We start from the raw sequence: 57,671 nt of genomic DNA on the forward strand, positions 1-57,671 counted from the left end.
TACCCCGGACCTTCCATCATCATCTGCTACGCCCCCTGCATCAACCAGGGCATCAAAAAGGGCATGGGCAAAACCCAGGAAGAGCAGAAGCTGGCCGTTCAGTCCGGTTACTGGCCCCTCTACCGCTTCAATCCCCTGCTGGAAGAAGAGGGCAAAAATCCCTTTGTTCTGGAATGCAAGGCTCCGGACGGAAGCCTTCAGGAATTCCTCTCCGGCGAAAACCGCTTTGCCATGCTGGAAAAGAGCTTCCCCGAAGAATCCAGAAAGCTCCGGGCGGCCATTGAAGCGGATTACATCAAGCGGTATGCGGCCCTGAAATACATGGCAGACGCCAAGGGCAGCGCAGAATAAAAAAATCCGGGAGGCCCTAAGGCTTCCCGGATGCAGGATAGAATGAAAAGGGGATGCGGCCTGATGCCGTGTCCCCTTTTTTGTTCCCTCCTCTGAACCGGATGTACAAAACCATCTGAAAATCTCGCCTTGCTTCCATCAACCTCTCACTGTAGTTTAAATTTTTGGCTCATATTGGATTTCAAGGCACGGGTATGCGGATGGCCCCCAGAACCAAACCCAGGATGAAGAAAAAAAGTGGCGGCAATGGAAATGTTGACTCTTTTTGACTCTGTGGCAAAGGGAAAGATCTGATGCCGGAACCCATAGGAAAACTCATTGCAAAGGGAGAGGCTTTGGATCTGGAGTTCAAGACCTGCCGAACCCAGCTGAACCGGGATGTTTATGAAACGGTCTGTGCCTTTCTCAACCGGAATGGGGGCACCCTGATTCTGGGCATACAGGATGATGGTACGGTTCAGGGCATTGCGGCGGATGCCATCGCGCAGATCCGAAAAGACTTTGTAACGGCCATCAACAACCCCCAGAAACTGTATCCGCCAGCCTGGCTTTCCATCCATGAAGAGGAGGTGGAAAACAAGAGAGTTTTACGCATTTATGTACCGGAAAGCTCACAGGTTCACCGATGCAGGGGCAGGATTTATGATCGCAATGAAGACGGCGATCTGGATATTACAGACCACACCGTTCAGGTGGCCCAGCTTTATCTTAGAAAGCAGGCAAACTACAGTGAAAACAAAATCTATCCCTGGATACAGCCTGAAAATCTGCGCCTTGACCTGCTGGATCGCTGCCGTAAATACCTGCGCATCAATTATCCCGGCCATCCATGGGCGGAGATGGGAGATCCGGAGCTTCTGAAAAGCGCCCAGCTCCTCCAGACAGACCCGGAAACCAGAAAATCCGGCATAACAAGGGCCGGTGTCATGCTCTTTGGGACAGACAATCTGATTCTGCAGGTCTGTCCTGCCCACCGTACCGACCTGATTTTAAGAAAAGTGAACCTTGACCGTTATGATGACCGGGATCTGGTACGCACCAATCTCATCGAAAGCTACGAACGCATTCTGGCCTTTGTCAGAAAACACCTGCCCGACCCTTTTTATCTGGAAGGCATTGAACGCCGCAGCCTGCGGGATGTGATTTTCCGGGAAGTGGCCTCCAACATGCTCATCCACAGGGAATATGCCAGCGGAGCCTCCTCACGGCTGATCATTGAATATGGCCGGGTTGTGGCAGAAAATCCCTGCAAGCCCCATGGTTTTGGCCTGCTGGATCCGGAAAAGACGGTTCCTTTTCAGAAAAATCCGATTTTAAGTGCTTTTTTCCGGGAAATCGATCGGGCCGATGAGCTGGGTTCGGGTATGCGCAAGATGATGCTCTACGGAAAAAAATATGGGGGTACAGATCCAAAGCTCATTGAAGGCGATATGTTCAGGGTTATCATCTCTGTCCCGGAATATGGCGCAAACCCTGCAAAACTGACAAAAATTCTATGTACTGCTGACAAAGACGCCAAGGAATCCGCCGTAGTCACAGGGCAAGTCACAGGGCAAGTCACAGGGCAAGTCACAGGGCAAGTCACAGGGCAAGTCACAGGGCAAGTTGAAAAACTACTCAAGACAGTTTCTCATGATATGAGTCGAAAAGAACTAATGGCTGGACTGGATCTTGTAGGCAGGGACAGTTTTGAAAAACTTTATCTCCGTCCTGCACTGGAAGCCGGATGCATTGAAATGACACTTCCGGATAAACCGAAAAGCAGCAAGCAAAAATACCGCCTTACGGAAAAAGGCCGCTTAGTGATTGAGACCATGGACAAAAATAAAGAGACATAGGCGAGGCCCTGTCTTTCATATTCTCCAGATAGTGGATCAATGACGATGCTTTGAATGGTTTTAACCCACCACAAAACGGCCCACCCGACCTCCCAGCTCCTCTGAAAGGCCTTCCAGAAGACGGACGGAGGCTCTCACTTCCGCACTGTTTTTTCTCAGCGATTCCGCAGCATGGCGGACCTTTTCCACCTCTGCGGAAGCTCCAGCAGCCGTTTCCCTGGCGCGGTGTACGCTGTCCCTCACCCTGTCCACCCCTGCGCCAATACCCGTCACAGCCAGGGCCATACCGGAAATTTCTTCCTGCCGGGCTTCCATGTCCAAAGCCATACCCCGCATAAGCCGCTCAAGACGTCCGGCCACCTCCACAATACATGAGATCCCTGCCTTTGCCTGCACGGCTGCGCCGTGAATCTCCTCCAGACGTTCCCGGATCTCTCCTGTGGCCTCTGCGGTCTGACGTGAAAGAATCTTGATCTCTCCTGCCACCACGGCAAAGCCCTTTCCTGCCCCTCCCGCCCTGGCGGATTCAATGGTGGCATTCAAAGCCAGCAGGTGGGTCTGGTCGGCAATTTCCGTAATGAGATTCACCACGTTTCGGATACCAGCAGCCGCAGCATCCAGCCGTTCCATGCCCGCCTGCGCCGCTTCAGAACGCGAAAGGGTGTCTTCTGTGGTTCTCAAGGCCTCTGCGCTGCGCCCCACAACAAGGCTGAGGGCTTCTTTCAGGCTTTCGGAAACCCGCTGCACCTGTCGCGTCTCCCCTTCCACGACTCGCATGGCCTCCATTACCGTGCCCATCTCCCCTTCCAATAGCCCCATCTGATGCTGCACCCCCTGGGTCCCCGCTTCCACTGCAACCGCAGTATTGCCAAGGGTTTCGCCCAAAGTGCCAAAGGTTTCCGCCTCCCTTCGGATGCTCTCCGCGCCCTGTGCAATCTCTTCCACAACCTTACGCAGCAGACCTAAAAAAGCATTAAAGGCCTGGGCCATACGCCCCACCTCATCCCTGCCCCGAACCGCAAGACTCCGGGTCAGATCTCCACCCCCTTCGGCAATTTCCCGGAAACGAAAGGCCGTTTCCCGCAAAGGCCCGGAGATGCGGGCTGCCATCCAGCGCACCAGCACAAAAAGACCAAGGGCAAGCACCGAGGTAACCCCCCCCATCCCCTTCCACACATCCCTTACGGCGCCCGCATGCTCCACACGCTGGGCATGCAGACGTTTTTCCACATCATCCATCCACAGATCCGCACACACAATCCAGTTCCATGCAGGCACATGGCGGTAGGCAAGGAGCTTTTCCTCCGCGCGTCCTTCCTTTTCAAAAGAAAAATGCAAAAACCCCACCTCTGCCTGCTCCACTGCGTTCAGAATCTCCACAACCACCTGTTTTCCCGATGCATCCTGAAAATCCCTCTGAACCTTGCCCACAAGCTCCGGACGCGCTGCGGAGACATACACCATGCCATCCTCATCCATCACCCAGAAACCATCCTCGCCTCCAGGGCCAAAACGCATGGCGGACAGGGCATTCACCGCATCTTCATAAAAATGGGCTGTGGATACCACATGGGCGGCGCTGGCCGTGAGATCCTCCAACTGCCGCCGTCTTTCTTCCAGAAGCTGGGATTCCAGGGCATTGAGCGTCATACGCTCCAGAGCACGGAATCCCCAGAAAGCAATTCCCGCAAACCCCACAAGGCAAAGCACCAGCACGGCAGCCACAAGCATCTGGATCTTTCCTGCTATACGCATATCCTTCTCCTTCACAGTCGTGATCTTCCCGGGCTTTTTCCCGGACTCCCTTCTAGGGCATGGAAGAAAAGATACGATTGGCATCCTGTGAGATTCTCGTTAGCAGGTCATTGGAAGATCCATCCATACCCCGTGCGGGTACAAAAAACAGAGCAAAAAAACAAAACCTTGTGCTAAGCTTTCTTCATTCCCATGCAAAAGGAGCTCCCATGGAAGCGCAGGACAGAAACTACAGTGCGGATTTCAAAGCCACAGTAGCCCTTGCCGCCCTTCGCAATACCAGCAATACGGCAGATCTGGCCCGACGCTTTGGCCTTTCTCCAGAACTTGTGGAACGCTGGAAACAGATTCTCATTTCCGGAGCTCTCCAGTGTTTTCAAGGGGAGGGCTCCCCAGAAAAGCCAGAAAAAACGCCCGAGAAAAACCCGCATCCTCAGATCGCCAAGCTCACAAGAACCATGGAGCGCTATCGCATGCTCTTTGAAACCATGGGCCAGGGCCTGATCTATCAGGACACAAAGGGACGGATTCTGGATTGCAATCCTGCGGCCCTGCAGATTTCCGGCCTCCGTCTTGATGAGCTTCAGGGCCTGAAACCTCCACCGCCATCGTGGCGGGCCGTACGCGATGACGGATCTGCCTTTCCCCTTTACGGGGATCCCCTTTTCACTGCCCTGAAGACAGGGCAGCTTCTCAGTGGCGCCCTCATGGGAATCTGGCATCCCGACAAAGGGGAAAAACGCTGGCTCCTCATGGATGCCACCTCAAGGGGCAACGAAGCTTCCGAAGAAGTCTCCGGACTTTTCATCACCCTCACGGACATTACGGAACGCAAACGCGCAGAAGAAACCATTCAGGATTACGCCAGACAACTGGCCGCCAGCAATGCGGAACTGGATCAGGCCCTGCTGGCCGCAGAACAGGCCACCCAGGCCAAAAGCGCCTTTCTCGCCAACATGAGCCACGAAATCCGAACCCCCATGAACGGGGTCATTGGCATGACCGAGCTTCTTCTGGATACCGCCCTCACGCCGGAACAACAGCGCTACGCCGAAACCATCCAGAGCAGCGGGGAAGCCCTTCTGACCCTGGTGAACGATATTCTGGATTTTTCCAAGATCGAGGCAGGCAAACTGGAGATGGATATTCAGGATTTTGACTTAGAAGCCCTTTTGGATGATTTTGCCATGACCCTGGCCATCCAGGCCCAGAAAAAAGGACTGGAATTCCTCTGCCATACGGAATCCAATGTACCCCGCTGGCTACGGGGCGATCCCGGTCGTTTACGGCAGATTCTCAACAATCTTGCGGGGAATGCCGTCAAATTCACGGATCTCGGTGAAGTTGAGGTGCGGGTCCGCCTCGCCAGCCCAGACAGAGAAGGTTTTTCAGAACGCCCCCTCCCCTTGCCAGGTCAGTCCTCAACCCCTGTTTTACTTCACTTTTCCATCCGGGATACGGGTATGGGCATCCCCCATCATCAGAGGGACAAGCTTTTTCTCAAATTCTCCCAGGTAGATACGGCCACCAACCGAAAATTCGGAGGCACCGGACTGGGTCTTGCCATCTCAAAGCAGCTGGCGGAAATGATGGGGGGCGAAATCGGTCTTCACAGTGAAGAAGGTCATGGTTCGGAGTTCTGGTTCACCGCCACTTTTCCCCTTCAGGAAAAACCGGCAGAAAGCGTCCCCCTTTCTCCGCAGCCCCTCAGAGGCCTTCAGGTACTCATGGTGGATGACAATGCCACCAACCTTGAGATCATGGAAAAATATCTCCAGAAATGGGGAGCAGAACCCCAGGGGTGTAACGCAGGAGCTGCGGCTCTCGGGATCCTCGATGCAGCCTGGCAAAAAGGCCAGGTCTTTGACCTTGTCATCACAGATATGCAGATGCCGGGCATGGACGGTGCCGCCCTGGGCAGGGCCATCCGGTCTGATCCCCGCTTTAAAAATCTTACTCTGGTCATGCTCACATCCATGGAGCCCCTGGAGGATGTCCAGACTTTTGAAAAAACAGGCTTTGCAGCCTATATCAGCAAACCCGTTCGCAGATGTGAACTACTTGAAATTCTTATCAACCTGCGATCTGCATCGCATCATGGCTCCACAGGCCCTTCCCTCATCACCTGCCAGTCCATCGTGAAAAAGCGTTTCCCCTTACGCCACCTGCCCCGTTTTTCCGGATACATCCTTCTTGCAGAAGATAATCCCACCAACCAGGAAGTGGCCCTGGGCATTCTCAAAAAAATGGGGCTCAAAATCCATGTGGCAGATAACGGTCTTGAAGCGCTAAGGATTCTGGAACAGAACCTGCCCTTCGATCTCATTCTCATGGACGTGCAGATGCCAGGAATGGACGGCATTGAGGCCACAAAAGAAATCCGGAAGCAGGAAAAACAGAACCCAAAAACGCCCATTCCCATCATCGCCATGACCGCAGGAGCCATGCGTGAGGACCAGGATCGCTGCCTTGGGGCCGGAATGGACGACTATATCACCAAGCCCGTAAATCCCGAGGTCCTCGCACGGGTGCTCAAAAAATGGCTTCCCTCACGGCATACCACCCTTTCTGGAAAAACCTATCCCCAGAAAACAGAGGATGGGGTTCCCGATCCCCATCCTTCGATTTTCAACAAAGATGAATTCATGGCAAGGGTCATGTATGACAAAGACCTTGCAGAAACCATTCTACTCACCGTCCTCAGTGCTCTTCCCGCCAGAATGACCTCCCTGCGGGAGGCCCTGGACCTGGGCCACACCCTGCATATCCGCGAACAGGCCCATGCACTCTACGGAATGGCCCTTAACGCCGCCTGCCCGGCCCTCGCCCAGGCAGCCCGCGCCATAGAAAAGGCCGCCGAAGAAGAACAATCCCTGCAAACCCTGCAAGATCTGGTACTGACCGGAGAAAAGGAAGCCCTTCGCCTCATGAAAACCCTGCAAACCCTCATGCCCTCTTCATGATCCAGGCCGGACTTTCTTTCAAAAAAAGCCCCACGCAGGTATAAACAGAAAATCACAACGCCAAAACCCCATCCCCTTTTTTCATAAGGAGAGCTTCATGCAAGAAGACAGTTTTCTCCAACAACTGACAGCGTTCATGGAAAAGGAACTGGTACACTCCAGATTTGCCTGGTGGGAATGGGACATTCCCAGAAACCGGGTTATCTGTAACGATCTCAAGGTCACGATGCTGGGCTATGACCCAGGGGATTTTCGGGATGTGGGCTATCAGGCCTTCACCGACCTCCTGCACCCCATGGATTACGAGAGAACCATGCAGGCCATGCGGGATCACCTGGAAAACCGCGCAACCATCTACCAGATCGATTACCGGATTCTCAGAAAAGACGGCCATTACACCTGGTACATGGACAGGGGATGCGCCATCATGCGCAATGCATCGGGAAAGCCCCTCAGGCTGCGGGGGCTTGTGGTGGATCTTGGAGAAGAACTGGAGCAAAAATCCCGAGACAAGGGCTTCTTATCCCAGGTACGGGAACGCCTCCCCTCCCCCGCAAGCGGAGCAGAGCACATCGTGACCCTTTGTTCCGTATGTCAGCGTTTCCGCATTGAAGAACTCACCTGGGTTCAGGTACCGGAAAAATTCAGGGAGGCCTTTCCCCAGAGAATCTCCCATGGCATATGCCCGGACTGCATGGGTACCCTGTATCCGGAATTTGCCCTGTGAGTTTTTGCCCCTTGGCAGACCGGGTGCTTCCTGAAAAATGGGAAGGTAGAGATGCCTCGTTCTTTCCAGGGGCTTCGCTTTTTCCGGCCATGTCCAAGGCACCCGCCCAAGCCCCATACAGAAAGCGACGTTCTTCTTTTTTCTTTTCCTTTTGTTTCCGGCCAGAAAAACAAAGCTGGCCAAAAAGCTCAGCGTCCTTATTTTCTTTTCTGATGAACCACCCAAGACACAGGGAGAATCCATGGACTCTGACAAAAAAGAACCCCAGAAGCATCGTTTCAGCCCCTTTCTACCCGAATCTTCCCGGAAAAAACCCGGCTGAACATCGCCCCTTACCTTCGAGACGGGGCTCGATCTCGCCGACGTGCTGGACCTTTTTACTGAAAATACAGATACGGAAGAAATTTGAGGCTCTGGCCCCTGCAGGGGGGCCAGATTTTCACCAGAACCCAATGCAACAACCCCGCATACCCTCTCCCTTTCAAGCGACGTCCTCTTTTTCCAATACACGTTGGATTTCTGCCTTCTAATCTCTCCTTGCCCTCCTTTCGGGGCATCTTTCCTCCTGCTTCGGGTAGCCAACCTATTATGAGAAGCATAAGATCAGATTGTTTTTGCATGACTAATATTTTTTAATATAACAACTATTTCAAGCCTAGCCAAATAACACTGTAACGTAAACACGGCGTGTCCTGTTCCATCGTTTCTCGGCTAGGTGCGGACAGACTTCTTGACCCTTTCCGGGAGGCATTATGTACTTAACTTCACAGGAGAATGGATTCAAGACTCTTTCCATCCATTTTCCTCAAGCCTTTTCCCCTATCCTTTCCGATTCTGCCACAGGTCCGCAATTTCTCTCGGCGCTCTGGCTCGTCTGTCTTTATCGTCACGGCATGACGGGTTCGTTCCGCCTTGCCTGGACCGATCACGGATACAAAGAACATATCCGAGAAATATTGCTTTCTCCCGACCTTTCTTGGTCCGAGGTCCTTGAAGTCCTTCTCCATGCCCCAACGCATCCGTTTTCCGGCATGGATAAACCGTGCGAGCTCCTCGTTTCCCATGAAGACGGAAAAACCGCCGCCGCCCGTCTCTTGACGCCAGACCCGGCCTCGCCGGATCCAACGCACTGGCGGATAATCTGCAAATCCGATGCAGCGCCCCTTCCGCCTCTTTTCTGCGACCGTCTTATCCAACTTGGAAAAAGCGCCCTGTCCGCACCTGAAACTCCGGTTTATCGTCTGGCCTTTCTAACCCCACGAGACCAGGAACAGCTCCGTGCCTGGGGAGGCGCTGCCCGTCCTCGCGAGGTTCATACGGTCATCGACCGGATCCGGGAGCAGGCCCGTTACCGTTCCAACGCCACGGCTATCGCTTTCGGGACATGCAGTCTTTCCTATGGTGAACTTGAAGAAAAAAGCGAGGCTTTGGCACGCCATTTTGTTGCAGGAGGATACCAAAACGGTGAAACCATTGCTGTGTGCATGGAGCGGACACCCTCCTGGGTCGTGGCCCTCACTGCCATTCTTAAAGGGCGTATGGCCTATCTTCCCTTGGATCCCACCCAACCGGATGTACGGCTTGCCTCCCTTCTCAAAACAAGTGGGGTCAAACGTATTATAACGGACACCCTCCATGCCCCGCGCTTTTCTCCCGAAAGCGGCGTTATCCCGGAGGTCATTGATCCCAGCCGAATCTTCACATCCCAAGCACCGCTCAAGGATCCCGATCCCGAAGATCCGGCTTATGTAATCTTCACTTCCGGATCCACCGGCACCCCCAAAGGCGTACAGATTCCCCATTACGGCCTCTCCCACCTCTGTCTTTGGCACGAGGCCGCCTTTCACATTCACTCCGCCACACGAACCGCTCACATGGCTGGAATGGGCTTTGACGCCGCTGTTTGGGAACTCTGGCCCTACCTTGCCTGCGGGGCCTCGGTACGGCTCGCGGATACGGATCTTCCAAAACTTCCCGAACCACTGCGGGACTGGCTTAACGCCCATGCCATTGACATTGCCTTTCTTCCCACGCCTATGGCAGAAGCTTTTCTTGACCTTGATTTTCAGAACAATTTTTCCCTGCGCACCCTGCTCACCGGAGGTGACCGTCTCCGGAAACGCCCAGCCTCTTCGCTGCCATTCCGCCTTATCAACAACTATGGCCCCACCGAAACCAGTGTGGTCGCCACCTCAGGCCCCGTATTGCCAGCCATGGACGCTGGTTCCCTTCCCGACATCGGCCGTCCCATACCCGGCACCCTCATCCGCATTCTGGATCGACGCCATCAGCCCGTTCCGCCTGGCATGAGCGGCGAAATCTGCATCGGCGGCAATGGCCTGATGGCTGGTTATCTCAACCAGGCGCATCTCACAGCCGAACGCCTGGTTCACGACCCGGAAACAGGGATGCCCTTCTATCGAACGGGAGACCGCGCCTGTTTTCTCCAAGACGGCCGCATCGCCTACCTCGGTCGAGAAGAGGACCAGGTGCAGATCCAGGGAGTCCGCGTGGAACCCGGCGAAGTGGAGGCCCACCTTCTCTCCGCGCCAGGAGTGACGGGCGGCATCGTGGTGGTTCGAGAAGATGCTTCCGGCAAACCGAGCCTCCTTGCCTATATCACGGGCTCAGCCCGGCCCGGAGTCGTCCGGGAACATCTCCTTACCCGTCTTCCCTCAGCTATGGTGCCAGGGCGAATTCTTTCCATCAGCGCGATCCCCTTAACCCCCAATGGTAAACCGGACAGAAAACAGCTGCCGGACCCTGGCCCTGATACCGGATCACCGCCCAATCCAGGAACGGAATCCATTGTCGCGGAACTGTTTTCAGAGGCTTTCAATGGAATTCCCATCTTTCGGGAGTCTGACTTTTTCTCCATTGGGGGGCATTCCCTTCTTGCCGCCCGTCTTGTCGAACAAATCGCAAAACGCCTCAACATCCGCATCACCCTCGCGGATCTCCTGCGCTCCCCTACTGTCGCAGAACTTGCCACCTTGATAAAAGGCCGTCCCCAGCTCTCCAATGTGTCTCTGCCCACTCTCATCACAACAGAAACGGATCGCTATCAGCCCTTTCCCCTCACCGATGTCCAGCAGGCTTACTGGATAGGACGACGGACGGATCTCCCTCTCGGCGGAACCGCCACCCATCTTTATCTTGAACTGGATCCCATGGAACAGGATCCCCAACAGCTGGCGCGGGCCTTTGATCGGGTGGTGGCCTGCCACGACATGCTCCGCGCCATTGTCACCCCCGAGGGACAGCAACGGATTCTGGAACAGGTCCCTCCTGTAGACATCCCCATCACAGACCTCTCAGAAATGACCGCAGATCCCGAAACGCTTCTCGCCCACATACGCGCGACCCTTGCACATCAGGTACTCCCCGCCGGCAGCTGGCCACTTTTTGATTTCCGGCTGACCCTCCTTCCTGGAGGTCTCCGCAGGCTGCATCTCTATTTTGACGCTCTCATTCTTGACTACCACAGCATGCTGCGCGTGGTGGACCAGTGGACCCAGATTCTCGCCAATCCCACACATCCACTTCCACCACCCGCCACAAGCTTCAGGGACTACGCCCTGGCAATGACGCAACTTCCTAAAACAGATCGTTTCCGGCAAGACACAAGCTACTGGGACGCAAGGGTCGCTTCGCTGGCGGGCCCTCCGGACCTGCCCCTGGCCCTGGATCCCGACACCCTCTCCGCCCCAGGTTTTGTCCGCAACGGATACCGGCTCCCCCGTCATCTCTGGCAAAGTTTCCAGAACCGATGCCGCAGCACGGGCTGCACACCCTCCGCCGCTCTACTCACCGCCTATGCCGAAACCTTACGGCTCTGGAGCCGAACCGACCGCTTCACCTTAAACCTTACCCTCTTCAATCGTCCTCCTCTTGCGACGGATCTCAGCGACACCGTCGGCGACTTCACTTCCCTCATTTTACTCGCCTGTGATCCTTTGGGGGAGACTCTCAGCCAACGCTGCCGCGCCCTGCAGGAACAACTTTTCAATGATCTCGAACACAGAACCGTCTCCGGTCTCCGCGTCATGCGGAAACTTCCCGAACCGCTCCGGCACAGGGGCATGCCCGTTGTCTTCACCAGCGGGCTCGGCACCGGAGGCACCGAAGATCATCCTCTGAACGGCAGCGTCTTCGCCCGTCTCGGCAGGATTACCTGGGCTCTCACCGAAACGCCTCAGGTCTGGATCGACTGCCAGGCCACCGAGGCCCAGGAAGATCTCCTGCTTTCCTGGGATACGCCTCAGGCTCTCTTCCCCCAGGGAATGGTTTCCGCCATGTTCGCCATCTTTACCGATCTTGTCCGCCGAATGGCCGATACGCCGGGCCTGTGGCACCACCCCCCCGCCCTGTGCCTGCCCGAATCTCAACGGGTCGTACGGATGCGCGTCAATGACACCGGATCGCCTGCCCTCCCTCGCTGCCTCCACCACCCTTTTCTTGAGCAGGCCGCCCGTAACCCCCAAAATCCTGCCATTGCCGATCCCCACCGCCATCTCAGCTATGGAGATCTGTCCAACCGGATGGATGCCCTCGCCAAAAAAATCCGGGAATGGAATGTAAATCCTGGAGATTATGTTGCCATTTCCATTCATCCGGGCTGGCGTCAGGCCGTAGCGGTTCTGGCCGTTCACCGTGCAGGCGGCGCCTACCTTCCCCTGGATCCCCAGCTTCCCGAACAGCGACGTTTCGATCTCCTGCGAACCTGCAATGTGCGCGGGCTCCTCACCGATCCCCACACCGACCATCTGCCATGGCCTCCGGAACTTCTCCGCTGCGTCGTTCCGGAAGAGCAAGAGCGGTTCCCCCCTTCCTTTGAACCACATCCGCGCCAGCACCCCGGAGACCCCGCCTATGTAATCTTCACTTCCGGATCCACAGGAACGCCCAAAGGGGTTGTGATGAGCCATGAGGCGGTATGGAATACGGTGGACGATGTTGCGGAACGCATCCGCATGACAGAAAAGGACAGGCTCTTCACCGTTTCCGCTCTGCACTTCGATCTTTCCGTCTTCGACCTTTTCGCCACCCTTTCCAGAGGCGCCACCCTTGTCTATCCCGCAGCAGATCTCTACCGCGATCCCGGCCACTGGTGCGAGAGAATGAGAGAAACCGACGTAACCCTTTGGAATTCGGTACCTGCCCTGATGGGCATGCTCCTTGATTATAACGGGCCCGAAACCACCGCAGCCCTGGGAGGCCTCCGGTATGCCCTTTTCAGTGGAGACTGGATTCCCACCACCCTTCCGGATCGTATCCGCCGTCACGCTCCTGAAATCCGCATCGCCGGCCTTGGCGGAGCCACAGAAGCGGCCATCTGGTCCAACTGGTTTTCCATCGGCGAAGTCAACCCTCTCTGGACGACCATTCCTTACGGCCTTCCCCTCCGTGCTCAGCGTTACCATGTGCTGGACCGCCATTTCCGGGACTGCCCCGCTCATGTGACCGGCCGCCTTTTCATCTCCGGCGCCGGTCTCGCTCTGGGATATCTCAACGATCCGGGACGTACTGCGGAACGCTTCTTCCCCCATCCTCTCACCGGAGAGAGGCTCTACCGCACCGGCGACCTCGCCTGCTACAGGGAAGACGGGATTCTCATTTTTCAGGGCAGAGAAGACGATCAGATCAAAATCCGAGGTTACAGAATCGAACCTGGCGAAACCGAGGCTATCCTATGCCGTCACCCCGACGTGGAACAGGCCGTGGTGGCCCCACGGTCCGGGCCTTCCGGAGACCCAGTCCTCGTGGGCTGGTATCGCGCCGCCAGGACAGATCCTGGCCCGGAAACCCTGCGTGAGTTCTGCACCGCCGTCCTTCCCACCGCCCTTGTTCCCCAAGTTTTTGTCCCCGTACAGAATATCCCGCTGAACGCCAACGGCAAAGTGGACCGATCCAGGCTGCCGGATCCACCCTGGATCGTCCACCGAAACGGAAAAAATCGAACAAGGGACAAACTTTCCGAACCCTCAACCCTGGAAAAGACCCTCCTGGAACTTTTTTCTAAAGCCCTTTCCATTCCAGATCCCGATCCCACAGCAAGCTTTTTCGAGCTTGGTGCGGATTCCCTCAGGCTTGTCCGGTTTCAGGGGATGCTGGAGCGTCATCTTGGCCGACGTATTCCCATCGTCATCTTCTTTTCTCACCCCTCCATCACCAGGCTGGCCCGTTTCATCGCATCGGAAAACGAAACCGGAAACCCAGCAGCACATGCGGTCCCTAACCGGACCGAGCGCCGTAAGGCGCGCAGAATCCGCAACATTCAGGCCTCATCCCCCATAACAAATCCGGAGGTATCTGCATGATTTCCGAAACATCTTCCGACACCATCGCCATCATCGGCATGGCATGCCGCTTTCCCGACGCGGATAATCTCTCTCAATTCTGGCTCAATCTCACAGAAAGCCACTGCGCTCTGCGTTCCTTCACGGATAAGGAACTCACCGAGGCTGGTGTGCCAGAAGCCTCAAAAAAGGATCCCGCCTACGTCCGGGCAGGCTACATTCTGGACCGGCCCCTGGATTTCGATGCTGGTTTTTTCGGATTCAACACAGCAGAGGCTGAACGAATGGATCCCCAACACCGTCTTTTTCTGGAAACCGTATGGACAGCCTTTGAACACGCTGGCCAGGACCCGGAACGCTTTGAAGGAGAAATCGGGATTTTCGCAAGCGCCAAAATGAGCACCTATCATCTGGGCCGCCACATCACCCGCTCCTTGGTCTGCGATGCCACGGGCATGCAGTCCCTCATTGCGAGCGACAAAGATTACGTGGCTCTCCGCGCCGCCTACGCCTTTAACCTCAAGGGACCTGCGGTTACCGTACAGTCCGCCTGCTCTTCTTCCCTTGTGGCCGTGCACATGGCCTGCGAATCCCTCCTTTCCGGCGGATGTGATATGGCCGTCGCCGGAGCCGCCGCCATTCTCCATCCCCAGACCCTGGGCTATCGACACCAAGCGGGCATGATTCTTTCTCCGGATGGTCTCTGCCGCGCCTTTGACGCCGAAGCGAAAGGCATGGCCGCAGGAAACGGCGTGGGCGCTGTGATTCTCAGACGGCATGAAGACGCCGCCCGGGACGGAGATCCCATCCTTGCCCTGATCCGGGGCAGCGCTATGAATAATGATGGCCGCAACAAGGCTGGCTTCAACGCTCCAGCCGCAGAGGGTCAGCGCCGAGTCATCCGGGACGCTCTGGATATGGCTGGCATCCCTCCGGATACCATCGGTTATGTGGAAACCCACGGAACAGGAACGGAAATTGGTGATCCCATCGAAGTATCCGCCCTCACCGCCGCCTTTGGCCCCAGTGCCGGCAAGCCGGGCTCCTGCGCCATCGGATCGGTGAAAACCAATATCGGCCATCTGGATACAGCCGCCGGGATCGCTGGACTCATCAAGACCGTACTCTGCCTCCGGAACAGCACCCTCGTACCCAGCCTCCACTTTAAAAAACCCAATCCGGAAATCGATTTCGCCGCAACCCCTTTCCACGTAAATACCCAAACCCGTCCCTGGGAAAGCAAGGATCACCCCCGGCGCGCCGGCGTCAGCAGTTTCGGCATCGGCGGCACCAATGTCCATCTGGTGCTGGAAGAAGCCCCGGTCATGACACGAAAACCGGCAATCGGCGTCTTTCCCCTCATCCTTTCCGCCCGGACGAAAACCGCCCTTTTGGCCCGCGCCAGAGATCTTGCCGATTTTCTGGACTCTGATCCTGCGCCCGACCTTGCCGCCGTCAGCCGCACCCTGGCAGAAGGACGCCGTCACTTTTCCCACCGTCTCGCTCTGGCCTCCGGAAATGCGCAGGAAACCGCCCGCACCCTGCGCGCTTTCGCAAATGAGCCACAGTCCAGCCCCCTTTCCTACACCGAAGCACCCGCCCGGCGCCGCGTGCTCGCTTTCACCGGCCAGGGAAGCCTTGTTCCCGGTGCTGCTGCAAGGCTTGTCCAGGAAAACAGGCAGTTTAAAAAAATATTACAGCATGCCGATTTTCTTTTGAAAAACAGGATTCACCATCCCGTTTCCGCCCTGCTCACAGATCCAGCTCTGGCTGAAGCCCTCCAAAATCCCAGCCTTCAGCAGCCTGCCCATTTCGCCCTGTCATGGGCACTATGGGAAATGTGGCAGGATCGGGGTTTTGTTCCAGACCTTGTGACAGGACACAGCATCGGCATGTTTCCAGCAGCCGCAGCAGCAGGAGCACTCGGCTTTGAAGAAGCGCTCCTTCTTGTCGCCGAACGCGGAAGACTCACGGCACAGTTCGCGCCTGCCGGTAAAATGCTGTCCATCGCCGCCTCCGAAGACAGCATCCGCCCCCTGCTTGCGCAAACGGAAAAAGTCTTCCTCAGCGCCCACAACGGCCCCGCCGGAATTGTAGTCGCGGGACGGGAGCCCGCGATGGATCGCCTCACGCACATCCTCAACGCCCGGAAAATTACCTGGAAGCATCTCCCCATGGATCGCCCCTTCCACACTCCGGAAATGGAAGAGGTGGGAAAACGATTCGCCCGGACCGCCGCCGCCCTTTCCTGGCGATGCCCCACCATTCCCCTTATCCAGGATCTTTACGGCACCATTTTCAGCGGAGCGCCGGAAAACGATTACTGGTGCCGCCACTTCACCGATCCTGTTCGCTTCGACAAGGTTATGGATACACTTGAGGCTGGAGATCTGATCCTTGAAATCGGCGGACGGCCCATTCTCTCCGGTCTGATCCGGTCCGCGAAATCCGACGTGACCACCGTTTGCAGTCTCCGTCCCGCCGTGCCTGGGAATTTTCAGATTGCGGAAAGCACAGCTATCCTTGCTATCCATGAAGCTCTCCCTGCCTCCGCCCTCCTCCCGCAGGACCTTCCTCCCCGCACCCACCTTCCCTGCTACCCCTTTGAACGGAAAACCTACACCCTCCCCGCGACACCGCCATCTCCGGCAGCAAAGGATCCCGTTGCAGACTACGCAGAAAACTTCCTGACAGCAGCACAGCAACGTCTTGCCCCACTGGATCCAGAAGGGCTCGCCATCCTCAGGCCGGAAATGGAAAAACGGCTCGCTGCCTACGTCAGTTCGGCTTTCCGCACCCTGGTCGATGGCGCAGACGTTTTTCTTCCCGACAATCTCCGATCCCGTGTCCCCCCCATCTTTCACCCCCTCCTCCAACGCCTGATCACCGCCCTTATCCGAAACGACGTTGCCGTGGCAGAAAACGCCCACATCCGGCTTCTTCCGATCAAGACACCGGAAGACGCCGCAATGCTCGCCGCAGGACTGAACCGCCATCCGGCCTTTGGCAAGGGAACTGCGCTATTTGAATTCCTCCACCATTGCGGCATTTCCCTGCCCCTGATTCTTTCCGGCCAGATGGAGCCCAGAGAACTCCTCTTTCCAGGCGGCGGCTTCGGCCTCCTGGATCAGATTTACCGCAACCATCCCCAGGCCGATGCCCTCAACGGCCTCATAGCCGACGTCGTAGCGGAACTCACCGCCATCGCGCCCTCCAATGTTCCCCTCACCCTCACCGAAATCGGTGCGGGAACAGGTGCAACCACGGCGGCTCTTCTGCAGGTACTTCCCGCCCACCGCATCCGTTACCGGTTCACCGACATCTCTCCCCTCTTTCTCGACCGCGCCTGTGAACGCTTCGGCGACAGAATCCTGTGTGGCGTCTTCGACCTCACACGCCCACCGGAATCCCAAGACATACCACTAGAATCTCAAGATATTATAGTTGCTGCGAACAGTCTGCACACCACACCGGACATCCGCCAGGCCCTCATGCACACGGCGGCCCTTCTCAGGCCCGGAGGTCTCCTCATCCTGAGGGAAATGACCCGGCCCGGCCTCGCCTTTGATCTCACCTTTGGATCTGTCATGCCACCCTTTGCCAAAGAAGACCCCAGAACAGTCCTTCCCTACCTCAGCCCGGATCAATGGCGGCAGCTGTCCCTCGACTGTGGTCTCAGTTCGATTGCCCAGGCCCCGGAAACCGATGTCTCTGGCCTGGACGAGCATGTCATGCTCTTCAGAAAACCGGGGAACCAGGCTTTTGGCGGTCTCCTCTCCCCTGACTTCCACCTTTCAGAGGCCCATCCCCTCCTCGGCTCAGCCACAGAATCTCCTCTGGGACACAGGGAATTTTCCACACATCTGGATCCCATCCGCCTTCCCTTTCTTCGGGATCACCGGATCCACGGGGTTTCCGTTCTTCCCGGCACGGCTTTCATGGAACTGCTTCTGTCCCTTTCTCGCGAGACAGGGACAGAAACCATGGGGTTCCGTGACCTTGTCATCCACCGCCCCATACTTCCCCGAATGGATGGCAGCACCCGGCTGACCACCGTGCTGGAACCTCTGACCTCCGGTCATCGGGTGCGGATCTTCGGCAGACAGACACAGGGCTGGGAGCTACATGGAGAAGCCGTGCTGCCTTCCGGCACCCCGTCTCATCCAAACGAATCCAGCCATGATCTTTCGCCCTCCCTCTCCCAACTGGCCGCCACCATCAGAACCCCCATGGACCCCGAAAATTTTTATTGCCGGTTCCGGGATGACACCGGTCTTGTATTGGGTGCTGGATTTCAGGGCATCCGGGAGCTTTTTCTTGGCAAAAACGAAGGGCTGGCGCGACTGATCCTTCCCTCCTCCACGGCCGCTCCGTCCTTTGTCATCCACCCGGCCCTGCTGGACGCCGGGCTCCAGGTGATCTGGGCCGCCCGCATCGGCGCATCCGTCACCCCGGAGACCGTTTTCCTGCCCATGGCTCTGGACCAGTGCGACGTTTTAGACGCAAAAAAACTTTCCTCTGCCACCACCCTCTGGTGCCATGGCCAGTATGAGGAAGCAGGATCGGGTTTTATCGCCCATCTCCGACTTTTCCATACAGACGGAAGCCCGCTCCTCCTCCTTTCCGGGTTGCATTCCGTTCCCGCATCAAAGGAAGCTATGCAGCGCATTGCCAGGCCCGCATCCTTTCCTGCTCCCACCTTCTGGGATCTCTCCTGGAATCCTTTACCCCCCACCTCCCGAAAACTTTCCGGTCTCTGGTTCCTCGTTCCCGATGCTGCCGGCAGGTTCATGGCCGTGGAAACCGCCCTTCACCAAGCTGGCGCCACAGTCTTCCGCCTCCCCCAGAACGGAACCCCCACCGATTGGATCCGGGAAATGAGCGGCATGCCGGAGATCGCGGGTTTTCTCCTTCCTGAGACCCCGAATCCCACCGCCGGGCCTCAGATCGTTGAAAAGACCGCATGGGACACAGTGAATCTGATCCGCACCCTCGCGACAATGGAACGCCCACCCGGACGGATCGTGGCCCTTACCCGGGACGCCATTTCCACTGCCGAAGGAGAAGGGACCCGCGTCCCCGAGGCCGTCCGCGCCGCTCTTTTCCTCACGGCGGCAGCGGAATTCCCCAGCCTATGCTTCCAGGTGCTGGATCTGCCCCCTCTTTCCAGGGTGGATGAAGCGAACCATCTCGTCACCGCCTTATCCCCCATGGAAAACGGGATCTTCCCCCCCCGGATGGCGCTGCGAGAGAAAAAACTTCTCGTTCCGACCCTCATCTCCGCATCCCCGCCCGCAAATTCCGTCCACAGACTGGACCCGGAAGGTCTTTATGTGGTCACAGGCGGTCTCGGTGGCGCAGGCGCAACGCTGATCCGTCGCCTCCACCACCAGGGAGCCCGCCGGATCGCCATCTTTACCCGACATCCGGAAACCCGCTCCGGCCTCATCAAAACCCTACGCGCGCTTCCTGCGCTGAATCTCTCTGTCCACTCCGTGGACTGCGGCGAAAAAACCGCCGTAGATGCTGCGTTCGATGCCCTTGAGACAGACGGGATCCCGGTCAGAGGAATCTTTCATCTGGCAGGCCTTCTCCGAGAGACCGCCCTTATCACGGAAACCGAGGCAGGTATCCATGAAGCCCTCCGTCCCAAACTCAGCGGGGCCTGGCATCTGCACACCCGGACCCTGGGGCTGCCCCTTGATCACTTCGTTCTTTTTTCCTCCATCGCCGCCCTCTGGGGCAGCCCCGGCATCGGCGCCTATGCGGCAGCCAATGCCGGGCTCGACGCCCTCGCCGCCTTCCGCAGACACCTGGGGCTTCCCGGCCTCTCCGTGCGCTGGGGAGAATTTTCCGACGCGGGCATGCTGGCGAAGGATGAAAAAGGCAGAAAACAAAGGGAATCCATGGGTGTTTTTTCCATGACCACCGAAACATCCATGGAAAACCTCATGGCCATCCTTGAAAAACCGCCTGTCACCGTGACCTTCGCCTCACTCGACAAAAATCGCCTTGCCCAAACCATGGCCTTACGTCAGGACCTTTTTCATCCTCCCGGCATTCCGCTCCATGACACCAGCCTCCCCTCTTCCACGACGGTCAGAGTCCATGAATCCGAAGCCCCTGCGCCCACACTGGAGTCAATCACCAGCGATCTCATGGAAAAACTCACATCCCGGCTCAAGATAACCAGAAACGCTCTCAGGCTGGATGACGATCTCCTTACCCTCGGCATGGATTCCCTCATGTTCATAGATCTCGCAGACGCCCTGTCCCGATCCTATGGAATCCGGCTCCGCCCCCACCGCCTCCTCACTGCAGCAACACCGAAAGCCATCACGTCCCTGCTGGCCGGTCTTCTTGAAATCCCATCACCCGGATCCACAGGACCCGTGTCAGGATCCAATCCTGGCATCCCCCCACGCAATCTCCATCAGGCAAACGCGCCCTTCCCACTCACGGACATCCAGCAAGCCTACTGGGTTGGCAGAAACGGAGCCTTCCGGCTGGGGAACATCGCCTGCCACTCTTATTTTGAAATGGAATGCGACACCCTGGATACAAACCGCTACGAAACCGCATGGAACGATCTGATCGTTCGCCACCCCATGCTGCAGGCAGTAATCCGGAGCGACGGGCGCCAGGAGATCCCGGCCGTCACGCCCCGTTTCTCCATTCCGGTTCAGGATCTCAGGGAAATGAATACGGAGGAACGTGAAAAACGTCTTGTCTCCCTTCGAGAAGAAATGGGAAGCCAGATTCTTGATACCGCAACCTGGCCGCTTTTCGATGTCAGGATCTCCCTTCTTCCCCAAAACACCGCACGCATTCACATCGACATCGATATGCTCGTGGCAGACATCCACAGCATCGGTCTCATGATCGACGAACTGGCGCGGCTTTACGAAAATCCTGTTGGCCTGGACGCTCCGCCATCCCTCACCTTCAGGGATTATGTCCTCCAGCAGGAATCCATGGAAACCGAAAAGAACAAAGCCAGGCGCTACTGGATGAACCGCCTCCCAAACCTTCCCCCGGCACCGGAACTCCCCCTTGCCGTGTTTCCTGAACACATCGCAAAATCGGTCTGTATCCGCCGGACCGGAGGCATGTCCCCGAAAGAGTGGAAGGTGCTCAAGACAGAGGCCTCGCACAGGGGGCTTACCCCATCAAGCTTACTGCTTTCCGCCTTCTGCGCCGTAATCGGCCGCTGGAGCCGTTCCAGAAACTTCACCCTCAACATCACACGGATTAACCGCCCGGCAAGCCATCCTGAAATCCACAGGGTGGTGGGAGATTTCACTTCCGCCATACTCCTCGCCGTGGAACCTGCAGCCCACGCCACCTTCACGGAAACAGCCCTTGCCCTGCAACAGCGCCTCTGGGAAGACATGGAACACAGCGCCTTCAGCGCCATAGCAGTACAACGGGAACGCTCCCGGCAAGCCGAGGGGCTTACCGAAGCCGCCACAGGCGTGGTTTTCACCAGCGCCCTGGGCCTCTCCAGCCTCAAAACCAACCGGCTCACGGGAGAACGTCTGGGGTACGGGGTTTCCCAGACTCCCCAGGTTCTCTTTGATCATCAGATCTTTGAGATGGACGGCGCCCTTGCCTTCAACTGGGACACCGTGGACGCCGCCTTCCCTCAGGGCATGCTGGACGCCATGTTTCAGGCATACACACGCCTTCTTTCGGATCTTGTCTCTGGCCGGGCCTGGGATGCCACACATCCGGTCCCCCTTCCCGAAGGCCAGGCGCTCCTGCGCAGCCGTATCAATGCGACGGATCAGGATATTCCCACCGGCCGCATTCACGACGGCGTGATCCGCCATGCCGAAAACACTCCGGATGCCCCCGCTCTTTTTTATGACCAGGGCGTCCTTTCTTATAAGGTCCTCCATGAAAAAGCCCTCTCCCTGGCCGCTCTACTTCTGCCCCACGGAATCCGCCCGGACGAACCCGTAGGCGTGATGCTTCCCAAAGGGCCTCTTCAGGCGATCTCCATTCTCGCCGTCCTCTATGCCGGCGCACCCTATCTTCCCCTGGACCCCGCCACACCGGAAGCCCGGCTTACCACGATCCTGAAGGACAGCGGCGCAAGAGTCGTACTCGCTGACGGCAACGAAACGCTGTTGCCGCCCGCCATTGTCTGCATCAATCCGGAAGAAGCAGGCCAGTCCCGCGCCATGCCAGCACCCGCCGACATCAACCGGCCCGACGATCTTGCCTATATAATCTTCACCTCGGGTTCCACCGGACGTCCCAAGGGTGTCGCCATGGAGCACCGCAGCACGGTCAACACTATCCGCGACATCGTGACACACTGCGGACTGAACTCTGAAGATCGGAGCCTCTGCCTGTCCAGCCATACCTTCGATCTTTCCGTCTTTGATCTTTTCGGTATCTGGGAAGCTGGCGGCGCAGTGGTTCTTCCCTCTTCAGCCACAGAAAGGGACCCGGCAGCCTGGATCCATCTCATACGCCAACATAACGTCACATTGTGGAATACCGTACCCACCCTCATGGAAATGCTCACCGACTATCCGGAAACGGGTATCCTGCCCCTTCCCCTCCGCTATGTGCTTCTCAGTGGCGACCGTATTCTTCCCGGCCTGCCTGATAAAATCCGATCCATGGCGCCGGAAGCGCACATCCTCGCTTTGGGTGGAGCAACGGAAGCGGCCATATGGTCCATCTACTATCCCGTGGAAACCGTCGACCCAACCTGGAAAACTATTCCTTACGGTCGGCCCCTCTCCAACCAGCGGTTTCATGTCCTGGATGCGGATCTCCTGCCCGCTCCGGACTGGGTAACGGGAGATCTCTACATCGCAGGCATCGGTCTTGCCCGTGAATACTGGAAAGATCCGGAACAGACCGAAAAGGCCTTCCTCCTCCATCCCGGAACCGGAGAGCGTCTCTATCGCACCGGGGATCTCGGCCGGTATCGCGATGATGGGGTCATTGAAATTCTCGGAAGGGAAGACGCCCAGGTGAAGGTGAATGGATATCGTATTGAGCTGGGAGAGGTGGAAGCGGCACTTCGACGACATCCCGGTGTAAGTGACGCTGCAGCCCAGGTTGTGGGGACCTCACGACAGGGTCGGCGGCTGGTGGGCTATGTCGTACCGGAACCCGAGACGGACCTGCTCTTTCTTTCCGATGAAAGCGATCGGGAAACCACAGACAAGATATGGTCCAGATCCCTGAGTGCGGGGTTCCGCGCTGTACAGGGTACTAGTCCGCTTTCCGCCAAATTCCGCGAAGCCTGGTCACGCCTTGAAACCCTGCACGATCAAAGCCTCCGAAATCTTATGGCCACCCAAGGTTTTTTCACGGAAATCGGGGAACGCCAAACTGTCTCTGGACTTATGGTCCGTAGCCGCTTCCGGGATCGCTATGAAAAATGGCTCCGCAGAGGACTCCTCTGCCTTGTCCGGGACGGCTGGCTTGCACAGGAGGATCAGCACACCTTCCGGGCACTGAAGGCTATGACCCCCGTGGATCTGGAACCTGAAATTCAAAAAATTCTAGATAATATCAAATATTTCGAAGGACTTATTGAGCCGCCACAGATGGGACTGATGTTCAAGGTGGCTCGGCAGCTTGCCGCCGTCCTCCGGGAGGATCTCCACTCTGCGGAACTTTATGCATCGGAAGAAGCCAAAGGGGTCTATCGCAAGCTTTTCAGGGACTGCAACCAAATTCTCCTCGCCTTTATTTCCGCTACGGTGGAAAATTTTCCAGGCAATCGGCCTCTCAGGGTGCTGGAGGTTGGAGCTGGCCACGGCGGCACCACAGGGATCATTCTCGACTGTTTCAAACCCGAAGCCACAGAGTATATATATACGGATATTTCCGATTACTTCTTGGAAAACGCCGCAGAAAAATTTCGCGCCTATCCCTTCCTCTCCTATCGTCGCTTTGATCTCAACCTGCCCCCCGAGGCCCAGGGGTTGCCCCGCAGGTATTATGATCTCGTCGTGGCATCCAGCGTCCTGCATGACACCCGCGACATCGCAGCCACGCTCCGCCATCTGGAAACAGTCACCGCACCGGGTGGCATCCTCCTCGTCACTGAAGAAACCCGTTTCTTTCGATCCTTTGACCTTCAGATGGGGGTACAGCAGGGCTTCGATGTTTTCACAGACACGCATTTCCGCCAAAACCATCCCCTCGCGGACCGAGCCATGTGGAACCAGGCGCTGGGCCTCGCAGGATTCACCGAATCCAGGGTGGTGACCGCGCCCGGATCCACCATCGACTTTCTTGGCTTCGACATTCTCGCCGCACGAATGCCATCGGTGGTTCGGAAATTCGACGAGGCGGGTCTTGCTGAGTTCCTCACCCGTCATCTGCCCGCCTATATGGTTCCAGGCCGGATCCTGATGCTGGAAAGTCTTCCTGTTTCCACCAACGGGAAAATCGATCGGAAACGCCTGCCTATTCCAAATCGGGAAATGAGCGACCGTAAGACAGGGTATGCCCCACCGGAGACAGACACTCAAACCCACGTGATCGCCATATGGCGGGAACTTCTCAAAAACGAAAGTCTCGGTATCCACGATAACGTCTTCGCCGCAGGAGGAGATTCCCTCATGGCCACCCGGGCCGTTACCCGGCTTCAGCAGCATTTCGGCATCCCCCTCACCGTTCAGCACATGTATTCCGCCCCCACCGTGGCGCTTCTTTCCGCAGCCATCGACGGCATGGCATCCGAACCTGCCGGTCCCGTACGCCGTCTCCGGTCCGGAGGCAGCGCCCCGCCACTCTTCTGTCTCCACGAAGCCGCAGGGTCCCTCAACGGCTACCGCCACTTTCCTGCGCTTCTTCCGCAGGAAATCCCCCTGTTCGGTCTCATTCCTGCGGAAGGGAAACCCGTTTCCGCCATTCCCCAGGCCGCCGCAGCCTATATTCAGGCCATACGAAAACTTCACCCCCAGGGCCCCTACCACATCGCCGGCTTCTGCATGGGAGGGGTTATCGCTCAGGAGATGGCCCGGCAACTGGAAAAACAGGGGGAAACCGTGCGGCTCGCCCTGCTGGATTCAGTACCCTTCCCTTCAGGGTTTGAAGACAACGACCTGAACCTTCTGGCCTCAGCCCTGAGTTATCACCGCATTCCCCTGGCCCGTTTCGGCCTGCATGCCAAGTTCACCGTAGAAGAACGGCGTCTGGGAATGGATATCCCCATTCCTACCGGACAAAAGGCGGCCTGCACCCTTGAGGAACTGGACAGCATGCCCCATGACGCCCGTATTGCCTTTATCCATTCCATAGCCCGTGCTTCCGGCGATCTGCCGGAGGAAGTCACATATGCAGCTTTCAAAGAAACCTGCATGGCCATTGCTTCGGGAGTCCGCGCCCTTCTTGCCCACACCCCCGGAAAATGCAACGCTCCCGCCCTTTTTATACGGGCTTCGGAGCCTGAAAAACGAGCCGACCCCCTGCCTTACTGGGAGGTTCGCCATGCCGAGCTTGCCATCATCAATGCGGGAGGGGATCATTTTTCCATGATGGAGCCCCCGCATATCAACACATGGCTCCCTCATCTGGTCCGGCATTTCCGCGCCAGCGCCCTGGCCGCAGCCTGATAACGCCCTCCAGACCATTGGCAAGGCCACCTGCACAGAGGAGGCCTTGCCGCTTCACAACCCAAACCGCATCGGAGATGCTTTTCCGCCGATGCCAATCCAAAAGGAAAGCTCATGCACGCATCCCCATCCCCCTGGATCCTATCATGGGAAACTCCGGCAAAACCCGCCTTTCGGATCTTCCTTTTTCCCCATGCCGGCGGTGGTGCTTCGGCCTACAGAAGCTGGCCCCGCAAATTGCCCTCGGACGTTGCCGTTCATGCCATCCAACCACCAGGCCGGGAACAAAGGTTCCGGGAACCACCGGTCTGGAGAATGGAAACACTCATTGACGAACTCTTACCCTGCATGCTTCCCTTGCTGGATCGTCCCTTTCTTTTCTTCGGCCACAGCCTAGGCGCCAAGGTCGCCCACGCAGCCTGCCACGCCCTTGACGAAGCCGCATGCCCCCAGCCCGAGGCGCTGCTCGTTTCCGCATGCCGCCCGCCCCATTTCCCTGAACCCCGCCCGCTCCACGCCCTGCCCGATACCGACTTCCTCCGGGAACTCGCCAGGTTCCAGGGCACAGACCCCGCCGTACTGGAACAGCCGGAACTTCTTCGCTGCTTTCTCCCCATGCTCCGGGCTGATTTCACCATGGATGAAACTTGGAATCCCAAAAACTGCGGCCCTCTTTCCGTTCCCATCCATGCCTTCTGCGCCCGGTCCGACAACGAAGCGCATGTGGTAGAAATGCGACAGTGGAAGCGATACACCTCCACAGACTTCACCCTGTCCATCTTTCCTGGCGGCCACTTCTATCTCAGAACCAGCCGCGAGCTACCACACGCCCTCAACACCATTTTCCATAACCTCCGTACACGGCACACGGAAGCCTATGCCACATGACATCCCTGGGGAACATCATTCTCAGGCGGATTGCCGCCCCCCTCCCGCCCCATCCGCCAACGCCCCGCCTGCTCCTGGGCTTCCCAGAGACTGTGATAACGGCCTTTAGCCGCCATGAGTTCAGCATGGGAACCCGACTCCACAACCCTGCCTTTTTCCAGTACATGGATGCAATGAGCGCGGACAACAGTTCTGAGACGGTGGGCAATCACGATCACCGTGCGATTCCGCACCAGCACATCCACAGCCTGCTGAATAAGGGCATCGTTTTCCGGATCCAGGGCGGCTGTGGCCTCGTCCAGGATCACTACTGGCGCATCCTTTAGAATAGCTCGGGCGATAGCGATTCGCTGTCGCTGTCCTCCGGATAACCGCGCACCTCCTTCACCCACAGGGGTGTCAAACCCTAAAGGAAAATCATCAATAAAGTCACAGCATGCAGCTTTGGCTGCAGCTCGTACCTTGTATTCATCCGCCGTGGGATCCGCAAGACGGATATTGGCAGCAATGGTATCATCGAAAAGATAGACGTCCTGAAACACGATGGAGAGGGCGTCGGCAAGGGTTTCGGGAGCCATCTCCCGGATGTCCGTTCCGCCCAGAGTGATTCGGCCGCTATCCACGTCCCGGAACCGTGCCATAAGCCGGGTCAGGCTGGACTTACCCGAACCGGAAGACCCCACGATGGCGGTGAGTCTGCCTGCTTCAAAATTCGCGGAAACCCCATCCAGCACGGACTGCCCGCCATAGCCGAAACAGACCGACTCACAACAGAATGTGTATCCTTTCGGTCTTTTTGGGGAAGCTGGCATAGGCAGTGGCTGGGTCTCCATCACACGTGCAATCCGCTCTGCGCCGAGACGCATGTAACGCAATTCCGCAGTGAAGCTGCCTGCGGTCTGCAAGGGCTCAATGCAACGATAAGCGATAACGAGAAAAGCTGCGAATACGACCAAACTCAGCTCCCCTTCGACAAACATCCATCCTCCGGAAAAAAGCATCAGAGGAAAAGCCAGTTCCAGAAGCATCTGATAAAGACCCACAGGGAGAGCACCCGCCGCCTCAAGACGGAGGCTCCGTTTTTTGAGCCGGGCAAAAGCCGCATCCAGGCGAATAAAGGAACTCCCCGTACAATTCAGAGATTTCAGTACCCGGATGCCCTCCACGTATTCGAGGATGGCATCTACCATCTGCCGCATGGCGGCGATCTGTCGCTCCCCCATTCGGCCCACAAGCCTTCGTGCGAAAAAAAGCATGGGCAAGGCCAGAGTCAGGCCCGCCGCCAGGATACAGGTGAGCCGGGGGTTCAGGAACCAGAACCCTAAAAGCAGGAGCAAGGGGAAAAAAAAAGCCGCCACGAAGTCAATGAAAAAATGACTGAAAACATGCTCACACTTTTCCATATCCTGCAGGAGCAGGGAAGAAACCTCCCCGGGATCATGGTCCCGGAAAAAGCCCATTGAAAGTTTCCGCAGATGGTCCGCCAAGCGCAGCCTGGCCTCCGCCGTGAGTTGAAAGGCGGTCCTGTAGGCCGTCCTGTGGACAGCAATTCCGGCCATCACCTGCAACATAGCGACCCCCGCCATAACGGCCAGGATCCCGCCCCCCAACGCTCCTGAAACCTTCCCTTTCTCCAGAAGATGCCGGATCAGGACGTACAGCACCGCGTACGGCGCGCCCTTAGTCATAAAGTAAAACAGGTTCAGCAAAAGAGGATAAACCAGGGGCCGCAAGGAACCAAATACGACGGAAAATGCCTCAAGCATGGGCTGCCTCCCCGCCAAGCACCCAATCCGAAGCCTGGGAACAGGCACGCCACATGGCGGCATACCGTCCCCCAACCGCTAAAAGGGTTCCATGGACGCCCGCCTCCACCAGACGCCCGGCTTCCACCACCAGAATCCGATCGCAGTTCATGATGGTGACAAGGCGATGGGCGATGATCACAACGGTTTTTTCTGCCATAAGGTGCGAAAGAGCTTCCTGGATAGCCAGTTCGTTTTCCGGATCTGCAAAGGCTGTCGCCTCGTCCAGTACCACCACGGGAGCGTCACGGAGGATCACCCGTGCAAGGTTGATCCGCTGACGCTCTCCACCGGAAAGGTGCACACCACCGTTCCCCACACGGGTGTGGTAGCCCTCCGGAAGCTTCAAGACAAAATCCTCGCAGCGAGCAGCCTGGGATGCGGCAAACACCTCGGCTTCCGTAGCTCCGGGGCGCCCCAACCGGAGATTCTCCATCACCGTTCCTGAAAAAATCATGGTTTCCTGAAACACGCAGGAAATATGCCGGGTGAGTTCAGACCAGGTCATTTCACGCAAGTCCACCCCACCGATGCGAATAGATCCCGCATCCGGATCCTGCATCCGGCAAAGGAGCTGGGCAATGGTCGTTTTTCCCGCTCCGCTCGGTCCGACCAGAGCGGTGATACTACCTGAGGGAAGCTCGAAATTTACCCGATCCAGAGCAAGACGATCGCCGTAGGAAAAAGAAACCTCCGTAAAAGAGACACTGGCAGAACGAGGCCGGTAACCGACGTCCGGATCCGGCAGCACCGGTTCCTTAAAGATACGGTCCATCTGCCGGACACCTTCCCGGATCCGCTCAAAAAGACCCGCCATGAGGGCGATTTTCATAACCGGCGCCATATATCCTGCCCCAATCATAAGACAGAGGAGAAAATCAGCCGTATCCAGCCGACCTGCGTCATGAAGCACAAGTCCCATGGGCACGAGGCAGAAGACAGCGGCATTTACGGAAACGACAAAAAATCCCCAGGCCGGTGCGCTCACCTCTGTCACGGCATGAACCTGATCCCGGAAATCCAGAACGGCGTCTCTTAACCGCTGAAAGACATCCCTGGATCGGTTAAAAATCCTGATGACCTCCATGCCGCGGACAAACTCAACGATAACCTGGTTCATGGCGACCAGGGAGGCATGATAGCCCGCAATCATTCCCTCGGCTAATATGCGACGCCGGATCCGGATCTGCAGCCACAGGGCAAAAGGCAAGGGCAGGAAAGCGGCAAGCCCCATGAGAGGATGGATGGTAAACTGAAATACCAGAAGCACCAGCGGCACCACCAGAGCAGTCACGAAATCCGGGAGGTGATGGGCGATGAACAGCTCCATCTGCTCCACGTCCTCGGTCACCGTTTTTTTAATAATGCCGGTGCGGTTTCGGTCAAAAAAACCCATGGGCAACTGGCCCAGATGGGCCGCCATCTCCCGCCGGAGAGCAAGAAGAATGTCAAAGGCCGCCATGTGGGAAAAAACGAGTGAACCATAGAAAAAAAGATGTCGGCAAACCACGGCGGCCGCTGCCACACCCGCCAAGGGAAGCAGCAGTCCTAGGGGGGCAGAATGGAGCTCCCCGGAAAGCAGGTGGAGTAATACGCGGTGGACCACCAAAAAAGGAATCATGGCTGCGAAACCACTAAAGACGGAAAGCAGGCAGGCCAATCCAATCCGTCTGGGTGCACCCGCGATCTGCCGCAAAAAAAACTTCTGGGAGGAGTCGGACATGAAGGCCTCCGATATAAAGGGTAAAAATATGAGCCGCAACACGAAAAAATCGTTTTCCCTTTGTTGCATGTCGCCCCCGCCCGTTCTACCCGCCCCCGGAATGGGACTGCCCGTACCGGGCAAAAACGCCCCCAAGACAAAAAGCCTCCGGATAGTGCTGAGAGCGCACGATCCGGAGGCTTTCCTACTTCACACAGGCAGATCCATCTTTCCCTCATGCGGAACGGTTTCTGCAAAAAAAAGGCCCGGACTTCAATACCTAAGATTCACGGTCACGCCAAAGGTCAGAGGATCGCCGTCTTTAGCCGAATTGCCCACCAGCTCTCCGGCCGCACCTTTATAAGGAGCGATATAGGTGGCATAGGTCTCATCCGTGAGATTTTTTCCCCAGAGGGAAATATCCCAGGCCTCGGTCTCATACCCGATTTTGGCGTTCAACAGCCGGTAAGCTTCCTGCCGCGTACTGTTTTTGGGATCGCCATAAAACTCGCCCACACCATGGACATCCACACGGGCGATCAGGCCACTGGCATGGCGGTACTGGGCGCCCAGGTTGGCGGTGTATTCGGGGACGTTCTGGAGTTTTTTGCCGCTGTAATCCAGCGCCACCACATTCCCACCCCTGTCCTGCTCATAGGTTTTCCATTTCTCAATCTCGCTTTGGGTCAGCCCCATGCCGCCAAAGACATCGAAACCGGGAAAAATGCGAGCGGTAAAGGAAAGCTCGCCCCCCCAGGAAGTGGCGCTGGCCGCATTCCGGATGTATGTCTGCATATCCTTATTGGTATCGGAAACCTGCTTGTCCTTGATGTCGATATAAAAAAGGGCAGCCTCCACATCCAGCCTGCGATCAAGAAAACGACCCTTCATGCCCACTTCGTAGTTCCAGGTGTATTCGGGATTGTATCTCCCCGAATCAGGCACGCTGAGATTGGCCCAGGCATTGATGCCTCCGGCCATGAAACCCTTGGCCACACTGGTATAAATGGAGACATCATCCGTCACAGCAAACCGCAGCGCAGCCTTGGGCAAAAACTCCCGGTTGGAAAGGTCATCCGTTGTGTCGGCATTCATGAAGGCATAAATGCTCCGGTCGCTGAGGACACCCTTCGCCGTCTGGAAGTCAAAACGTCCCCCGCCTGTGAGATACCATCGATCCGCAAAACGCCAGGTGGCCTGCCCGAAAATGGCCTGAGAAACAATGTCAATGTCCACCCGCCGCCAGTAGTACCGTTCTCCGCTGGGATCTCCCCCGTCAGCGTTGACCTTCTGTTCCTCACTGGATGTGGCCACTCCCACGAGCCACTTCACACGGTCGGCAGTTACGGGGGAACTCACCCGCAGTTCCGTCATGGTCTGACGGCTTCCGTAGGAATACAGCCAGGTTCCGTCATTGGTGGGCTTAATAAACGCATCCACCAGAAAGTCCATCTTGTATTCCTGAAATCCCGTAATAAGCGTCATGTCAAACGACTCACCCGCATGCTTCAGCCTCAGGCTGTGAGTACTGGCGGTCTCCTCCTTGTACTGGTTGTCCACGTCCTGATTGATCTTATGGGGAGGGGTCGTGAAATCTCCGGCATCTCCTGCTTCATAAAACCGGAAAATACCGTTCCCATCATCGTGATGCAGGGCGTCGGCAAGGTATTCCAATTCCCATGCATCGTTGGGAGTCCAGCGCAACCGGGCCCGGCCGCTCAGCCGTTCCCTGTTCCCGACCTTGTCATTACCCGTATACAGGTTCTCTACAAACCCGTCGGACTTCATGCCCAGCACCTGAACACCGGCAAAAAGCCGGTCCTGCAACACAGGACCGCTCACGGAAGCACCCCCTTCCCAGGTATTGTAGTTCCCGTATCCCAGCCGCAGTCGTCCCCGCAGGGTGTCATCCGGCGCACGGGTGATCACATGGATCAGGCCGGATTCGGAGTTCTTGCCGTACAGGGTTCCCTGGGGGCCACGGAGTACCTCCACCCGCTCCACATCGAAAAAATCCGTGTTGTGCATCACCTGAAGGGGATAGGCAATGTCATCCACATAGTATCCAGCAGGTGAGGTCAGGCTGTTGGGATAACTCGACACGCCCCGGATAACGATGACATGATCCGCTCCGGAATCCTTCATGTGGAGGTTGGGCGTATGCCGCAGCATCTCCGCCGTGTTGCGGATCTCCGCCTCTTCCAGCCTCTCTCCGGTAAACACCTCCATGCTCACCGGCACCTCCCGGATATTTTCCTGCTGCTTCTGGGCCGTGACCACAAGACCTTCCTGTTCGTACACATTTTCAAGGGTACGGGCCAAGGCCGGTGTGGCTGCCATGACCATTGCGACGGCTGCGACCACGGTACCGTACAAAATTCTTCCCATTTCAAACTCCTTTTGCAAGACTGGTTTTTAGATGACTGAGACTTTGTACGGATAGCCAAAAAGCTTCTGGTCCGCTAACGATTCCGTCCGGATAATGGATGCCTGAGTCCATAAAAAACAAAAAACCCGCCCTTTAAAAGGCAGGCCGCACCAGGAAACACTTCCCAAGCGGAAAAAAAGAGACCGTCGCCATCAGAGGGAAGAAGGCGATACGCCAAAACGCTCACGAAAGGCCCTGGCAAAATGGCTGAGGCTGGCATATCCCACGGTAAAAGCCGCCTCCGTCACATTGGCCTTCCCGGAAATCAACAACATCCGGGCCGTCTCCATACGTTGTTCACGAAGGTAGGCAAAGGGCGGCATACCGTAGAGCTCCCGGAAGCGTTCCGCAAAGCAGGATCTGGAAAATCCGGCCTCCCGGGCCAGCTCTTTAAGATCTGGAGGATCAGCCATTTCCCGCACCAGACGATCCCTAGCCGCCCGCATGGCAAAAAAATCGTCTGAAACCGTCCCCTCCACCCTGGAAAAAACATAGGCAAGAAGCTCAAGGGCCTTGGCTTCGAAAAACAGCTCCCGCGCCACACCTGAGTACGGGCAGACCAGAAGATCTCTCGCAATCAGCGCCCCCTCTGGAGATAAGGGCCACACCCGTACGCCTTCCTCTCCCGCCATGAAAAACGTCCTGACATGACCGCCCAGATGCGCCAGCAAGGCTGCGGAAAACCGCAGTTCCACCAGCGATGTACGGCAGGGCTCCGCCTCTCCTTCCCCTTTCTGGGGAGCAAGACGAAAAGCCCCGGCCTCGCCGCCCCGGATGGCGATGGTCTTTTCCGATCCGGGAAAACGACATCGAACGGAGCCGGAAAGATAAAAACTCACCCCCACCACAGGCCCATCCAGGTGCAGGGGTAAATTCGCCCGCCTGCGGGGACAAAAATCTGCCAGAGTAAGGTCCAGTCCCGAAGCAAAGCTCCTGCAACGCATCCATCCTGTCCCGGATTCGGGTGAAAGAATGAAATCCCTGCCACAGCAGGTATCCCGTTCCGCCTTCCACTGAATACAAGCCAGCGTACTCCCCATGGTATCCTCCGCATTAAGCAGACGTCCAAAAGACAGATATTAAAATGAGATATAAATCCCTGATCTTATAGAAAAGCCAACAGGGATTGCCAGAATTCCACGATTTGTCTTGCCAGACAATATTTTTTAGGCTAGACAAAATCAATTTAAAATAAAAAATGAAAGGATGGCCCATGCTGGATGCACCCATCGTAACCCCACCGGAATTTCCCCCTGTTTTCCGGCTGACGGAAACGCCGGTGACGGATGCGGATTCCCTTCCCCTTGCCGGTGCAGGTACCCAGGCGCTGGCCATCTGTCCCGGACTTTCCCTCACCTTTTCAAGATTCCGGCCCACTGAGGCCATGGATTTTCGAGTGGAATCCTCGGCAACTCCGGTGAGTTTTTGCTGCTACCTCTCCGGCACACGCCATCATCACTACGATCTTGCCGATGGTACGTCTCTGGAATGCGTCACAGAGGCGGATACCTGCACCATCTGTCGTCTGGCGGATCTGAACGGCGGTTTCTCCGTGAATCCCGGAGAGTGTCAGGCCGCCATCGGGATTCAGGTGACGCCGCAACTCCTCTCCCGGTGGATGCCTCCCGAAAGCCTGAAAAACCGGCCAGGCCTCCTTCCCCTTGTACACAATGAAGACGCCTCACCCGTTTTCCACAAACAGATCACGCCGCCGGAAATCCGTACCGTTCTTCATCAGATGAACTTCTGCCCTCTCAAGGGCGCCATCCGCAGGCTCTACCTGGAAGCCAAGGCCCTTGAACTGCTCTCCCTGCATCTTGCCGCTCTCACCAGGAACTCTGAGACCCGGAAACCGCAACCCCGCATCCGTGACCGCATCACCGAGGCCGCCCGTATTCTGGAACGTGAAATGACAGAACCGCCCACCATTGCCCGGCTTTCCCGAAGAGTCGGCCTCAACGAGTGCGATCTTAAAGCCGGATTCCGGGAAGTCTTCGGCACCACGGTTTTCGGTTATCTCCAGCGCCATCGCATGCAGGAGGCTCGCCGTCTCATGGAAACCCAAGACCACAACGTCAGCGAAGCCGCCTGGGACGTGGGCTACACCAATGTCAGCCATTTCATCGCAGCCTTCAGAAAAACCTTCGGCATCACCCCGGGTGAGCTGCTGCGCTCCAGATTCTGAAGCCTTATTCCTGCACAACCCCGCCTCACCTGCGGGCAGGAACCATTTCACGATAAAAAATCTCTACAGAAAAAATTCTGCAACATGAAAGGTAAGGGTGGCAAGGCCCAGAGCCAGCACCAGCATGGCCCCAACAAGAATTCCCGTGAGCTTCCAGGAACCTGTTTCCGCCTTAAAAATGCCCACTGTGGACACACAGGGGATGAAGAAATGGGAAGCCACCACAAAGGCCAGAGCTCCTGCCGGAGAAACGGATCCCGCAATGGCCGCGGACACAGCACCCTGGGAAGCATCCGGCGTTGCGAACAGAACCGAAAGGGTTCCCACGGTGGTTTCCTTGGCAATAAACGAACTGATGAGAGCCACGATAAAGCGCCAGTCCAGCCCGATCATCCGACCCGCAGGCTCAAGATACTGGCCGATGCGGTAAAGAAAGCCCGTTTCCATATCCCCGTTGGGTAGCCAGGTCAGTGCCCAGACCAGAACCATGGCCGCAAGGATGACCTTGCCCGAGCGGGAAACAAAAGCCCAGACCCGATCCTTCAGATTGGCCAGAATGGTGGGAAAATGAGGACGGTGATACAGAGGCAGCTCCAGGATCATGGCATCCTCCCCCCGTTTTTCCATGAAACGGCTGGCAATGCCCCCCACGAGAAAGGCCACCGCCACATTGGTCAGGGTAAGGAGGCATAAAATCCATCCTGCGGTGCGTGGCGGGAAAAAGGCCATCACAAAAACAGCCGCCACGATGGTCTGACCAAGGCAGGGAAAAAAGGGCAGCATGATGCTGGTAACCATCCGCTGTCTCCGGGTTTCCACCACCCTGGCTCCCGCCACGGCCACGGCGTTGCACATCAGCCCCAGCACCATGGGAATGGCCGCCCTGCCCGAAGCCCCCACCCGCCGCAACGGCCCGTCCGCCAGAACAGACACACGGGCGAGATACCCCACATCCTCCAGAAAGAAAAAAATGGCATAAATGATCGCAATAAAAACCGAAAGGGCTGTGACCCAGCCGATGCCCATGAGAATACCATCCGCCACGAGGCTGCCCAGAAGCCCCGGCCAGGCCGCCTTGAGTGCAGGGAGCTGGGAAAGGGCCGCCTTGATCAGGGTACCACCCGTCATCGCCCCCAAAGCCACACCCGAAGCCATGAGAAGGGGAATGAAAAGGAATGCCACCCACCGCCCCCACAAGGGATGCAGCAGCCATCTGTCCCACCTCAGGGTGCGGTCCGCAGCCATCCGGGTATCCGGAAGGGCGACGGCACAGGCGCAGTCAATCCATTTCCGTCTGGCCTCCACCAGGCTCAGAGGACCCTTTTCCATAGTTTCCAGCACGGTTTTCAGACGCCGCTCCTCCGCCTCAGGCAGCAGGGCCTTCACCCGCCTCAGGATTTCCCCATCTTCTTCCACAAGCTTGGTGGCCGTCCAGCCTGCAGGCAGATCCTCGCTAAGATAACCCGCAATGAGCCGCTCCACGGTTTTCACCGTCTGAGGCCAATCCTCAAGCCCCTGCGGCGTCATGGGCTTTATTTCCAGGGTCTCCAGGCACTCCAGCAGTCCGCCCACTCCACGATTCCGGGATGCGGCCATGGGAATCACGGGAATTCCCAGGGCCTGCTCCAGTGCATTGGCGTCCACAGGACGGCCTTCCGCCTCGGCCACGTCCGTCATGTTGAGGGCTACCACCATGGGAAGGCCCAAGGGAATCAGCTCCGCCGCCAGATACAGGGTGCGGGCCAGAGCCGCCGCATTGACCACCAGCACCACCACATCCGCTTCCCGCGAAAGAAGGTAGTCTCTGGTGATGGCCTCCTCTGCTGAAGCCGGTGTAAGGCTGTAAGCGCCGGGCAGATCCACCATGCGGTACAGTGTTGCACCAAACCAGGTGTCCCCGGTTTTCCTGTCCACAGTTTTGCCTGGCCAGTTTCCTACCCGCTGCCGCATACCGGTCAGCCGATTAAACAGGGTCGATTTTCCCGTGTTGGGCTGTCCCGCAACGGCTATCACCCTCTGTCGGTGCGGAGCTGCGGAAAACAGGTCCTCTTCCGGAAAGATTTTCCGTCTTACAGCAGCGTCCATCACTCGGCCTCCGAGCCCGGAAATTCACGAAAATCCGATGGAGAAAGCATTGCCTCCTGCACCACCCTCAGCCTGCGGGCCAGCTTCCGACCCAGAGCCAGGTAAGTATCCCGCGCATGCACGACCATCGGACCCCAGCCGCTGTTGCGGATCACCCGAACGGGCACACCGGGTATCAGCCCGAAGGCTGCAGATCGAAGGGCCAGAGAAATCCCCCCTTCCTCTTCCTGCACGACGGCCATACGGCAGGTGACACCGCCCGGAATATCGGCCAGGGAACAGACTGTTTCATCTCGCATTTGGATATCCTTAAAAAAATGTTGTTCTCTGCTTTCCTGCAGCTCCGTCTCATTTTTACCCCTTCCCCGACCGGATGGTTACCCGAATCCGGAAACAGTCTGCCCTCAGAGGGCAAAAATGATCCTTTTTACATTTGACATTTCTCGTCCTTTTACCGCATAGATAAGAGCAAATCACCACAACCAGATTTTTCCCCATTCTTTTCTGCACCATTCCCAAAAGGCGCTTTCTCAGGCTTTCCGCCCTTTCTCTTAAAGACCGGAACTCCACCCCAGAAGAGGCCCTCCATGGACAACAACACGCAAAAAAACATGCAAAAGACCGGCCTTGTGGCCGCAACGGCCCTGATCACCGGCAACCTTGTGGGCGCTGGCATTCTGGGTCTGCCCATCAACACCGGCCTTGCCGGTCTTGGGCCCTCCATGCTGGCCATCCTCGCAGGGGCAGGGCTCATGTACCTCAGCGCCAGCATCCTTGGGGATGAAGCAGCCCGAAACCGGAGTGAAACCTTTGACTATCCTTCCATGTACGAGGCTCTCCTGGGAAAAACCGGCAAATGGATCGCCATGGCCGCCAATCTCCTCATTCTTTATGGCCTGCTCACCGCCTATTTCACGGGAGGTGCCAAGATCCTTGCAAGCCTCTTTGGCATGGAGTCGCGTCTTTCTCTGGTCATGCTGCTCTTTTCCCTGCCCCTCATTGCCCTCACCTCCATCAACCTCAGCTTTCTCGCCCGGCTCAACACCCTTTTCATTGCCGTGCTGGCCCTGCTTTTTGCCGCTCTCCTGGCTCTGGGAGCCGGGCATGTGCAGGTGAAAAACATGGCCTACATGGACTGGAGGTACCTGCCCGCCACCCTGCCCATCATCATCACGGCCTTTCATTTCCACAACATCATTCCCACCATCAGCACCAGCCTTGCCTGGGATCGAACCCAGTACCGCAAAGCCGTTTTCTGGGGCATGGCTCTCGCCTTTGCCATGAATGGCCTCTGGATTCTCGTGGGCATCGGCGTCATCCCCCTCACAGGTGAAAACAGCCTCCTTTCCTCCTGGGAAACCAACATGCCCGCCACCGTTCCCATGGCCTTTCACCTGCAGAGCCAGACTTTCACCCTCTGCGCCCTGGCCTTTGCCCTGGTGGCCATCTCCACCTCTTTTCTCGCCAACGGACTGGGACTTCAGAACTTCATCCGGGATCTTCTCACCAACACCTTTCACATCGAAAGCCGGAGCCTTGTTCTGGCCCTCACCTTTCTGCCCCCTCTGGCCATCGCCCTTGTGTATCCGGACATTTTCCTGAAGGCCCTGGATCTTGTGGGCGGGGTGGGCATCGTGATCCTCTTTGGCCTGCTTCCCCTGCTCATCGCCCTCAGGGATCCCAACCGAAGCCGGGTTGTCCGGGGAATCTGTGTTCTTGCCTTTTCCTTTGCCCTTGCCATCCTCGCCATGGAGATCCTCCAGGAAGCCGGGCTGCTGCGCTTAAGGCCCTGGGTGGAATACTACAAGATTGATTTCTGAGGAGAAACGGCCATGCAATCCCTCAAACAGCTTTACCGCTACGGCATGGGGCCTTCCAGCAGCCACACCATGGGCCCCCGCAGGGCCGCAGAAATCTTCCGCAAAAACCATCCTGAAGCTCAGGCTTTCCGGGTGCACCTTTACGGCAGCCTCAGCCTCACGGGCAAAGGGCACCTGACGGACAGGGCCATCGAAGACGGCCTTGCCCCTCAGCCCTGTACCCTCATCTGGCATACCGAGGCCCTGGATTTCCACCCCAACGGCATGCTTTTTGAAGCCCTGGACAGTAAAGACCAGGTTCTCGGACAATGGCAGGTTTTCAGCATCGGTGGTGGGGAACTTCGGGAAGAAGGCGCCAGCGAACCAGAAAGCCCCAACCTCTATCCCTATGACAGCATGGAAGAAATGGTGAGCCTTTCCGAGAAAAACCGGCATTCTCTCTGGGAGCTTGTGGAAAAGTGCGAGGGAAAAGACATCTGGGATCATCTTGGGTTCATCTGGGAAAAGATGCAGGAAGCCATCCGCACAGGGCTTGCCGCAGAGGGTGTCCTGCCCGGAGGTCTGGAACTCTGCCGAAAGGCAGCCACAAGCCTTGAACGGGCAAAGCGCCTTCCGCTCCATGAAAACCGCACAGCCCTTGTGGCCGCATACAGCCTTGCGGTTTCAGAAACCAACGCCTCTGGCGGTTTTGTGGTCACGGCCCCCACCTGCGGTTCCTGCGGGGTTTTGCCAGGTGTGCTTTTCTATCTCTACGGCAGGGGAGGCCATACCCCACAAGACATACTGAAGGCTTTGGCTACGGCAGGTCTTGTGGGCAGCCTTGTGAAAAAAAAGGCCTCCATTTCCGGGGCGGAGGTGGGATGTCAGGGAGAGGTGGGGGTTGCCTCCGCCATGGCCGCTGCGGCGGCAGCCCAGCTTCTCGGAGGCCAGCCCCGCCATGTGGAGTACGCCGCTGAAATGGGCCTTGAACACCATCTGGGCCTGACCTGTGACCCTGTGGCAGGCCTTGTGCAAATCCCCTGCATTGAGCGCAATGTCTTTGGTGCCATCCGGGCCCTGGCCTGCGCCGAATATGCCCTGCTCTTTTCCGGTCGCCACCATGTCAGCCTGGATCAGGTGGTGGAGGTCATGAAGGAAACGGGGCATGACATGCAGGCCCTTTACCGGGAAACCTCTCTCGGCGGTCTGGCCCGGATTTATTCAAAAAAGAGCATACCCATCCGAAACAGCTCCTTTTTATGAGATATAAAGCCCACGTTACAAAAAAAATCCGGATCCGGATTCATTCACGGTGAGGCCTCTTCTGAAAATCCGCCGGAGAACCCCTCATCTGCAACCTGAACTGCTGCCGGGAGGTTTGAGATGGCGTCCTATGCGCACAAGGATGGAAAACTTGACACGAAAGATATAGCGGCCACCCATCTTCCTGACACCACCATTGCCTCCGGCAAGGAGTATGCCTGGAGTACCATCAGCCACTGGTACAGCAAGCAGGATCTTTTCCAGTCTTCGCCCTGCATCTATGATATCGGGAGATCGGAAAACTTTTTTCTTGCCCTCATCTTTGCTGAAATCCTGGAGCCGGAATTTTCATCGGACGCCATGGCGGATCTGCGCGGCGGCAGCGTTGTTGTCCGGCTCTATTCTCCGGATACGGACAATCCGGTTTACTATAAAGTCCAGAAAACCCTCCTTTACACCAAAGAACTTCCGGAAAAAAGGCACAAGTCCTACTGGATCTTTATGCTGGAAAAAGCCTTTGTCTTTCACTGCAGAGAATCCCTTCCGGAACTCAAGACAGCCACCTACCTCGACGCACTGAAAAAAATATCCTTCAGAGACGCCCTCTCGCTTCTGGTTGGCAAGACAAAGGCCCAGGAAATGATGGGGTTTGGAACAGATGCAGGACGGAAAATCAAAGAAAAAAATGCCTGGACAGACAAAGACAGAAGCCAGGCTGCGGTGAAGGCCATCGAAAAACTTTCTGACCTGAAACTCTTCAATGACTATGCCGCAAGGGCCATTTGTCTGATTGCTGACCCCGTTTCTCTGGATCAGGATCAGTTTGGTGTATGCGGGCAGGCATCGGTGATTTTCGTACTGCTTTCCTTCCAGCCCCAGCGCTTTACCGCCCTGCTGCGGGCTATTTTCAATAACGAGGTTTTTGTCGGAGGTATTTCAAAAATCAAAGCGCCGGTGAAAATTCAGCCGGGACAGGCCGAATATAAAACCATCATGAAAAGCGTTGCCGAAGCTCCGCTGTCCAGTGAATCCGAAACAACGGACATCAACGCCCTGCTGGCTGGTCGCATGAAACAGTACACAAAAAAAGCCGCCGAAAACCCCAAAATCAAACCCCATACAAAACTTGATTTCATCATCAGCCGAACGCTGGCGAAGATGCTGAAGATCATCAACCCCGGCCTTTATGAGGACCAGAAAAAATATACGGAAAAATTTCTCGTAAAGGGACAGCCTCTGGGGGTGAAGCACGGGGATCTGGCATTCACGGAAAATGGCGTCCAGCTCCTTTTGACCGATATCATCGGCGCTGAAGAACTCTATTTCATCCCCAGCATGACCGAGCCGGGCCCCATGATCAATGCACTGAATAAGTGGTTCCGTGAAAAGAAGGACAATGGTCCCTTTGCCATTGCTGCCGTAAATGGCTTAAGCTGGATCCATCAAAACAGCACTGCCCCCTCCACTATATGGGACCCCTCCAAACAGAACTATGATTTCGCCCACTGGGTTGTCATAGTGGGAGAAATCAGGGATCAGGGCTGGTACTGCATCCCCATATGGACATGGGCTCATATGTTCAAATCCTGCAAGCTTGCGAAGGGCAAAACAGAGGGGTACCTGTATTCCGTTATTCTGGGCTGCCTGAAATCCGAATGAGACCGCAGGCCTCAGGAGCCTTTCTTTTTATGGTCCGTTCTTCACACAGGTAAATACGGTATATTCATCATCTCCATGGGAGTACAGCCCTTCATGCACATGAAAACCCGCTTCGCCAAGAACCTGCTTCCATGTTTCCCGTGGGAAGATCCCCATGGTCCAGTGATCGGTTTCAATCCGCAGACGACCCTGCTCCCGGATCAGGTACAGGATGGTCGTTTCATACTGCCCGTCTGAGGGATCGGGATCGTTCACGTTTTCGATGATGACAAGATCAAGACCGTCTTGCAGGACAGGCGTAACGGTGGTTCTGTTCTGCCGGAAGGTTTCGGTCATCACGTCCGGGGCCACAACCAGAACACCGCCCGGATTCAGGTGGGCAAAGGCTGTGCGGAAGGCCGCTTCAAAGTCTTTCCGGCAGTTCATGTGGGAGATCGCATCATCCATGAGAATGGCGTCAAAGGTTTTCCCAAGCCTTGCGGTCCGCATGTCCCCATGGACAAAGGCGCACTCCGGGTTCAGCTCCCCTGCCTGTGCAAGCATGGCAGGACTTAAATCCAGACCCGTAACCCTGAATTCCCGCTTCAGGTTAAAGACATTCTTTCCGCCACCGCACCCGATATCCAGCAGGGTATGTACCGGACCCTTTGCATGGCGTCGGATCTGGGCCGTGACATGCTGGCAGTAAGGGGCATATTCCGTAGCCGCATCCCCCCACATGGGCCAGAGCCACGCCAGATCCGTATAAAGACGGCAAGTATCCTCCATGGATCCCCCTCCCTGATGACCCTCATGGTGCCCGGCATTGGTGTCTGTCCACCTCCCATCACTGACTGGCTCGGACGGGCCACACGCAATGCCTGGAAAACCACATGCTGTCGCTATAAGCAGTGCCGAATTTCATGTACACATACAAGGCATTATCCTTGACCGCCGCATCCTGCGTATTGGACCAGCAGGTGGACCTGAACACTCCGGGGAAGGGCTCTGACCGCAGGGCACGGGCAAAAATCGCAAGCTCATCCTTTTCCGGCAGTCTCCAGCCACCAATGCCGGAAATGCTGAAAGACTGGCTCGTTGAAACCGCCTTATTCCAGACGACCTCACCAACCGGTATGGGCTGTCTGGTCCACATCATGCCGGTATGCAAATCCGTCATGGTTCCGTCTCCGTTGTCCAGAAACCGACTGGCATAAACATCTCCGGACATGATAAGCCCGGCAAGACAGAGCATGAAGACCATTGCAACCGGTTTCAATAAGCTTATCCATACTTTTTCCATGATATTAATCCCTTATAAGGATGGCGACTGAAATAAGGATGCTTTTTCTGATGGCGTTCCAAACCCGACGCAGGTCATCATCCCTTCGGATTTTCCACTGACAGCCAAAGCTCCGGAGATTCACACATATCCGACAACTGCTGATAAAATTTACCCACATGAATACCATCCACCAGGGCATGGTTTACCTGAATCCCGATGGGAAGCAGAAGCCTCCCGCCCTGTTGAAAGTATTTTCCGATGCTCACCACAGGGATGTAGCCATGCTGCCTGTCATAGGGATGCACCATGGATGTAAAACTGAACCAGGGCAGATTGGTGATAAAAAACATGTGGTGCTTTTCCCCGGTATTCCGGTCGGGACACTCCCTGACCTCCTGAATTTTTATTTCCGAATATCTCCGATACGCCTCAAAGGAATCAAAATACCGGGAATCACAAAAGGAAAAGGTCTCATCTTCCATCAGAACGGTAAAACCCGGATCAACTTTCTGGAATTCAAACAGATCCCCATCAATGACCCGGTGGCGCAGTTCCGGCACAAGGTTGACGGATCTTGTGATCAGAAAGCTGATGGACAGAAAAAAACCACACCTGTGGGCATCGGCGAATTTTTTCAGACCTGTTATGTCAATATGGCTTGAAGTTGAAAAAAAAGGAATATCGCGATCCTTGAAGGCCGCAAACAGCCCCCTTCGTTTATAGGTGGAAAGATCAAGCTTTTGCATAGGAATATGAACATCCGGGTTAAGAGGTGATTTTAAGTAAAAAAAGGCATCTGTCCTTACTGCTTTTACCCATATTTCATCATAAATTCTTCACCCGTCCGCATGGGACAGGACTGGCATTCCCATGATCTCATGGACATACCGATAATCCTCCGGAATACTGGATACGTTCTCCCTGAAAAGATTACCGCCATCCCTGGGGATCGTTGCAGGAGGGATTGTTGCAGAGCAGACTGCAAAACCCCTGATGATCATCCATGGAAATGTCATAAGGAATCTCGGAATATCCGTAATTATCCCTGCATATCCCGTCTATGCAGGTGTAAGATTTAAACTGGCACCCCACAAGATGCCCCTTGACAACCTTACCATCCACAATCCTGGTAACGGCGTAAGGGTGGAGGGTGCAGCGCTTGCTGAAGTAGTCGGGGTTGTTTTGACAGACGAAGGTTCGGGCAAAAAGATGTCCTGCGGTCAGAAATGTCAGCGCAGCGATGAGCAAAAAAACCCGGCCTGTACAGAAAAGCGTGGAGCGGAGTGGGATCAGCGTATTCATGGTCTTACCTCCTTTGCCTGTTGATCCGAAAAGGCCTGTCCATCCGGCAGAACGAACAAAAGCACACTTCATGCCACGCCATAAAAGACTTGATTTCAAGCATTTGTAAAAAACAGGAAAGGCCCGATACCTTTGTTTGCGCCAACATCTCTGCCACTGCCACCCCTGCTGGCATATCCGGAGGGTTCCGTAGCGGGATGGAAAAAGCGATGCTCCCTTCCTCAGTTCTGCTCCACAAAAATCAGGGCATCCGTATCAAAACCGGCAGCTTTGGAGGTTTCGATAAATTTTTCAAGAATTTGCGGCTCCACGGCAGGTGTCCGGGAGAGAAGCCAGAGATACTTTGTGTCTGGCCCTGAAACAAAGGCATACTGATAGTTTTCAGTATCCAGCCCGAAAATCACATAGGCGCCGTAAAAGGGGCCAAAAAAGGAGACTTTCAGGTAGCCTTCCGAGCTTTTGCCCACAAAATAGGCCTTGCCCTCGGCCTCCTTCCAGCGGTTTTCCGATGCCAGAAAGCCCCGGTTCAGAACCCTCACCCCTCCGTCCTTTCTCAGCGTATATTCCGCACTGACATGGCTCAGGCCCCTTTCAAAGGAATGATCCAGACGGGCAATCTCGTACCATTTTCCAAGGTAGCGGTTCAGCTCAAAATCCGTAACAGGCCGGAGGGACTGGGGCATGCCCATGCAGCCGCCGAGTGTGAGAACAGCGATGAGCAGGAGCAGTTTTTTCATTGGGGCCTCCTGATATATGAGGATAAAAGAGGGGGTTCAGGGAGAAGAGAGTCGTTTTTTTCCTTCCGGGATGCCAGCACAATGCCTTTGCCGTCAATGTGCGCCTTTACCCGCAGAGCCTCAATATTTCCGTAATCCACAAGGTCGATGGTGTAGGGAAGGCAGAGGTCATCCAGCCGCACACGGATACGGTTCAGCTCCTTCAGGGTCAACCCCTCTCCCACGAGGGCAAGGTCAATATCTGATCCGGTGCGAAAATTGTCCTTTGCCCTTGAGCCGAAGAGAAGCAGCTCTCTGACACCCTCACATGCAAAAACCGCTTCAATGATTTTTGCAAGAACACCGTCCGGCAGCCCGAAGGCCCTATCCCCTTCCATGCTCTTCTCTCTCAATCTCTTCCATCCTGCGCTCAAAGTCCCTGAAAAGGCCGCAGTAACTGCCCAGAACCGTTTCCACCACTGCCTCTGCCATGCGGCGGGTAGGCATGGGGTGTCTGGTTTCTTGTCTGAATGGTTTCCATCCAGCTTTCTCCGTCTTCAATCAGACCGTATTTGAAGGCTTCACGGATGGCATCCCGTGAACCCCGTATGGCACTGTTGCCCTGATAGAAGGTGCTATTGGGATCGCTGGCAAAAGCCTCTTCCGCAGGCAGGGCCAGTTCGGAAAAAATGGGGCCATGGTTTTTCAGAAAATCGAAATTGCCCTTTGTTCCGGAGTCTTCCGCTGTCATGCGCTCTCCCTTTTTTGAATACAAGAAGGGATGGTGAGGATCTTGCCATGAAAAATCTATAGCACACCCGGTGCATCACAGGGTGAGGCACTCTGCGTTTTTTTTGGTGGGAAGCTGAAAAAAAAAAGCGGCTCCAGCTTTCTTCCCCCCCTTTTTTTTCAGAGTGCCGCCGTCCGCCCCTCTTCAGTAACCTTCAACCTGCTGATGCTCCTGATGAATTCCTGCTGATAGATCGGAATGTTGCTGCGGGTCAGGTAGGCGGCATACCAGGTAAGGGGAAGGCCCTTCCGGGTAATCGGCCGCGCTGTAACCGGCCAGACCGGAAGAACCTCAGCCACCGCCCAGCGCGGGAGGACGGCAATACCGAAACCCGCCATCACCATTTCAAGGATGGCCTGGGGTGCCCCCACATTCATGATCCTCCGGGGTTCGACACCCGCCGGTTTCAGAATCTGCTGATAAAATCTGTTCCTTGCCCTGTCAGCATGGGAGATGAGACTGACATTCCCGAAATCGCTCAGGTGCAGAAACGTGCAGGCGGCCAGCGGATGCTCTTCGGGAAGGACGCAGACCAATTGATCCTCAAAAAGCGGAACAGCCGTATGGATCTCCGTAGGCGAAATGGCCCCGGAAATCACCAGGTCATATTTTTTTTCTTCAAGTTCTTCGACGAGATCCACGCTGTTACCGATCTCAATTTCGATATGGGGAAATCTGGCATGGAAAAGCTGAAGCACCTGAGGCAGCCATTTATAGCAGAAAATGCACTGGGTGCCGACCTTCAGCTCACCCTTTTCCCCCCGGGTCTTACGCGAGATGTCCCGCTCAGCCCGTTCAACGGCTTCCAGCACCTCCACCGCCATCTTCTGGAGCTGCCTGCCGCTTTCGGTAATGATCATTTTTTTGCGTGTCCGGAAAAAGAGGTCCGTTCCCAGCCGCGTCTCAATATCCTTCAGCTGCTGACTCAGGGCGGACTGGGTGATGAAGAGTTTTTCCGCAGCCCGGGTCATGTTGCCGCTCTCCGCCAGAGCGCAGATCATGCGCAAATGTTTAATTTCAAGATTATACATTAGTTTTCAATTATCCAAGCTTATGGTTTTCATTATACATATTAATTTCACTTATACATCATTCCCCGCTATCGTCCAGGGAAATTCAAAGCGGTCGGTACAAAGGCCGCCCCCACCCATTCATGCAGGAGGAACGATATGGCATTCGTGACCACGGTAGCACCGGAGAATGCAACAGGGATTATCAAGGAAGGCTATGACATGTTCATGAAAAACGTCGGAACCATCCCGCAGCCCATGCAGCTGATGAGCCTCAGCCCGGCACTCTTCGAATTGCAGCTCAAACGTATCCAGTATTTCAGCAAGCATCCGAAACTGAGCTTCGCCCTGCTCGGCCATATCCGTTATCTGGCATCAAAAACCCTTGATTACGGCTACTGCATGGACCTCAACCGGCATTTCCTGAAAAAACTGGGCTATGACGACGAAGCCCTCCGGATCATGGAGGAAGATCCCGGCAGATCCATGCTTGAGGAAAATGAAAGCACCATGCTCGACTTCGTCATCCGCGCCATCAAAAAACCGGATTCCATCACTCCCGAGGATATGACAAAACTGAAGGAACAGGGCTATGAAGAACAGGATATGCTTGAAGCCCTTGCCCAGGGGGTGGGCATGATCGACCATGCCATCATGATGCAGGTCTTCAGGATTAATCAGAACTGCGAAATGGCCTACGCCAGTTCCTGATCCGCCTGGAGCCAGCACATCCGGCAGCATCCACAGCGCGGCCGGATGGCTCCGAATCATTTTTTATCCGTGTGTTCCCCGGAGCTCCTTTTACCGGAGAACACACAGCCCGGAAAAAAGCGAATTTCTACAGCATCCCGAGCTTTTTCATGCGGCTTCTCAGGGTATTGGGATGCAGGCCAAGGAGGGCCGCAGCCCCGTTTTTTCCGGCTATCCTCCCCCCCGTCTCTCCCAGAACAAAACGGATATGACTTGTCATGACCCCGTCCAGGGACAGATCCTCCCTGCCCGGCCTCCTTTTTTCCATCGCCCCCTCCCGGCTTTTTCCCGGAAAGGCGGGAAAGGCCAGGGGCCGCCCCTGACAGAGGATCAGTGCCCTTTCCACCACATTCTGCAATTCCCGGACATTACCCGGCCAGTCATAGGCCATGAGGGCCTCAAGCCCTCCTTCTGCGATGTCCGGCCTGTAGGGAAGGTTCATTTCCTCGCATTTGACCCGGATGAAATGATGCACCATGGCGGGGATGTCCTGCCGTCTCTCCCGTAAGGGCGGGATATGCAGGGGAAAGACATTGAGTCGATACCAGAGATCCCGCCGGAAGTCGCCGGAAGTCATGAGGGATTCGAGGTTTCTGTGGGTGGCGGCCAGAATACGCACACTGGCCTTCAGGGTGCGGGCTCCACCCACCCGCTCGAACTCACCGCTCTGCAGCACCCGCAGAAGCTTCACCTGGGCGTTGGGGGGCAGCTCGCCGATTTCATCAAGAAAAAGGGTGCCGCCGTCGGCCCGTTCAAAACGGCCGGGCATGGTTTCCACGGCTCCGGTGAAGGCCCCCTTTTCATGGCCGAAAAGCTCGGAATCAATGAGGGATTCGGGAATGGCCCCGCAGTTGACCCGAATGAAGGGGCCCTGGGATCTGCGGGAAAGGGAGTGGATTTCCGAGGCCACCACCTCCTTTCCCGTGCCCGTCTCGCCGAGGAGAAGAACGGGACTGTCCGTGGGCGCCACATGGGAAATCAATCGGCGCACATCCTTAAGGCCGCTGTCCGCGCCGATCATCACGTTCGCACCCATGTGCCGGGCATCCCGCTGCAAGGCCCGGTGATCCCGCACCAGATCCATGTAGCGCAGGGCATTGGACAGGGCGATGGCAAAGGGCTCGTTCACTTCCCGCACCAGGGCCGCATGGCTTTCCTGATAATGGTTGGCCCCAAGGGCTCCGAAGGTGAGGTTGCCGATGAGGGTCTTCTGGATGCGAAGTCCGCAGGTCATGCTGCAGAAATCCCCGATTTCCATCTGTCGCACACCGGCCACGCCGTTTCTCACCGTGCGGAGGATTTCCCGATTGATGGGATGGGTGTGATCCCGGAGCCAGGGCGTGGTGTCGGAGCGGGATTCGGCCTGCCAGGCCCGGATGGACTCCCAGGCTGCGTCGGAAAGGGGAAAGGGCTCGTCCAGAAGAATGCCGCCCCCCTCATAGGCCAGCGCGATCACCCTGGAGCGCCGTTTCTCGTACTCGTAGAGGGTGATGAACAGGGCATCCAGCGGGAGAAGATGCCTCATGTAACAGAAAACCTCGTACAGAGCCTGATCCAGATCCAGACTGCCGCAGATGCGGCGGGTCACTTCCCGGAAATGCTCCTCTCCGCCATTCACCATATATCGAACCTTTCACGAAATAGCGTTTGATCCAAAACGATATTTCGTTATAGACCGGAAAGGGCTTTCCGGCAAGTCCTGATTTCATGGGAAATTTTTCCGTGGCACGGCCTTTGATATGCAGGATGGGGACTCAGGGAAATTTTTCCAGCATCCCCCACAAGGAGAAACCATGAACCTTCAGGAACTTTACGCCAGCAAACGCCGCTCCGCCGCAGACTGCACCGCCCATGTGAAATCCCAAGACACCATTGCCGCAGGCCCGGCCGCAGGGTTTCCGCTGGAGCTGATCAATGCCCTTTCCGCAAGACCCGATATCCGGGACGTGCAGATGTATTCCGCCCTTCTTGTGTATCTGCCGGACTTTCTCGGTCAGGAGCAGCTTGGCCGCATCCATTATCATTCTGCCTTCATGGGCCCTGTGGAACGGATGTGCATGGCGCTGGGCGTTGTGACTCCCATCAGCGTCCACTTCAGCAGACTTTCGGATTTTTTCGGAGGAAAGGCGGTGGATACGGTCTTTCTTGAGGTATCGCCCCCCGACGATCAGGGCTTTATGGGGATTGGCCCCTGTGCACCCATGGTGGGCAAATCCCTGCTTGGCAACGCAAAAAAGGTGGTGGTGCAGGTCAATCCCAGGGTGCCGAGGGTCACGGGGCCTGAGGTCAGCCTCCACCTCAGCGAGGTGGACATGCTCTGCGAAGTGGACCGGCCCCTCTTCGAGCTTCCGGATCTCACACCGGATGCAGAGGAAGCCGCCATTGCGGCCCACATCGCGCCCTTCATTCCCGACGGCGCCACCCTGCAGCTGGGCATCGGCAAGCTGGCCAATGCCGTGGGCGACATGCTGGACAGCAAAAGGGATCTTGGCATTCACACGGAAGTACTCACCCCTTCCATGGTGAATCTCTTTGAAAAGGGGGTCATCACAGGGACAAAAAAAGACCTGCATCCCGGTAAAATCGTCTGCACCTTCTGCCTCGGCAGAACCAAAGATTACGAATTCCTTGAAAAAAGCGGGATTGTGGAAATGCATCCCACAAAATATGTGAACAACCCCTACCTCATCGGCCGCCACAAAAACTTCATTTCCGTGAACAGCGCCCTCGCCGTGGATCTCACGGGTCAGGTGGCTGCGGAGGCGTTGGGTTTTGAGCAGTACAGTGCCACGGGCGGGCAGTTGGATTTCGTACGGGGAGCCCAGATGTCCGAGGGCGGCAAATCCTTCATTGCCCTGAAATCCACGGCCAGAAAACATACCCTCTCCCGCATCCAGCTTTCCCTTGATCCCGGCACCACCGTCACCACCCCCCGAAGCGATGTTCAGTACATTGTCACGGAATTTGGCGTGGCGGATCTCTCCTTAAAAAGCATTCCCGACCGGGTAAAAGCCCTCATTCCCATCGCCCATCCCGCCTTCCGGGAAGAGCTGGCCCGCTCCGCCGTGGAGGCGGGGCTGATCCGGACAAAAGATCTGGGCAGGCTCGCATCTGCGGCATAAAGGCATGAAGGGATGTCCCGCAAAAAGAGGCATCCCTATACCATGTACCTGCTGTTTTTCCCATATGATCTCCTGATACCAAAAGCCAAAAGATTTCTGATCCCAAAAGCCCCCCTTCATTTTTCAAGGAGGCTTTCTTCCCTTGCCCCCCACTCCGCTTCAGGAACTTTGGCCCGGAAAACCCAGAAGAGACCTGTGGCTTTTTATGGCATCCCCCCCTGCTTCCTGCTATAAGATTCCTCACATGCCCAAGGAACAGGGAAACGCCGCGTCCTGCAGCCCCCCTGCCTTCCCTGATTTTTCACACAACACCTGATACGGAAAACTCCGATGCACCGCTTTGTCCCTGTTCTGTCCATCCTCCTCCCCGGACTGCTTACGGCGGAAATCCTCGCCTTCATACAGATTCAACGCTGCATGGATCCCGTCATCCACAACGCCATCAACCTTGAGGCCTCAGGCATTCTCACCGTACCCCACGGACCCGCCATCGCAACACTCGCCGCCATGGACATGGGACTTTTTGCCGCCCTTCTCTTTGTATTGTCCGTGGGTGCAGGGCTCACCCTCATCACCTTTGCCCTGGCCTGGGCCAGTTGCACACTGGTGCCGGATCGCCGATGGATCACCTTTCCCGCCGCAGGACTTTGGGTAGGCCTCCTCTTCTTTGTCAATCAGAACGGCCCTGTACTCTTTCCCAGCCTCTGGGCACTGCTCATTCCTCCCATCACCTGGAAAAGCACCGTCGCGCGCATGCCCCAAAGCTCCATACACGAATCCCCCTTTCACAAACTGGCCCACCTCATCCCCCTGGTGATCCTGGCCTGCGCCGCCCTGCCCCTTCTGGGAAAAGGTATGTTCATCGATATCCGGGACAGCCTTCTCCTGTCTTCTCGCACAGGACTTGCCATCAGCGATGCCTACTACCGCTACACCCTGCCCGCAGCCGAAGTCATCAAACCCATCGCTGCCCGCCAGCTGAAAACCTACACAAGCGATATCCCCCTTTCCCCACAAACAGAAGAAGAACTGCGTGCCTGGGGCTGGCATCGGACTCAACCGGGTCTGCGCCCCCACATCCATCTCAGGCAAGAAGGCGAGCACCTTATGGTCTCTGGCAGTACGCTGAAAGCCACTGGCATTTCCAAGGAAGAATTTGCTCACGCTCCCGGAAAGGCCCTCAATACCGCCACCCTGGATGGGGATCGCATGGGCCCCTTCCGAAGTCTCATTCTCTTCTGCCTTGTACCCGGCTTTCCCATCCTGCTCTACGCCCTGGCCTTTTGCCCCCTCCGCCGTATCTTTGCCTGGATCTTTGACAGGCCTACGGCATCCTTTCTTGCCTCCCTTCTTTGCCTCCTTACAGGTCTGAGCCTCCTCCTTCCCCTGTATTTTCTGGGAGAGGCCCGGAAAGGCCCACAAAAACCTGAAGTGCTGAACACCTATCTTTTTTCCGAAAAACGCAGTGAACGTCTCCACGCCATGCGTGCTGCTGCTAAGGGTAAAAAGCTCGATGTCTCCGAAACAGTTCTCCGACGCAACCTTGAGGGCAAGGATCCCGCGGAACGTTACTGGACCGTAACCTTCCTTGGCAGCAGGCCTTCGGAAACCCACTGGGAACTTTTGCTTCAGGCACTCAATGACCCCAACCCCAATGTGGTCTGCAAGACCGTGGAGGCCCTTTCCCTCGCAGCCCCCAGGCTGCACCAGACGAAAATGGCCCAGGAAGCCATTTTACGGACTCTCCGGGCCAGCGAACATCCTTATGTACAATGGTATGCCTTTCAGGCCCTGAAAAGGTTGGGGCCCCTGCCACGGATCCCATGAACCCGGACCCGGAAATCATCGTCATCAGGAAGAAAAAAGATCCCATGACCCGTCATTTCGCCAGCCCCGCCTCTTATCCAGACCTTTTCACCCTGCTCGTGGCCTCTGCCCTTATTCTTGGCTTTGAAGTCACTGCAGGGATTTTACCCGAATCCTGGCCCTTCCTCGCCCGCCTTGGCCTGCTGCGCCTCATCCAGTGCGCGGCACTCTTCGGGCTCTTACGGGCGCGTGGTTTTTCCCTGAGCGCCGCTGGGCTGGATCCGCGTCGCCATGGCGCCGGTCTGAAGGCAGGCCTTACGGGATGCGCGCTCATGGCGCTGTTCGCCTTCGCCGCAGGCTCAGCACTCTGGCTCTGGGGCATGGACCCCTTGCGGATGATCCGGGTCACCCTTCCCGCAGACCCTTTAAATCTCACCCTTTTTTTTGTGGTCGGGGGTCTCATCGCCCCTGTGGCGGAAGAACTTTTTTTCAGGGGATTTCTTTTCGGCTATTTAAAACAATTCGGATGGATTCCTGCACTTTGTATCAGCACCGCAGCCTTTGCCCTGGTACATCCCGGTGTCCACATCCCCCAGTGGATCGGAGGTTTTGCCTTTGGCCTGGCCTATGGTCTTTCCGGAAGCCTTGTTGCCCCCATGGTGATCCACGCATGCGGGAACATCGTTCTTTTCACACTCTCCATGCTTGCAAGGCACTCTTTTTTCTGAAAAAATAGCCTTAAAAAATTCGCGCTCCCATCCCCAGGGCTTGCTACCTTCCCCGGATACCGCCCAGAACAAGGAAGAAAACACCAAAAACCAAACAATGCAGATAAAGGGGAGTTGCCAGTACCTGATCCGCAAAAATCTGAAGTCCTTCCCAGGGAAGATTCTCCACCCATTCCAGGGATTCAGGATCCAGAACCTGCTCCAGGCTCAGGTCCGCAAGGGGAAAATCCTTTTCCATGAAAGCTGCCACACCTTTGAAAACAAAAAGAAAAAAACCAGAAACCAGGCAACACCCACCCACAAAAGTCATGCTAAACATAGTAAAGACTCCTCACACAGCAAGGCCCTTAAAAAAATATTCTCCGCTACCATCTCCAGCTTCTTAAAAAATATGAATGGAATTTTTATACATTCTTTATCCGAAACACAAACCCTACTTGAAACTTTTTAAGGAAGGTCCATGTCCAGGCTTCCCGCAGTATTCATCCTTTCCAGGGTTCTCGCCTTAGAAGCGCCCCACATCCACCGGGGACTCGGCCTTTTCCCCGAGGCCATGCAACAAGAAGTCCTGCGTTTCCGACGCAAAGAAGACCAATGCCGCAGCCTTGGGGGAAAATTGCTTTTACGTCATGGACTGAGACAGCTGGGCTATTCTTATGATTTCTCAACCTGGCGACGTACCCCTGAAAGCCATAGGCCCTTTTTCCCCCAGGGTCCCGCCTTCAGCATCTCCCACGCAGGGGATTTTGTAATCTGTGGGCTTTCCCAAGGCCCCATCGGTGTGGATGTGGAGCATATGAACAGACCCGCCTTAAGTTGCACAGAAAAAATTTTTACAGTTCCGGAAAAAACCGCCATGGAAAAAAGCGCTCATCCCCACCGCCTCTTTTTCATGATCTGGACACGCAAAGAAGCCGTATTAAAAGCCATGGGAACGGGCTTTCTCCACCCTCCCCACACCATCGACGTCCTTTCTTCTCCGGTCTCCACGCCCCTCACGGCCTTTCACCTGCACCCCATTTCACTCCCTGAAGGATACATGGCCTGGTGCGCACTGGAGGGAAAAAAGCCTCCTTTCTGTGAGAATCTCAGGCCCTGCGATCTTCTTGGAATTGCATGATTTCCGAAATCAAAGCAAAACCATGAAAGCATTGCATCGTTTACCACCATCTGCTACCTTTCATCCATCATACGCTTATGCTCTGTCTGCATTCTGAGGCACACCCCCACGGTCCGACGCTATGGAGACAAGTCCCTTGATCCTTCCGCCCATCAGAGGTTTCCATGAAAGCTGAACACGTCAATCCTTTCATCAACGCCACCATCAATGTCATCTCCACCATGGCTTTCATCAAACCCGTACCAGGAAAACCCTTTTTAAAAAAAGACAACAAAGCCACAGGGGATGTCAGCGCCATTGTCGGTATGACGGGTCCTTCCCATGCCACTCTCTCCATCAGCTTCCAGAAAAAAGCCATCCTTGCCATCGTATCCAGTATGTTTGGCGAAACGGTGGACAGCCTTACGGATGACGTGTCTGAAGCCGCAGGCGAGTTGGCCAACATGATTTCCGGCCAGGCCCGCAGAGACCTGGAAGCCATGGGGGTGATTTATGAAGGTGCCATCCCCAGTGTGGCTTCCGGTGAAGGCCATGAACTCAAACATATCACCGATGGCCCCAAAATCGCCGTCCCCTTTACCATCGCAGACAGCACCTTCACCATGGAGCTCAGCTTTGAATCCTGAAAACCTTTTTTAACTTGCGAGAGGAAAGAATATGCTGCATGTCTACAGTGCTTCCTGGTGCCCCCACTGTCAGCAAGCCATTGAATGGCTGGAGGCCCATGCCATTGCCTTTACCGTCATCAATATCGAAACGGCAGATCCTGCCTTGGTCGCCCAGGTTGTTGCGGTAAACGGAGGAGAAGACTGGGTGGTCCCCACCCTGGAATACCAGGGACAATGGCGGGAAGGAAAAATTTTTGACCCCGAATCCTTCAAACAGGATCTGGTCCGCTTGGGCGTCATTCCCCCTGCCCCATAAAACGGAGTTGCCATGCCCTTTGAAAGTGTTTTTCTCCCTTCCAATCCAGGAAATCTCCATCTCTTATCCCATCATAACACAACGGGTGAATCGTTTTTTTTTCTGCACGGCAACAGCCTCTGCGCCGCCGCCTACCTCCCCTTGCTGAAAAAACTCCATTCCCTGGGTTATGCCATCACAGCTGCGGATATACGAGGTCACGGACGCTCCACCCGCGAGGGCACTCTGCCTCTCCAGGACTGGAATCCCTTCATTGAAGATATCGCCCACATACTGAAAGTCACCCAGCAAGGTCCCGTCATAGGTGTGGGACACTCCATGGGCGCTTTTTTTCTTTACGCTGCGGCCGCACGTTTTCCCCATCTCTTTTCAAGGCTGATTCTCCTGGATCCCGTTATTTTTCCAACGCCCCACATTCTCCTTTTCCGTCTTACCCAGACACTGGGATTAAAAAACTGGTTTTCCCTTCCCAAAGCTACACGCAAAAAAAGACATATTTTCCCGGATCGCTCAAGTGCGGCCCTGCACTACCAGGGTAAAGGTATGTTCCGCTACTGGGATCCGGATAGCTTTGAAGGCTTTCTGGATCAGGGTCTGCGCCCGCTCCCCAATGGCGGCCTGGAGCTGGCCTGTGCCCCTGAGCTTGAAGCCCGCTTCTATGAAACCGTGCCTCCGGATACCTGGCGCCATGCATCAGCCATCTCCTGCCCTGTACATATCGTAAGAGCGGAATACTCCCATCTTTTTCCCAGAAATGCCGCCCTGCGCCTCCAAAAAGAGCTTCCCATCGCCACCATCCACACCCTTGCAGGGAGAGGCCACTTTTTTCCCCTTGAAATTCCAGATACCTGTGCGGATCTGATCGCAGGATACCACCCCAAATCTGTCCACCCTTTTCATGCATAAAAAATCCAGGTATAAACAAGGGCGTGGCTGCACCCCCAAAAAGCCCCTTCAGGGAGGCATTCATATTTTTTTGCAGCGTTTCTTTTCAACGTCCAATCCGTCAGGCCATATATTTCAACGCCAAGGAGGTGATTTTCCGTGAGCATCATGCATTTTCTGGAAACCATCCCCAAACTTGAAATCGTTTCGTTTACGGATACGGATCGTATCCGAATGCTGAAAAAAAACCATCTTCCTTTTTGTGGAACACCCAAAAAACATCCCTATGATGGAGAAAAAATTTTTCTCCTCGCAGATCCCCAAGGGTGTGATCCTATTTATTATGATTTCCACATCAAAGACATCGCCTTTGTGGAAGAACTCCCCAAAATCGTGGACATAGATGGTCGTACCGTTTCACGCATCCGTCTCTGGATACGGCGAGGTAGCATTGCAACCCGCTGTACGCCTTTCCTGGTGGAGGGTTTTTGATTTTTCCGCCTCTTTTCAGTTTTGTACCCAGACGGCATTCCGAGATAATGGAATGCCGTCTGGCGTCTTGATGGTCACAGATTTCAAGGAGATTCCATGCCAGCCCATGCCAGAAAATTTTTTGTACTGGACACCAACGTAATCCTCCACGACAGCGCCTGTCTCTACCAGTTCAAAGACAATGACGTTATCATTCCCATCAGTGTCATTGAAGAACTGGATCAGTTCAAGCGGGGAAGCGGCATATTGAACTATCATGCCCGGGAATTCCTGCGCGCCATCGACGGCATGAGCGGCAATCAGCTCTTTAATGGTGGCGTTCCCATAGGCGAAGAAAAAGGTCGGCTCTCCATCTGCCTGCAGCAGGTTTTCCACGAAGACGTCGCCCGCAACTTTGATACAAAAAAAACAGACCACCACATCCTCAATACCGCTTACCGCCTCCGGGATGAAAATCCGGGCCGGGAGGTTGTGCTGGTCACAAAAGATGTCAACCTCCGCATGAAAGCCAAAGCTCTGGGCCTGAAATCCGAGGATTACACCACAGATCATGTCCGGGACATCCGGGAGCTCTACTCTGGATACCGAACACAAGAAAATGTGGACCCTGCCTTCATCGACCGCATGCATCAAAACCCCTTTGAAGCAGAACCCGAAGAATTTCCCTTGTCCCCCCCAATGAAACCCAACGAGTACGCCATTCTTCGATGTGATAAAAAATCGGTCCTCGTCACCCTGGATGCCGCACGCCGCAAAATCCGTAAGGTTGAAAAACCCAACGCCTATGGCATTTCACCGAGAAACGCAGAGCAGACCTTTGCCCTGGATGCACTCCTCAATGATGATATTCCTCTTGTCACCATCACTGGCAAGGCAGGAACAGGTAAAACCCTGCTGGCTCTGGCCGCAGCATTGGAACGTAAGGCCAATTACCGCCAGATCTTCATCGCAAGACCCAATGTGCCCTTAAGCAATCGGGATCTTGGTTATCTTCCGGGGGATGTGAAATCCAAGCTTGATCCTTATATGCAGCCCCTTTTTGATAATCTCACGGTCATCCAGAACCAGTTTTCTTCCCACGACAAAAAAAACCAACGCGTCAAAGAACTCATGGAAGATGAAAAAATCGTCATTTCTCCCCTCCCCTACATCCGGGGACGCAGCCTCGTGCGCATTTACTTCATCATTGATGAAGCCCAGAACCTGACCCCCCATGAGGTTAAAACCATTCTGACCCGCGCGGGAGAAAATACCAAAATTGTTTTCACCGGAGATATCTTTCAGATTGATCATCCTTATCTGGATGGCCAGTCCAACGGACTTAGCTATCTTATTGAAAAGATGGAGGGGCAGGAAAAGCATGCCCATATCGACCTTGTAAAAGGAGAACGCTCCGCACTTTCTGAGCTGGCCATACAACT

General features: G+C 55.9%; 39 protein-coding genes (1 of these 39 running past the window's edge). 21 read left to right on the top strand and 18 right to left on the bottom strand.

All coding sequences use genetic code 11. The features are described from left to right. Together RBR60_RS09725 and RBR60_RS09730 are read left to right on the top strand one after the other, a co-directional pair. Nucleotides 1-351, top strand: a 351-nt coding sequence (locus tag RBR60_RS09725) for a hypothetical protein (RefSeq protein WP_320356188.1), incomplete at its 5' end; no start/stop codon positions are given. Nucleotides 352-644: 293 nt separating this feature from the next. Next, nucleotides 645-2,189, top strand: coding sequence for a Fic family protein (locus RBR60_RS09730; protein ID WP_320356190.1), 1,545 nt, complete (start codon nt 645-647; stop codon nt 2,187-2,189). A gap of 60 nt (nt 2,190-2,249) precedes the next feature. Here the strand turns inward: RBR60_RS09730 and RBR60_RS09735 are convergent, their stop codons facing one another. Further along, complete coding sequence (locus RBR60_RS09735) at nt 2,250-3,944, bottom strand: methyl-accepting chemotaxis protein (protein WP_320356192.1); 1,695 nt, start codon at nt 3,942-3,944, stop codon at nt 2,250-2,252. Nucleotides 3,945-4,153: 209 nt separating this feature from the next. Here RBR60_RS09735 and RBR60_RS09740 point away from each other — a divergent pair, with 209 nt between their 5' ends. Beyond that, nucleotides 4,154-6,907: a response regulator gene (locus RBR60_RS09740; protein WP_320356194.1), complete on the top strand. Its 2,754-nt coding sequence runs from the start codon at nt 4,154-4,156 to the stop codon at nt 6,905-6,907. Nucleotides 6,908-7,004: 97 nt separating this feature from the next. After that, the gene (locus RBR60_RS09745; protein ID WP_320356196.1) at nt 7,005-7,634 is read left to right on the top strand and encodes a PAS domain-containing protein; all 630 of its coding nucleotides are present in this window, start codon (nt 7,005-7,007) and stop codon (nt 7,632-7,634) included. Nucleotides 7,635-8,398: 764 nt separating this feature from the next. On the opposite strand, the gene RBR60_RS09750 is transcribed toward RBR60_RS09745, so the two are convergent. After that, a complete protein-coding gene (locus RBR60_RS09750; RefSeq protein ID WP_320356198.1) occupies nt 8,399-8,641 on the bottom strand; it encodes a hypothetical protein in 243 nt (80 codons plus the stop codon). Nucleotides 8,642-8,665: 24 nt separating this feature from the next. On the opposite strand from RBR60_RS09750, the gene RBR60_RS09755 reads away from it, so the two are divergent. From RBR60_RS09755 to RBR60_RS09765, 3 genes are all read left to right on the top strand, one after another. After that, entirely contained in the window at nt 8,666-13,954 is a 5,289-nt protein-coding gene (locus tag RBR60_RS09755) for a non-ribosomal peptide synthetase (protein ID WP_320356200.1), read from the top strand. Next, complete coding sequence (locus tag RBR60_RS09760; protein WP_320356202.1) at nt 13,951-25,527, top strand: non-ribosomal peptide synthetase/type I polyketide synthase; 11,577 nt, start codon at nt 13,951-13,953, stop codon at nt 25,525-25,527. The genes RBR60_RS09755 and RBR60_RS09760 overlap by 4 nt, the downstream gene beginning before the upstream one ends. Before the next feature lie 114 nt (nt 25,528-25,641). Next, the gene (locus RBR60_RS09765; RefSeq protein WP_320356204.1) at nt 25,642-26,415 is read left to right on the top strand and encodes a thioesterase II family protein; all 774 of its coding nucleotides are present in this window, start codon (nt 25,642-25,644) and stop codon (nt 26,413-26,415) included. On the opposite strand, the gene RBR60_RS09770 is transcribed toward RBR60_RS09765, so the two are convergent. The 4 genes from RBR60_RS09770 to RBR60_RS09785 all read right to left on the bottom strand — a co-directional run bounded on the left by RBR60_RS09770 (nt 26,403) and on the right by RBR60_RS09785 (nt 33,390). Then, nucleotides 26,403-28,244, bottom strand: a complete 1,842-nt coding sequence (locus RBR60_RS09770) for an ABC transporter ATP-binding protein (RefSeq protein ID WP_320356206.1) — start codon at nt 28,242-28,244, stop codon at nt 26,403-26,405. The genes RBR60_RS09765 and RBR60_RS09770 overlap by 13 nt on opposite strands. After that, the gene (locus RBR60_RS09775; protein WP_320356208.1) at nt 28,174-29,943 is read right to left on the bottom strand and encodes an ABC transporter ATP-binding protein; all 1,770 of its coding nucleotides are present in this window, start codon (nt 29,941-29,943) and stop codon (nt 28,174-28,176) included. Before RBR60_RS09775 ends, RBR60_RS09770 begins: the two co-directional genes overlap by 71 nt. A gap of 252 nt (nt 29,944-30,195) precedes the next feature. Then, on the bottom strand, nt 30,196-32,310 hold the full coding sequence (locus tag RBR60_RS09780) for a TonB-dependent receptor (protein WP_320356210.1): 2,115 nt from the start codon (nt 32,308-32,310) through the stop codon (nt 30,196-30,198). A gap of 192 nt (nt 32,311-32,502) precedes the next feature. Then, nucleotides 32,503-33,390, bottom strand: a complete 888-nt coding sequence (locus RBR60_RS09785; protein ID WP_320356212.1) for a helix-turn-helix transcriptional regulator — start codon at nt 33,388-33,390, stop codon at nt 32,503-32,505. A gap of 173 nt (nt 33,391-33,563) precedes the next feature. Here RBR60_RS09785 and RBR60_RS09790 point away from each other — a divergent pair, with 173 nt between their 5' ends. Beyond that, nucleotides 33,564-34,535: an AraC family transcriptional regulator gene (locus RBR60_RS09790; RefSeq protein WP_320356214.1), complete on the top strand. Its 972-nt coding sequence runs from the start codon at nt 33,564-33,566 to the stop codon at nt 34,533-34,535. Nucleotides 34,536-34,598: 63 nt separating this feature from the next. Here the strand turns inward: RBR60_RS09790 and feoB are convergent, their stop codons facing one another. Then, nucleotides 34,599-36,620: a ferrous iron transport protein B gene (feoB, locus tag RBR60_RS09795; protein WP_320356216.1), complete on the bottom strand. Its 2,022-nt coding sequence runs from the start codon at nt 36,618-36,620 to the stop codon at nt 34,599-34,601. After that, a complete protein-coding gene (locus RBR60_RS09800; protein ID WP_320356218.1) occupies nt 36,620-36,919 on the bottom strand; it encodes a FeoA family protein in 300 nt (99 codons plus the stop codon). The genes feoB and RBR60_RS09800 overlap by 1 nt, the downstream gene beginning before the upstream one ends. Nucleotides 36,920-37,231: 312 nt before the next feature. Between RBR60_RS09800 and RBR60_RS09805 the strand changes: the two genes are divergently transcribed. The 3 genes from RBR60_RS09805 to RBR60_RS09815 all read left to right on the top strand — a co-directional run bounded on the left by RBR60_RS09805 (nt 37,232) and on the right by RBR60_RS09815 (nt 41,341). Further along, nucleotides 37,232-38,440 (top strand): aromatic amino acid transport family protein, encoded by a 1,209-nt coding sequence (locus RBR60_RS09805; protein ID WP_320356220.1) that lies wholly within the window; start codon nt 37,232-37,234, stop codon nt 38,438-38,440. Nucleotides 38,441-38,452: 12 nt separating this feature from the next. Further along, the gene (locus tag RBR60_RS09810) at nt 38,453-39,682 is read left to right on the top strand and encodes an L-serine ammonia-lyase (protein ID WP_320356222.1); all 1,230 of its coding nucleotides are present in this window, start codon (nt 38,453-38,455) and stop codon (nt 39,680-39,682) included. A gap of 120 nt (nt 39,683-39,802) precedes the next feature. Then, nucleotides 39,803-41,341, top strand: a complete 1,539-nt coding sequence (locus RBR60_RS09815) for a hypothetical protein (protein WP_320356224.1) — start codon at nt 39,803-39,805, stop codon at nt 41,339-41,341. A 27-nt stretch (nt 41,342-41,368) separates the two neighbouring features. Here RBR60_RS09815 and RBR60_RS09820 read toward each other — a convergent pair whose 3' ends face one another. From RBR60_RS09820 to RBR60_RS09855, 8 genes are all read right to left on the bottom strand, one after another. Next, on the bottom strand, nt 41,369-42,109 hold the full coding sequence (locus RBR60_RS09820; RefSeq protein WP_320356226.1) for a class I SAM-dependent methyltransferase: 741 nt from the start codon (nt 42,107-42,109) through the stop codon (nt 41,369-41,371). Between the two features lie 58 nt (nt 42,110-42,167). After that, nucleotides 42,168-42,623, bottom strand: coding sequence for a DUF1566 domain-containing protein (locus RBR60_RS09825; RefSeq protein WP_320356229.1), 456 nt, complete (start codon nt 42,621-42,623; stop codon nt 42,168-42,170). Nucleotides 42,624-42,700: 77 nt separating this feature from the next. Beyond that, entirely contained in the window at nt 42,701-43,351 is a 651-nt protein-coding gene (locus tag RBR60_RS09830; RefSeq protein WP_320356231.1) for a CatA-like O-acetyltransferase, read from the bottom strand. Between the two features lie 184 nt (nt 43,352-43,535). Then, nucleotides 43,536-43,907 (bottom strand): hypothetical protein, encoded by a 372-nt coding sequence (locus tag RBR60_RS09835; RefSeq protein ID WP_320356233.1) that lies wholly within the window; start codon nt 43,905-43,907, stop codon nt 43,536-43,538. 221 nt (nt 43,908-44,128) lie between these two features. Continuing rightward, the gene (locus RBR60_RS09840) at nt 44,129-44,644 is read right to left on the bottom strand and encodes a lipocalin family protein (protein WP_320356235.1); all 516 of its coding nucleotides are present in this window, start codon (nt 44,642-44,644) and stop codon (nt 44,129-44,131) included. Next, nucleotides 44,641-45,036, bottom strand: a complete 396-nt coding sequence (locus RBR60_RS09845; protein WP_320356237.1) for a nucleotidyltransferase domain-containing protein — start codon at nt 45,034-45,036, stop codon at nt 44,641-44,643. The genes RBR60_RS09840 and RBR60_RS09845 overlap by 4 nt, the downstream gene beginning before the upstream one ends. Nucleotides 45,037-45,053: 17 nt before the next feature. Next, entirely contained in the window at nt 45,054-45,374 is a 321-nt protein-coding gene (locus tag RBR60_RS09850) for a nucleotidyltransferase substrate binding protein (protein WP_320356239.1), read from the bottom strand. 158 nt (nt 45,375-45,532) lie between these two features. Further along, a complete protein-coding gene (locus RBR60_RS09855) occupies nt 45,533-46,444 on the bottom strand; it encodes a LysR family transcriptional regulator (RefSeq protein ID WP_320356241.1) in 912 nt (303 codons plus the stop codon). Between the two features lie 138 nt (nt 46,445-46,582). Here RBR60_RS09855 and RBR60_RS09860 point away from each other — a divergent pair, with 138 nt between their 5' ends. Next, nucleotides 46,583-47,134 (top strand): hypothetical protein, encoded by a 552-nt coding sequence (locus RBR60_RS09860; protein ID WP_320356243.1) that lies wholly within the window; start codon nt 46,583-46,585, stop codon nt 47,132-47,134. Nucleotides 47,135-47,261: 127 nt separating this feature from the next. On the opposite strand, the gene RBR60_RS09865 is transcribed toward RBR60_RS09860, so the two are convergent. After that, nucleotides 47,262-48,794 (bottom strand): sigma-54 dependent transcriptional regulator, encoded by a 1,533-nt coding sequence (locus RBR60_RS09865; RefSeq protein WP_320356245.1) that lies wholly within the window; start codon nt 48,792-48,794, stop codon nt 47,262-47,264. Nucleotides 48,795-48,966: 172 nt separating this feature from the next. Between RBR60_RS09865 and RBR60_RS09870 the strand changes: the two genes are divergently transcribed. From RBR60_RS09870 to RBR60_RS09880, 3 genes are all read left to right on the top strand, one after another. Further along, nucleotides 48,967-50,295 (top strand): acetyl-CoA hydrolase/transferase family protein, encoded by a 1,329-nt coding sequence (locus RBR60_RS09870; protein ID WP_320356247.1) that lies wholly within the window; start codon nt 48,967-48,969, stop codon nt 50,293-50,295. Between the two features lie 330 nt (nt 50,296-50,625). After that, nucleotides 50,626-52,122 carry a HEAT repeat domain-containing protein gene (locus RBR60_RS09875; protein ID WP_320356249.1) on the top strand — a complete coding sequence of 499 codons (1,497 nt, stop codon included), beginning with the start codon at nt 50,626-50,628 and terminating at the stop codon, nt 52,120-52,122. Then, nucleotides 52,119-52,829: a CPBP family intramembrane glutamic endopeptidase gene (locus tag RBR60_RS09880; protein ID WP_320356251.1), complete on the top strand. Its 711-nt coding sequence runs from the start codon at nt 52,119-52,121 to the stop codon at nt 52,827-52,829. Before RBR60_RS09875 ends, RBR60_RS09880 begins: the two co-directional genes overlap by 4 nt. A gap of 43 nt (nt 52,830-52,872) precedes the next feature. Here RBR60_RS09880 and RBR60_RS09885 read toward each other — a convergent pair whose 3' ends face one another. Beyond that, nucleotides 52,873-53,148, bottom strand: coding sequence for a hypothetical protein (locus RBR60_RS09885; RefSeq protein WP_320356253.1), 276 nt, complete (start codon nt 53,146-53,148; stop codon nt 52,873-52,875). Nucleotides 53,149-53,289: 141 nt separating this feature from the next. Here RBR60_RS09885 and RBR60_RS09890 point away from each other — a divergent pair, with 141 nt between their 5' ends. From RBR60_RS09890 to RBR60_RS09915, 6 genes are all read left to right on the top strand, one after another. Then, nucleotides 53,290-53,949: a 4'-phosphopantetheinyl transferase family protein gene (locus RBR60_RS09890; protein ID WP_320356255.1), complete on the top strand. Its 660-nt coding sequence runs from the start codon at nt 53,290-53,292 to the stop codon at nt 53,947-53,949. A 164-nt stretch (nt 53,950-54,113) separates the two neighbouring features. Further along, nucleotides 54,114-54,575: a chemotaxis protein CheX gene (locus tag RBR60_RS09895; protein WP_320356258.1), complete on the top strand. Its 462-nt coding sequence runs from the start codon at nt 54,114-54,116 to the stop codon at nt 54,573-54,575. Nucleotides 54,576-54,606: 31 nt separating this feature from the next. Beyond that, entirely contained in the window at nt 54,607-54,873 is a 267-nt protein-coding gene (locus RBR60_RS09900; protein ID WP_320356260.1) for a glutaredoxin family protein, read from the top strand. A 12-nt stretch (nt 54,874-54,885) separates the two neighbouring features. After that, nucleotides 54,886-55,779 (top strand): alpha/beta hydrolase, encoded by an 894-nt coding sequence (locus tag RBR60_RS09905; RefSeq protein WP_320356262.1) that lies wholly within the window; start codon nt 54,886-54,888, stop codon nt 55,777-55,779. 138 nt (nt 55,780-55,917) lie between these two features. Further along, nucleotides 55,918-56,250, top strand: a complete 333-nt coding sequence (locus tag RBR60_RS09910) for an inorganic pyrophosphatase Ppa (RefSeq protein ID WP_320356264.1) — start codon at nt 55,918-55,920, stop codon at nt 56,248-56,250. Nucleotides 56,251-56,346: 96 nt separating this feature from the next. Continuing rightward, nucleotides 56,347-57,671 carry the 5' portion of a PhoH family protein gene (locus RBR60_RS09915; RefSeq protein ID WP_320356267.1) on the top strand. It continues 7 nt past the right edge of the window, so only the first 1,325 of its 1,332 coding nucleotides appear in the window; the start codon lies at nt 56,347-56,349; its stop codon lies beyond the right edge, outside the window.

The sequence above is a fragment of the Desulfobotulus sp. genome (assembly GCF_034006065.1).
In the GTDB taxonomy this organism is placed as follows: domain Bacteria; phylum Desulfobacterota; class Desulfobacteria; order Desulfobacterales; family ASO4-4; genus Desulfobotulus.

Coding starts and splice junctions, on each gene's coding strand:
- RBR60_RS09730 (WP_320356190.1), top strand. CDS start 645: ATGCCGGAACCCATAGGAAAACTCATTGCAAAGGGAGAGGCTTTGGAT.
- RBR60_RS09735 (WP_320356192.1), bottom strand. CDS start 3,944: ATGCGTATAGCAGGAAAGATCCAGATGCTTGTGGCTGCCGTGCTGGTG.
- RBR60_RS09740 (WP_320356194.1), top strand. CDS start 4,154: ATGGAAGCGCAGGACAGAAACTACAGTGCGGATTTCAAAGCCACAGTA.
- RBR60_RS09745 (WP_320356196.1), top strand. CDS start 7,005: ATGCAAGAAGACAGTTTTCTCCAACAACTGACAGCGTTCATGGAAAAG.
- RBR60_RS09750 (WP_320356198.1), bottom strand. CDS start 8,641: ATGGAGAAGGACTTCAAGGACCTCGGACCAAGAAAGGTCGGGAGAAAG.
- RBR60_RS09755 (WP_320356200.1), top strand. CDS start 8,666: ATGGATAAACCGTGCGAGCTCCTCGTTTCCCATGAAGACGGAAAAACC.
- RBR60_RS09760 (WP_320356202.1), top strand. CDS start 13,951: ATGATTTCCGAAACATCTTCCGACACCATCGCCATCATCGGCATGGCA.
- RBR60_RS09765 (WP_320356204.1), top strand. CDS start 25,642: ATGCACGCATCCCCATCCCCCTGGATCCTATCATGGGAAACTCCGGCA.
- RBR60_RS09770 (WP_320356206.1), bottom strand. CDS start 28,244: ATGCCGCCATGTGGCGTGCCTGTTCCCAGGCTTCGGATTGGGTGCTTG.
- RBR60_RS09775 (WP_320356208.1), bottom strand. CDS start 29,943: ATGTCCGACTCCTCCCAGAAGTTTTTTTTGCGGCAGATCGCGGGTGCA.
- RBR60_RS09780 (WP_320356210.1), bottom strand. CDS start 32,310: ATGGGAAGAATTTTGTACGGTACCGTGGTCGCAGCCGTCGCAATGGTC.
- RBR60_RS09785 (WP_320356212.1), bottom strand. CDS start 33,390: ATGGGGAGTACGCTGGCTTGTATTCAGTGGAAGGCGGAACGGGATACC.
- RBR60_RS09790 (WP_320356214.1), top strand. CDS start 33,564: ATGCTGGATGCACCCATCGTAACCCCACCGGAATTTCCCCCTGTTTTC.
- feoB (WP_320356216.1), bottom strand. CDS start 36,620: ATGGACGCTGCTGTAAGACGGAAAATCTTTCCGGAAGAGGACCTGTTT.
- RBR60_RS09800 (WP_320356218.1), bottom strand. CDS start 36,919: ATGCGAGATGAAACAGTCTGTTCCCTGGCCGATATTCCGGGCGGTGTC.
- RBR60_RS09805 (WP_320356220.1), top strand. CDS start 37,232: ATGCAAAAGACCGGCCTTGTGGCCGCAACGGCCCTGATCACCGGCAAC.
- RBR60_RS09810 (WP_320356222.1), top strand. CDS start 38,453: ATGCAATCCCTCAAACAGCTTTACCGCTACGGCATGGGGCCTTCCAGC.
- RBR60_RS09815 (WP_320356224.1), top strand. CDS start 39,803: ATGGCGTCCTATGCGCACAAGGATGGAAAACTTGACACGAAAGATATA.
- RBR60_RS09820 (WP_320356226.1), bottom strand. CDS start 42,109: ATGGAGGATACTTGCCGTCTTTATACGGATCTGGCGTGGCTCTGGCCC.
- RBR60_RS09825 (WP_320356229.1), bottom strand. CDS start 42,623: ATGGAAAAAGTATGGATAAGCTTATTGAAACCGGTTGCAATGGTCTTC.
- RBR60_RS09830 (WP_320356231.1), bottom strand. CDS start 43,351: ATGCAAAAGCTTGATCTTTCCACCTATAAACGAAGGGGGCTGTTTGCG.
- RBR60_RS09835 (WP_320356233.1), bottom strand. CDS start 43,907: ATGAATACGCTGATCCCACTCCGCTCCACGCTTTTCTGTACAGGCCGG.
- RBR60_RS09840 (WP_320356235.1), bottom strand. CDS start 44,644: ATGAAAAAACTGCTCCTGCTCATCGCTGTTCTCACACTCGGCGGCTGC.
- RBR60_RS09850 (WP_320356239.1), bottom strand. CDS start 45,374: ATGACAGCGGAAGACTCCGGAACAAAGGGCAATTTCGATTTTCTGAAA.
- RBR60_RS09855 (WP_320356241.1), bottom strand. CDS start 46,444: ATGTATAATCTTGAAATTAAACATTTGCGCATGATCTGCGCTCTGGCG.
- RBR60_RS09860 (WP_320356243.1), top strand. CDS start 46,583: ATGGCATTCGTGACCACGGTAGCACCGGAGAATGCAACAGGGATTATC.
- RBR60_RS09865 (WP_320356245.1), bottom strand. CDS start 48,794: ATGGTGAATGGCGGAGAGGAGCATTTCCGGGAAGTGACCCGCCGCATC.
- RBR60_RS09870 (WP_320356247.1), top strand. CDS start 48,967: ATGAACCTTCAGGAACTTTACGCCAGCAAACGCCGCTCCGCCGCAGAC.
- RBR60_RS09875 (WP_320356249.1), top strand. CDS start 50,626: ATGCACCGCTTTGTCCCTGTTCTGTCCATCCTCCTCCCCGGACTGCTT.
- RBR60_RS09880 (WP_320356251.1), top strand. CDS start 52,119: ATGAACCCGGACCCGGAAATCATCGTCATCAGGAAGAAAAAAGATCCC.
- RBR60_RS09885 (WP_320356253.1), bottom strand. CDS start 53,148: ATGTTTAGCATGACTTTTGTGGGTGGGTGTTGCCTGGTTTCTGGTTTT.
- RBR60_RS09890 (WP_320356255.1), top strand. CDS start 53,290: ATGTCCAGGCTTCCCGCAGTATTCATCCTTTCCAGGGTTCTCGCCTTA.
- RBR60_RS09895 (WP_320356258.1), top strand. CDS start 54,114: ATGAAAGCTGAACACGTCAATCCTTTCATCAACGCCACCATCAATGTC.
- RBR60_RS09900 (WP_320356260.1), top strand. CDS start 54,607: ATGCTGCATGTCTACAGTGCTTCCTGGTGCCCCCACTGTCAGCAAGCC.
- RBR60_RS09905 (WP_320356262.1), top strand. CDS start 54,886: ATGCCCTTTGAAAGTGTTTTTCTCCCTTCCAATCCAGGAAATCTCCAT.